42 protein-coding genes and 1 pseudogene are annotated in these 49505 nt (G+C 63.7%); 19 read left to right on the top strand and 24 right to left on the bottom strand.

Going from position 1 to position 49505, the window contains the following annotated elements:
* The first annotated feature begins 165 nt into the window (after positions 1-165).
* Entirely contained in the window at positions 166-924 is a 759-nt protein-coding gene (locus LB572_RS31940) for a heme ABC transporter permease (RefSeq protein WP_224670596.1), read from the top strand.
* Between the two features lie 38 nt (positions 925-962).
* Here LB572_RS31940 and LB572_RS31935 read toward each other — a convergent pair whose 3' ends face one another.
* Positions 963-2021, bottom strand: a complete 1059-nt coding sequence (locus LB572_RS31935; protein WP_224670595.1) for a D-TA family PLP-dependent enzyme — start codon at positions 2019-2021, stop codon at positions 963-965.
* Positions 2022-2212: 191 nt separating this feature from the next.
* Between LB572_RS31935 and LB572_RS31930 the strand changes: the two genes are divergently transcribed.
* The gene (locus tag LB572_RS31930; protein ID WP_140801282.1) at positions 2213-2899 is read left to right on the top strand and encodes a D-lyxose/D-mannose family sugar isomerase; all 687 of its coding nucleotides are present in this window, start codon (positions 2213-2215) and stop codon (positions 2897-2899) included.
* Between the two features lie 14 nt (positions 2900-2913).
* On the opposite strand, the gene LB572_RS31925 is transcribed toward LB572_RS31930, so the two are convergent.
* Genes LB572_RS31925 through LB572_RS31900 form a run of 6 tightly spaced genes read right to left on the bottom strand, consistent with a single transcriptional unit; the run spans position 2914 to position 8873 of the window.
* Complete coding sequence (locus LB572_RS31925) at positions 2914-3792, bottom strand: RDD family protein (RefSeq protein WP_224670594.1); 879 nt, start codon at positions 3790-3792, stop codon at positions 2914-2916.
* Entirely contained in the window at positions 3779-4795 is a 1017-nt protein-coding gene (locus LB572_RS31920) for a stage II sporulation protein M (protein ID WP_224670593.1), read from the bottom strand. The genes LB572_RS31925 and LB572_RS31920 overlap by 14 nt, the downstream gene beginning before the upstream one ends.
* The gene (locus LB572_RS31915; RefSeq protein WP_224670592.1) at positions 4792-6096 is read right to left on the bottom strand and encodes a DUF58 domain-containing protein; all 1305 of its coding nucleotides are present in this window, start codon (positions 6094-6096) and stop codon (positions 4792-4794) included. The genes LB572_RS31920 and LB572_RS31915 overlap by 4 nt, the downstream gene beginning before the upstream one ends.
* On the bottom strand, positions 6093-7049 hold the full coding sequence (locus LB572_RS31910; RefSeq protein WP_224670591.1) for an AAA family ATPase: 957 nt from the start codon (positions 7047-7049) through the stop codon (positions 6093-6095). Before LB572_RS31910 ends, LB572_RS31915 begins: the two co-directional genes overlap by 4 nt.
* Complete coding sequence (locus LB572_RS31905) at positions 7036-8250, bottom strand: DUF4350 domain-containing protein (protein ID WP_224670590.1); 1215 nt, start codon at positions 8248-8250, stop codon at positions 7036-7038. The genes LB572_RS31910 and LB572_RS31905 overlap by 14 nt, the downstream gene beginning before the upstream one ends.
* Positions 8247-8873, bottom strand: a complete 627-nt coding sequence (locus tag LB572_RS31900) for a DUF4129 domain-containing protein (RefSeq protein WP_224670589.1) — start codon at positions 8871-8873, stop codon at positions 8247-8249. The genes LB572_RS31905 and LB572_RS31900 overlap by 4 nt, the downstream gene beginning before the upstream one ends.
* 149 nt (positions 8874-9022) lie before the next feature.
* Here LB572_RS31900 and LB572_RS31895 point away from each other — a divergent pair, with 149 nt between their 5' ends.
* Positions 9023-9805 (top strand): hypothetical protein, encoded by a 783-nt coding sequence (locus LB572_RS31895; protein WP_224670588.1) that lies wholly within the window; start codon positions 9023-9025, stop codon positions 9803-9805.
* A 65-nt stretch (positions 9806-9870) separates the two neighbouring features.
* Entirely contained in the window at positions 9871-10686 is an 816-nt protein-coding gene (locus LB572_RS31890; RefSeq protein WP_224670587.1) for a hypothetical protein, read from the top strand.
* A gap of 46 nt (positions 10687-10732) precedes the next feature.
* On the opposite strand, the gene LB572_RS31885 is transcribed toward LB572_RS31890, so the two are convergent.
* The 7 genes from LB572_RS31885 to LB572_RS31855 form a co-directional block, all read right to left on the bottom strand.
* Positions 10733-12418: a tetratricopeptide repeat protein gene (locus tag LB572_RS31885; protein ID WP_224670586.1), complete on the bottom strand. Its 1686-nt coding sequence runs from the start codon at positions 12416-12418 to the stop codon at positions 10733-10735.
* A 131-nt stretch (positions 12419-12549) separates the two neighbouring features.
* Entirely contained in the window at positions 12550-14190 is a 1641-nt protein-coding gene (locus tag LB572_RS31880) for an ABC transporter substrate-binding protein (RefSeq protein ID WP_224670585.1), read from the bottom strand.
* A gap of 547 nt (positions 14191-14737) precedes the next feature.
* Entirely contained in the window at positions 14738-15709 is a 972-nt protein-coding gene (locus LB572_RS31875) for an alpha/beta hydrolase (RefSeq protein WP_224670584.1), read from the bottom strand.
* Positions 15710-15714: 5 nt separating this feature from the next.
* Positions 15715-16392 carry an isochorismatase family protein gene (locus LB572_RS31870; RefSeq protein ID WP_224670583.1) on the bottom strand — a complete coding sequence of 226 codons (678 nt, stop codon included), beginning with the start codon at positions 16390-16392 and terminating at the stop codon, positions 15715-15717.
* A gap of 27 nt (positions 16393-16419) precedes the next feature.
* Positions 16420-17718 (bottom strand): M24 family metallopeptidase, encoded by a 1299-nt coding sequence (locus tag LB572_RS31865; RefSeq protein ID WP_224670582.1) that lies wholly within the window; start codon positions 17716-17718, stop codon positions 16420-16422.
* Between the two features lie 292 nt (positions 17719-18010).
* Entirely contained in the window at positions 18011-18988 is a 978-nt protein-coding gene (locus tag LB572_RS31860; RefSeq protein ID WP_224670581.1) for a GlxA family transcriptional regulator, read from the bottom strand.
* Positions 18985-19413 (bottom strand): NUDIX hydrolase, encoded by a 429-nt coding sequence (locus tag LB572_RS31855; RefSeq protein ID WP_224670580.1) that lies wholly within the window; start codon positions 19411-19413, stop codon positions 18985-18987. The genes LB572_RS31860 and LB572_RS31855 overlap by 4 nt, the downstream gene beginning before the upstream one ends.
* A gap of 90 nt (positions 19414-19503) precedes the next feature.
* On the opposite strand from LB572_RS31855, the gene LB572_RS31850 reads away from it, so the two are divergent.
* Positions 19504-20013, top strand: coding sequence for a GAF domain-containing protein (locus LB572_RS31850; RefSeq protein ID WP_140801297.1), 510 nt, complete (start codon positions 19504-19506; stop codon positions 20011-20013).
* A gap of 25 nt (positions 20014-20038) precedes the next feature.
* Here the strand turns inward: LB572_RS31850 and LB572_RS31845 are convergent, their stop codons facing one another.
* On the bottom strand, positions 20039-21100 hold the full coding sequence (locus LB572_RS31845; RefSeq protein WP_412033614.1) for a YeiH family protein: 1062 nt from the start codon (positions 21098-21100) through the stop codon (positions 20039-20041).
* Positions 21101-21225: 125 nt separating this feature from the next.
* Positions 21226-21816, bottom strand: coding sequence for a transcriptional regulator BetI (gene betI, locus LB572_RS31840; RefSeq protein WP_140801298.1), 591 nt, complete (start codon positions 21814-21816; stop codon positions 21226-21228).
* A gap of 76 nt (positions 21817-21892) precedes the next feature.
* On the opposite strand from betI, the gene LB572_RS31835 reads away from it, so the two are divergent.
* The 9 genes from LB572_RS31835 to LB572_RS31795 all read left to right on the top strand — a co-directional run bounded on the left by LB572_RS31835 (position 21893) and on the right by LB572_RS31795 (position 31928).
* Positions 21893-23917, top strand: a complete 2025-nt coding sequence (locus LB572_RS31835) for a CocE/NonD family hydrolase (protein WP_224670579.1) — start codon at positions 21893-21895, stop codon at positions 23915-23917.
* 36 nt (positions 23918-23953) lie between these two features.
* Positions 23954-25495, top strand: coding sequence for an ABC transporter substrate-binding protein (locus LB572_RS31830; RefSeq protein WP_224670578.1), 1542 nt, complete (start codon positions 23954-23956; stop codon positions 25493-25495).
* A gap of 138 nt (positions 25496-25633) precedes the next feature.
* Positions 25634-26599, top strand: coding sequence for an ABC transporter permease (locus tag LB572_RS31825; RefSeq protein WP_224670577.1), 966 nt, complete (start codon positions 25634-25636; stop codon positions 26597-26599).
* A complete protein-coding gene (locus LB572_RS31820; RefSeq protein WP_140801303.1) occupies positions 26596-27438 on the top strand; it encodes an ABC transporter permease in 843 nt (280 codons plus the stop codon). The genes LB572_RS31825 and LB572_RS31820 overlap by 4 nt, the downstream gene beginning before the upstream one ends.
* Positions 27438-28427 (top strand): ABC transporter ATP-binding protein, encoded by a 990-nt coding sequence (locus tag LB572_RS31815; protein WP_224670576.1) that lies wholly within the window; start codon positions 27438-27440, stop codon positions 28425-28427. The genes LB572_RS31820 and LB572_RS31815 overlap by 1 nt, the downstream gene beginning before the upstream one ends.
* Positions 28424-29188: an ABC transporter ATP-binding protein gene (locus LB572_RS31810; RefSeq protein WP_224670575.1), complete on the top strand. Its 765-nt coding sequence runs from the start codon at positions 28424-28426 to the stop codon at positions 29186-29188. Before LB572_RS31815 ends, LB572_RS31810 begins: the two co-directional genes overlap by 4 nt.
* Positions 29189-29453: 265 nt before the next feature.
* Entirely contained in the window at positions 29454-29918 is a 465-nt protein-coding gene (locus LB572_RS31805) for a GNAT family N-acetyltransferase (RefSeq protein WP_224670574.1), read from the top strand.
* A gap of 29 nt (positions 29919-29947) precedes the next feature.
* On the top strand, positions 29948-30331 hold the full coding sequence (locus LB572_RS31800) for an ACT domain-containing protein (RefSeq protein ID WP_224670573.1): 384 nt from the start codon (positions 29948-29950) through the stop codon (positions 30329-30331).
* 163 nt (positions 30332-30494) lie between these two features.
* A complete protein-coding gene (locus tag LB572_RS31795) occupies positions 30495-31928 on the top strand; it encodes an aldehyde dehydrogenase family protein (protein WP_224670572.1) in 1434 nt (477 codons plus the stop codon).
* 98 nt (positions 31929-32026) lie between these two features.
* On the opposite strand, the gene LB572_RS31790 is transcribed toward LB572_RS31795, so the two are convergent.
* Positions 32027-32809 (bottom strand): aspartate/glutamate racemase family protein, encoded by a 783-nt coding sequence (locus LB572_RS31790; protein ID WP_140801309.1) that lies wholly within the window; start codon positions 32807-32809, stop codon positions 32027-32029.
* Positions 32810-32941: 132 nt separating this feature from the next.
* On the opposite strand from LB572_RS31790, the gene LB572_RS31785 reads away from it, so the two are divergent.
* The 3 genes and pseudogenes from LB572_RS31785 (at position 32942) to LB572_RS31775 (ending at position 34977) form a co-directional block, all read left to right on the top strand.
* Positions 32942-33838, top strand: coding sequence for a LysR family transcriptional regulator (locus LB572_RS31785; protein ID WP_181179044.1), 897 nt, complete (start codon positions 32942-32944; stop codon positions 33836-33838).
* 71 nt (positions 33839-33909) lie between these two features.
* Positions 33910-34426 (top strand): annotated as a pseudogene (locus tag LB572_RS31780) (IS5 family transposase); the annotation flags it as partial.
* Between the two features lie 26 nt (positions 34427-34452).
* Positions 34453-34977: a hypothetical protein gene (locus tag LB572_RS31775; protein ID WP_224670571.1), complete on the top strand. Its 525-nt coding sequence runs from the start codon at positions 34453-34455 to the stop codon at positions 34975-34977.
* Between the two features lie 57 nt (positions 34978-35034).
* Here the strand turns inward: LB572_RS31775 and LB572_RS31770 are convergent, their stop codons facing one another.
* From LB572_RS31770 to LB572_RS31740, 7 genes are all read right to left on the bottom strand, one after another.
* Positions 35035-35544, bottom strand: a complete 510-nt coding sequence (locus tag LB572_RS31770) for a hypothetical protein (protein WP_224670570.1) — start codon at positions 35542-35544, stop codon at positions 35035-35037.
* A gap of 303 nt (positions 35545-35847) precedes the next feature.
* Entirely contained in the window at positions 35848-36027 is a 180-nt protein-coding gene (locus LB572_RS31765) for a hypothetical protein (protein ID WP_224670569.1), read from the bottom strand.
* A gap of 250 nt (positions 36028-36277) precedes the next feature.
* Positions 36278-36556 carry a hypothetical protein gene (locus LB572_RS31760; protein WP_140801314.1) on the bottom strand — a complete coding sequence of 93 codons (279 nt, stop codon included), beginning with the start codon at positions 36554-36556 and terminating at the stop codon, positions 36278-36280.
* Positions 36557-36970: 414 nt separating this feature from the next.
* Positions 36971-37939, bottom strand: coding sequence for an ABC transporter substrate-binding protein (locus LB572_RS31755; RefSeq protein ID WP_224670597.1), 969 nt, complete (start codon positions 37937-37939; stop codon positions 36971-36973).
* A 47-nt stretch (positions 37940-37986) separates the two neighbouring features.
* Positions 37987-40755 carry an MFS transporter gene (locus LB572_RS31750; protein WP_224670568.1) on the bottom strand — a complete coding sequence of 923 codons (2769 nt, stop codon included), beginning with the start codon at positions 40753-40755 and terminating at the stop codon, positions 37987-37989.
* A gap of 83 nt (positions 40756-40838) precedes the next feature.
* Positions 40839-41132, bottom strand: a complete 294-nt coding sequence (locus tag LB572_RS31745) for a hypothetical protein (protein WP_224670567.1) — start codon at positions 41130-41132, stop codon at positions 40839-40841.
* A 180-nt stretch (positions 41133-41312) separates the two neighbouring features.
* On the bottom strand, positions 41313-41582 hold the full coding sequence (locus LB572_RS31740; RefSeq protein ID WP_224670566.1) for a hypothetical protein: 270 nt from the start codon (positions 41580-41582) through the stop codon (positions 41313-41315).
* A gap of 403 nt (positions 41583-41985) precedes the next feature.
* On the opposite strand from LB572_RS31740, the gene LB572_RS31735 reads away from it, so the two are divergent.
* Together LB572_RS31735 and LB572_RS31730 are read left to right on the top strand one after the other, a co-directional pair.
* Entirely contained in the window at positions 41986-42885 is a 900-nt protein-coding gene (locus tag LB572_RS31735; RefSeq protein ID WP_140801319.1) for a helix-turn-helix domain-containing protein, read from the top strand.
* A gap of 422 nt (positions 42886-43307) precedes the next feature.
* Positions 43308-49505, top strand: a 6198-nt coding sequence (locus tag LB572_RS31730; RefSeq protein WP_224670565.1) for a beta strand repeat-containing protein, incomplete at its 3' end; no start/stop codon positions are given.

Here is a 49505-nt window from a genome sequence, read left to right as displayed (position 1 = left end):
GCCGATCCACCCCGGCCGAGTCCCCGCTGCTCCGCAGCGTCCCGGCGTTCGCCGGCCTTTCATCGTGCCACTGGCACGATGAATTCGCTACGCGAACCGGCTGCTCACCCCACAAGGGGAGAAGGGGAATTGCCCCCGGCACACTGCCGGTCTATTTAGGTCGGCATGAGCGACACCACCTCACGCTTGAGCGCCTGGGCCGATCTCGCCAACCCGACGCGTTTCGTCGGGCTGGCCGACAAGGTCATTCCATGGCTGGCGCTCGTTGCGGCGATCCTGCTTGGCGTCGGCCTCTATATGAGCTTCACCGCGCCGGAGGATTTCCAGCAGGGCATCACGGTGCGCATCATGTATATCCACGTGCCTTTCGCCTGGCTCGCCATGATGTGCTACACGATCATGGCGATCGCGGCGCTCGGCACGCTGGTCTGGCGCCATCCTCTGGCCGATGTGGCGCTGAAATCGGCGGCCCCGATCGGCGCCACCTTCACGGCGCTGGCGCTGATCACCGGCTCCATCTGGGGCAAGCCGATGTGGGGCACCTGGTGGGTATGGGACGCCCGGCTGACCTCGGTCTTCGTGCTATTCCTGATGTATCTCGGCATCATCGCGCTGACCCGCGCGCTGGACGATGCCGGCCGCGCCGCCTGGGCCGCCGCCATCATCACGCTGGTCGGCTTCATCAACATCCCGATCATCAAATTCTCGGTCGACTGGTGGAACACGCTGCACCAGCCGGCCTCGGTCTTCCGCCTCGGCGGCCCGACCATCGACCCATCGATGCTGTGGCCGCTGGCCGTGATGGCGCTGGGCTTCACGTTGCTGTTCTTCGCGCTGCACCTGATGGCGATGCGCACGGAGATTTTCCGGCGCCGGGTGACGGCGATGCGCCGGGTTGCGGCACGGCAGGCGGAGCGGGTTTAGCCTTCTCCCACAAGAAGGGGAGAAGGGAAATGCGCTGCTCACCCCATCCGCCCCCTTGCCGCCACCGGCAGCGTTTCCAGCACCTTGTCGCCTTCGATCAGATGCACCTGGTCGAACAAATTCGTCACCACGCAGCAATGATCGGGCACGACGCGTACGCGCTCGCCGATGCGCAGCTTGGCGCCGTCGGCAAGCGTGACGTTGCCGTGCTCTTCGCTCAAGCCCGTGACCCGCGCACCGGGCACGCCGAGCAACTCGCCGAACTCCGGCAGGCCGAGCGTATCGGAGGACAGCGCCTTGCTGCCGCTGTCGAGGATGGCGCGGGTCGCCGTCGGGTGGCTGACCACCGTGGCGAGCACCGTCAGCGCGCAGTCGTCCAGCGTGCCGACGCCTTTGGCGACCTGGTAGCGGTCGAGATAGATATAGGTACCGGGCCGGTATTCGGTGACGATGCTGTCCTCGCCGGAGCGCCACATGTCTGGCGTGCCGCCGCTGGAGACGCGTTCGCATTCGAGCCCCGCCGCCGCAAGCGCGCCGCGCGCGGTCTTCAGCCAGGCGTCCGCTTCGGCGGCGCGCCCCGCCGCCGGATAGGTCATCAATCCGCCGAAGGCGAGACCCTTGGCTTTGTCGATCACTTTCGCCAGCGCCAGCGCTTCGTCCGCGCTCTGCACGCCGCAGCGGCCCATGCCGGTGTCGCACTCGATCAACACCTGCAGCGGATGGCCGGCGTCGGTGAAGGTGGCGGCCAGCCCTTCCAGCGTCTCATAGCTGTCCGCCGTCACCGATAGCGTGACGCGCCCGTGCAGCGCCTTCAGCCGCTCCAGCTTGGCGCGGCCAAGGATGTTGTAGGGGAGAAAAATGTCGGTCAGCCCGGCATCGGCCATCACCTCGGCCTCGCCGATCTTCTGGCAGGTGATGCCGACGGCGCCGGCGGCGACCTGCTTCTTTGCCCAGTAGGGCAGCTTGTGCGTCTTGATGTGCGGCCTGAGCTTCAACCCATGCGCGTCGGCATGTGCCTGCGCCTTCTTGATGTTGGCTTCGGCGCGGGCCGCATCGATCAGGATCGCCGGCGTGTCGAGGTCGTCTATGCTTGGCATGGGATCACCGTCCAAAGCATGCCTGCCGATTCCGGCACAAGGACATGCGTTTCAAAAAACCGACTGGGTTTATGGCCCCGATCCGGGCGGATGTCACGGTCCAGAGCCGCCGGTTTGCGTCGACAGCGGACCGGCATTGGGCTATTCGGAGGGACAGATTTCAGCAGGCAGCGGCCGGAAGGAACGGAACCATGAAGCGCTCCAAGATCAACGACATCATCCGCGAAGCCGACGCCTTCATCCGCTCCTTCGGCTATATCATGCCGCCGTTCGCCTATTGGTCGCCCGAAGAGATGAAGGCGCACAAGGCCGACTCCTCCGCCGTCTTCACCTCGCGCCTCGGCTGGGACATCACCGATTACGGCCAGGAGAAGTTCGACGAGCTCGGCCTGTTCCTGTTCACCGTGCGCAACGGCCGCTACGAGGACATGAAGCTCGGCATGGGCATGCTCTATGCCGAGAAGATCATGATCTCGCGCAAGGACCAGCTCTCGCCCATGCACCGCCACAACATCAAGGCCGAGGACATCATCAACCGCGGCGGCGGCAAGCTGGTGCTGGAACTGTTCATGCACGACCGTGACGGCGGCATCGACCCGAAGGCCGAAGTCTCGGTGCCGGTCGACGGCACCATCACCAGATTGCCGGCGGGCGGGCTGCTGAAGCTCGATCCAGGCCAGAGCGTGACGCTGCTGCCCGGCGTCTGGCACGCCTTCTGGGCCGAAGGCAAGGATGTGCTGATCGGCGAGGTCTCGACGGTCAATGACGATCTCACGGACAACGTCTTCCGCGAGCCGATCGGCCGCTTCTCCAACATCGATGAGGACGTCGCGCCGCTGCATCTGCTGGTGTCGGACTATGAGAAGTGGGTGGGATAGGCGGGGACGCTTCGTTACCGCGCATACTTGTCCGCCTTGCGGTTCCCGAGCAGCAGCTTGCGTTCCAGATGCGCGCGAAGCTCGCCATAATAAGCGGTGAGAAAAGCCTTTGAATCGATCGGCTCGACTCTGGCGCCGATCTTGCGGGCGATGGTTTCCGCCACTGCCCTGAGCGCGGAATAATCGTCGCGGCGCAGCACTTCCTCGAGCTTCTGCAGCTCAGCGATGCCGTAGGCGTCGAGCTGCGCCGGGCTGAACTGGAACCGCGCCGCGACCGGATCCTTGCGCAACGAAAGATCCTCGACCAGCGCCACTTTCGGCGCTTCGACCACCCAGGTGCCGGCGAGCAGGTCGCCGATCCTCAACCGGTCGCGGTTGAACAGCGGGAACAGCGAGAACAGCAGCGCCCAGACAAGCCCGAAGATGGTCGTCAGCGTGTCGGCGACATCGGCGCTGGCGCGGGCGGCGAGGATCGACAGCGGGAGAAAGACTTCGATCTCGCGCATCAGGTTGCGCGCGATGACCTGGTCGAGCGTGAGGCCGGCGCCGCTGCGCGACGCGACCCTTATGCCAACCATGCGCTTGCCTGGCGTGGCTGCCCGCCGTCCCGCTTCGTAGGCGATGAAATAGACGTTGCGCAGGAAGAAGATGAAGATGACCCAGACGATGAAAAGCGGCTGCGCGTCCTGGAAGCCGAGGCCGGCCAGGCCGAAGATTATCACCAGCGAGACGACCACGGCCGCAGTGACGATGATCACCACGTCGAGCAGGAAGCCCGAGGCGCGGGTGCCGGCATCGGCCAGCTTGACCCTGAGGTCGACGCCTTCCGGCGTGACCAGCGGACGGATCAGCGCTGCCGGGTCCTTGACCTTCGCTGTCCTAGCGGTCGCCATGCCGCACCATCCGGAACAGGTAGAAATAACAGAGCCACAAGGCCAGCATGCCGCCGCCGATCGAATAGCGGGCGATGTCGCTGGTGATCGTCTGCCGGCCGATGCCTTCGAGCAGCCCGGCAAAAAGCAGCATCACCGTGACGCCGATCATGGCGGTCGCCGCGACGCGTCCGGCCCGGGCGGCGGCGGCCATGCGGGTCAGCTCGCCGGGAAAGGCGATGCTGGTGCCGATGCGCATGCCGGCGGCACCCGCAATCGCAATGGCGAACAGTTCCGTCGTGCCATGGATCGAAAGCCAGCCGCCGAGCTCGAAGCCCAGCCCCTTGGCTGCATAGATCTGGAAAATGGCGCCGAGCATGCAGCCATTCATCAGGATGATCAGCACGCTCGGCACGGCGAAGGCGAACCCCAGCGCGAAGGCCAGGATCGAGACCTGCGTGTTGTGCGTGAAGAGATAGGCGGCAAATCCCGACAGAAAATGATCGCCACCGCCGTAAAGCACGCTGCGCAGCGTCTCGGCCGACGAATCCGGATTGCGCCCGCCCGCCAGGCTGGGCGCGATGATGGCGTCGTACCAGCGCTTGTCGGTGGCGACCAGCCAATAGCCGGCGATCGCGCCGATCACCGTCAACCCGACCGATGTCCATACCTCGCGCCAAAGGTCGCGGATCGCCGCGGGCCAGTCATGCAGGAAGAAGTCGCCGATGCGCGTTCTCAAGCTCCGCCGCGCGCCGTAGAGATAGAAATAGCCGCGCAGGCAGAGCGCCTCGAGATAGGCGATCAGCGCGCTGTCGAGCGAGGTGGCGCGCGCCACCGACAGCGAGGACAGCGCCGAGCGGTAGAGCAGCGGCAGCGATAGCAGTTCGTCTTCCGACAGCGCGCGCGGCGCGCGCTTTTCAACGCGCGCCAGCAGTGCCTCGAACGCTTTCCAGTCGGCCTCGCGTTCCTGGCGGAAGCTTGCCAGCGACTGGCGAACCGCGTCGGTGCCGGCGGACGGCGTCATAAGAGGTTCTCCTCCTTGAGCTGGATATAGCGCTCGACCAGCGCCGGGCCGAGCCGCTGATGGTCGGCCTCGATGACATGCGCGCCGAGCAGCCTGAGCCTGCCGATCACCACCTGCCGTTGCCGCAGGAGGTCGCCGGCGGTGACGGAGCGGGCGACATCCTCGGGCGCCGCCGGCGCCATGTCGGCGAGCGTTTCAAGCTCCACATCCTTCATCAGCATGAACAGCACCAGGTGCCGCTCGGTCAGCCGGCCGACGGTGCGCAGCATCAGCTCGGCGCTGATCGGGTCGACGAAATCGGTGAAGACGATGACCAGCGAGCGCCGGTCGAGTTTGGCCGAAAGCGTGGTCAGCGCGAGAGTAAAATTGGTCTCCTCGGTCGAATAGTCGATCTCGGCGGCGCGCTTCTGGATTATGGTGAAGCTCGCCGAGCCGCGCACCGCGCCGCTGGAGACGCGCGGCCTCGCGTCGAAGGAAAACAGGCTGACGAGGTCGCCGCCCTTGAGCGCGATGAAGGCCGACAGAAGGGCGGCCGTCACCGCGCGGTCGACTTTCGGCACGCCGTCGACCGGCTCGCACATCAGGCGGCCGCTATCGATGGCCAGAACGATGTTGTTGTTCTCCTCGATGCGGAATTCCCGCGCCAGAAGCTTGCCGTGGCGGGCGCTGCGCTTCCAGTCGATCATGCGCCGGCCCATGCCGGGCTGGTAGTCCTTCAGCGCCTCGAACTCGCGGCCCTGTCCGGCGCGCTTCTGCGCATGGCCGTCGGCAAGGGCCGAGCGCTGCAGAAGCGTGATCGCCTCGTCGCGCGCGCTGTTGACGTTGGGCAGCACCGCAACCTTGCGGTCGACCGGCAATATGACCTGGTTCCACACCAGGCCGAACGGGCCTTGCCAGCGCAGCCACAGCCGGTCGAAACTGGCGATGCCGCGGCGGATCGCCTCGAATTCGAGGTCGAGTGTGCCGCCATTGGCTGGCAGCGCGCCGCCGGTGCCCGCCACCGGCTGCAGCCGCTGGTCGTGCCCGACACGCGCCTGCAGGCGCCGCAGCCTTGCGCCGAGGCCGGCTGCGATGTGCAGCGTGAAGCGTCCGCCGACGCCCACCTGCGGCGGCGCCGTCAGCGTGGCATTGAGCGAGGCGCGGCCTCTGCCCGCGGCCGCATCCACCGCCAGGAAGGCGAGAAGCACGCAGATCCACAACAGGCCGAGATACCAGACATGCGGCAAAACGAGCGCGATCAGGAAGGCGGGGATCGCCCCCGCCGCCGCTGCCCAGACCGCTCGCCCGCTCGGATAGATCAACGCGGCGCTTCCGTGTGGTCGACAAGGTCGGAGACGATCTGCTCGACCAGCCGCCCGTCGATCTGCGCCGCCGGCGAAAGCACGACCCGGTGGCGCAGCGCAGGCACGGCCAAAGCCTTGACGTCGTCCGGGATGACGTAGTTGCGGCCGTCGAGCGCCGCCCTGGCGCGCGCGGCCCTCGCCAGCATGGCGCCCGCGCGCGGGCTGGCGCCGACTTCGAGGTCGGGGCTCTCGCGCGTGCCGCGAACAAGGGCCGCGATATAGCCGACGACATCGTCGACCAGCGTGACGTCGCCGACCGTCGCGACAGCCGCTTCGAGCGTCTTGCGGTCGGTCCGCGTCTTGATGCCGTATTGCTCGATGTCGTGCGAGGCCGAGCCGCCGCCGTGATGGACGATGATGGCGCGCTCTTCCGCGGGATCCGGATAGCTCACCCGATGCTTGAACAGGAAGCGGTCGAGTTGCGCCTCGGGCAGGGGGTAGACGCCCTGATGCTCGATCGGGTTCTGCGTTGCCACCACCATGAAGTTCCGGCCGAGCGAATGCGTGGTGCCGTCGAAGGTGACGGCGTGCTCCTGCATGGCCTCGAGCAGGGCGGCTTGCGTCTTCGGCGGCGTGCGGTTGATTTCGTCGGCTAGCAGCAGATCGCAGAAGATCGGACCGCGCGTCAGCGTGAACTGCCCGGTCTGGAAATTGTAGATGTTGGAGCCGACGATATCGCCGGGCATCAGGTCGGGCGTGAACTGGATACGCCCATAGGCGACGCCTAGCGCCTGCGCGAAGCAGCGCGCCGTCATCGTCTTTGCGGTGCCCGGCGGGCCTTCCAGCAGGATATGCCCGCCGGCAAACAGCGCCGTCAGCATCAGGTCGACCGTGTCGCGCTGTCCGGTGATCGCTTTCGCGACTTCTTCCCTGATCGCGTTTGCCAGGGCCTTCACTTCATCGACGTTCACCGAGCCTCCTTGCCGTCCAGTCATGCAGCTGTTCGGCTGCCTCATGCATTGCGGCCAGATTGTTGGATTCGTTCGCAGCCGTGAAGCGCCGGGTGAAGCCCTGCGCCTCGCTCTTGTCGCGGGAATCGAGCCAGCGGTCGAGCGCTTCGCCCTGCAATCCATGCGGGGCGCCAAGCAGCGCGGCGGCGCGCTGCCGCACCAGCGCCGCGTATCGGTCGCCGAGCCCCTGCAGCCGCCCGGCGCGCCTCAACAGCATCGCCGTGGTGTCGACCAGTGCCCGCTTGCCCAAGGCGATGGCACGGCCCTCCGCCCGTGGCGGCCCGAACCGGCCGAGCCCATGCAGGAAGGCGAGCGCGGCCGCCACCAGCACCGACAGCGTCAACGCCAGGAAGGGCGGCTCGATCAGAAGCTTGGCGAGGTCATAGTTCTGGCCGATGCCGTGCAGCGTCAGGTCGAACATGACGGCGCCCTTGGCGGGCTCGATCATGGCGATCATGTCGAGAGCGGCGACCGCCATCCGCTCGTCGTTCAGCGCGAAGTTGTTGATGAAATCGGGGTCGGTGAGGATGTAGAAGGGTTCGTTGTCGAGCTCGGTCAGGATAGCCCTGCCGTCGCCCGCCGCGATCAGCGGATGGTCATCCGCCACCCATTGCAGCTCGTCCGGCGCGGTCACCATGCGGCCGGCAATATTGATCTGCGAGAGTGTGTTCTTTGCCTCGCCGAGCTTTGCCTTGGCGATGCGGCCGAGCCAGTCGTTGACGACCGCATTGGGCAGCCGCTCCACCTTTGTCTCCCAGCCTTGATGGTCCAGCAAGGGAAACGTCCGCCATTTCGGCAGGACGAAAAGCGTGTCCTTGCCCGAGCGCAGCTTGATGAGGCGATCGAGCGCGGCCGGATCGCTGTCGGGCGCGATGGTGACGACGAGCAGGAAAGTCGATGCCAGCGGGGACGCAAGGTCCTTCTCGCCACGCTCCATCGGCGGCGCCTGTCCGTTGGTCAGCTTCAGCCATTCCACAAGCCCGGCATAGCCGGTGCCGCCTTTCGAAAGCGGCGTGGCGCCGCCTTCGGGCGCTCGGAAATCCGGGGCATAGGTGGACAGCAGGAAAAACCCGGCTGCCGCCAGCAGACTGGCGAAAATGCCCCAGAACAGGGTTTTGCGGCTGAACGGGGCCTCGTCTGCCTCGGCTGGTTGCTCGCTCATGCCCAGGCATCCTGGAAAGCGAAACGCTCATAGGCGCCGCGCGCCTGCCGCCAGCCTTCGGCACCGACGGGTCGGCGGGCAAACAAGGCTGCCTCGACGATCCGGGCGATCTCGCTGAAGGCGGTGCGGGGCCGGGTGGGGATCGAGCCCGCGGCCGCGATATCGCGAGCGGTGAGCGATGGGCGCAGGAAGTCCGGCAGCCGCGTGGCGATGTCGGCGACGCTGCGGCGCAACAGAAGATGCACCGCCTCGTCATATTCGCCGCGCGCGGCAAGCGCATCGGCCTCTGAGAGCAGGACCTGGGCCGCACCGGCATCCGGGCGCCATTCCTCCTTCGCCTCTGCCTCATCGCGCTTGCGCCACAAGGGCAGCCGCCAGGCGACACCCTTCGCTTCAAGGAGGATCAGGAAGAGGATGATCGCGACGCCGATGAAAACCGCGCCCCAGAACATATAGACCATGTAAGGGACGAACTTGGCCAGGAATTCCAGCAGCGGTCTCAACCACTCCGGTGGTTCGGTGCGCACATAGGTCGGCAGCCCGAACTGGATCGAATCGTCGGCCAGCAGCTGCTTGTGCAACTGCGCCAGCCGTCCGGCCTCTTCCGTCCCTGCGGCTGTCACCCGCTCGTTCCCCCTGCAACCTGCGGTTCGGGGCCGACACTGGCAATCCGCCATGACAATTGCAAGCGCACTGGACGTAACCCCTCAATCTTGGCAAATTTACTTTGAAGTCACCGATTGGCTGCGGCGGTGACTCGGGGGAAATTATCATGACCACTGCGACAATGGGACGACCCGGCAGGTTCGAGATCGGCAGGGTGTTCAGCAACACCTTCGGCGTGATTGGCCGAAACATCGGACTTTGCGTGGGGTTGGCGGCTTTATTTGCGGGCCTGCCGGCATTGCTCGTCAGGCTGTGGACCCAGCCGCAGATCGACGCCATGATGCACCGCGACCCCGCCGCCATGGCCGACCCAGGCGCCATGTTTCGCAATTCCTATATCACCATCATCGCCGGGCTGATCTCGTTCGTATGCGCGCTGCTGCTCCAGTCGGCGCTCGTGCGGGCGACCATCGAGGACCTCAACGGCAAGCGGCCGTCCTTCGGCGACTGTATCCAGATTGCGATCCGCTTTCTGCTGCCGACGCTGGCCATCGGCCTTCTTGTCGGCCTCGGCGCGGGCATCGGCCTTGTCCTGTTGATCGTGCCCGGCATCATCCTCTGGCTCGGCTGGTCGATGTCGGTGCCGGTCCTCATCCAGGAGCGGCGGGGCGTGTTCGGCTCGATGTCGCGCAGCCGGGCCCTGATCAAGGGCAGCCGCTGGGCGCTTTTCGGTCTGTTCCTCATTCTCATCATCATCGCGATGATCATCCAGTGGGGGATATTGCTGGTTCTCGTGCTGTTCGGCGGCATCATCGCCGAGATCGGAGCCGCGCTGGTGCAGACCGTCGTGTCGATGGTGCTGTCGATCGCCACGGCGGTGAGCTATGTCGAACTACGCCAGGCGAAGGAAGGTGCAAGCATCGACGAACTGGCGGAGATCTTCTCGTAGACCGTAAGGATCGACTTCAAAGCACGGGCAGTCCTGGCGCAGCCGGAGGATTCCGGCTGGGCAGGGTGGTCAGCGATACGCCTTCTTTCATTGGCCGCAATCTTGCCCTCACGCTGGCGGTCGCCGCATTCTTTTTCGGTTTGCCGTCGGTTTTAAGCAGCCTGTTGACCTTCGCTTATCGGGAGAGGGCGGCGTATCTGGTCGGCGGCGGCGACGCCGAACCCCTGTCCGTTGCGGTCTATGTGGGCTTCTTGCTATTTGCCGGGCTCCTGGGCGCGCTGCCGGGCTTCCTGGGCCATGCGGTGCTATCGGGAGCCGTCATGGACGGCGGCAATGGCCGACGCCCGTCGATCGGCAGCAATGTAGGAGCGGCCTTCCGCCGGGCCGCCAGCGTGCTCGGCATAGGCTTCACGATCTACCTGGTGTGGTTCTTCGCGCAGCAGGCGATGATCGGCGCCGAATTGCTCTTTCCATCTTTCGGCGGCGGAGTGGCGTTCGTGCTGCTGATCGTGCCGAGTATCGTGTGGGCGTTGAGTGCCGTGGCGGCTATCCCCGTGGCGATGCGCGAAGGACTTGGAGCGATGGCTTCGATGGCGCGCAGCCGTGCCCTAACCAAAGGATACCGCTGGCCGATATTCGGCCTGTTCCTGATAGTCCTGGCGCTGATGTTCTTGATGCGGGTGGCCATGGCTTTTGGAGTTAGATTTGCCGCTAACGCTGTTCCTTCGGCCTCTGTCTTGATCATCGGCACAATTCCAAGCTTCATTGACTCGGCGATTGTTTGGACAGTGGCGTCAATCGCCATGACGACCGCCTACGTCGAGCTTCGGCGAGTCAAGGAAGGCACCGGCGTCGACGAACTGGCGGAGATATTCTCGTAAGGAACGCCGCGCCGCTGCGCTCGATCGAGGGCGCTGACCCCCTGCCTCAGTGGCAACAGCAGTGGTCCGGCTCCACGCTCGTCCGGCATAAGCACGACGAGGTGATCGCCACATCAGCCTTGGCCACCGCCGCAGTTAACTTCGCCCGCAACTCCGGCAGCTCTTCTCTCTCATCGCGTCGCTTCAGGCATTCGACCAGCCCATGCAGCGCCCAGACATTGTCCGGATGCTGGGTGCAGCGCTGCACGGCGCCGCTCAAGCCCAGATCGTCGCGATAGACCTGTTCGGCCTCGTCCGCGTGGCCCCGGTCGAGCAGAAGCGCGGCCAGCGCGTGGCGCGGCGGGTGCATCCAGGCCCATGGCTCGGTGTAGGAGAGATTGTCATCGAGCTCGACCGCGCGACGCAGATGCTCGTAGGCCTCATCATGCCGGCCTTGGTGGTAGGCGATCTCGCCATCGAGCAGCGCCGCGCCCACGGCGAGCGAGGCTTTTGTCGGGTTGCTGAGGAATCGGCGTTCGGGCGGAATGCTTTCGATTTGCCGGCTAAACAAATCGCGTTCGCGCTCAGCGGAGCCGAAGTCGCGCAGCGTCGCATGCGCCACGCCCTTGGCGTAATGCTGCAACGCAGTGGTCACCACATAAAGGTCGGGCTCGCTATTCATCGGCTCGTCGATGATCTCGCGCCAGCGCCCGAAGCGCACCTGCACATGCGATTTCATGGCGTAGTAACCCTCGACCGTCTGCGTCAGCTTGGGCCGTTCGGGGATGCTGACGACATCGCGTGTCACCAGGCTGCGCACCTTGTCCGCCGCCCACAGCGCCGGACGATACTGGCCGAGCAACATGCAGGTGAACATCATCAGGTGCAGGTCGTGGCAGCAGCCGAGCAGGTAATAGGTCGGCTCGCCGGCATAGGCGAGGTAGAGGTCGTTGGCGCGCACCGCCTTCTCGCTGGCGAACTTTGCCTTCTCATACTCGCCGCAGAGCACGTAGATGTGCCCCGGCATGTGGTTCATATGGCCGGCATCCGGGCACATCGTGCCCAGCCGCTCCGCCGAGCGCATGCCGCGCTCGGGCTGCGTCGACATTTCGAGCAGATGGATGTGGAGATGCAGTGCCGCCGGGTGCGGTTCGATGCCTGCCTCGTCCGAGAGCCGGATCGAGCGCTCGCAGATATCCAGCGCCTCGAGCACATCGGAATTCGGCGCCGGCGCACCGTTCCGGAGGTTCCACAGGCGCCGCACCGTGCGCATCATCAGCGCCTCGACGGTCAGCGCCATCACATCATGGTCGTCGGGGAAATCGCGATAAACCTGGCGCATCGCGGCGGCATAGGCGTCGTCCCATTTCTCGAATTCCGCGGCGCTCACGCCATGCGGCTGCTGGAAGCGGGCGGCCAGCGCCTCGATCAGCCGCTGCTCGACAGGGCTCGCGCTCGCCGCATTGGCTTGCGCCAGCCGCACATGCTCGAAGCAGCGCCTGGCGACATGGTCGGCCTCGGCCTTGCCATGTTCCTTCCAGGTCAAATTGTAGAAAGGCCCGGCGGCATAGGCGATGCCCCAATGCACGAAGGCGCAAGCTGGATCGCTCCCCAGCGCCTTCTCGAAGCACTTTATCCCTTCCTCGTGGTTGAAGCCGTAGCACCAGTTCAGCCCGATATCGAACCAGCGCTGCGTCTCGGCCGAGGCTGTCGAGATGGGGCGGCGATAGGTGCCGAGGTCGAAGTGATCCATGCCTTGCTATTTCTCGCATTCCGCGCCGGCGAGCCGGCCGGCGCAATCTGAGCTGAAAGGCAATCGCTTGGCAAACGGCAAACGGCCGGCACGGCCTTGAACACCGCGCCGGCCGTCCGGTCCCGGGAGGATCAGGATTCCAGCCAGACTTTCTCGAAATGCTGCTCGAGCGCCTGATGCTGTTCGCAGCCCTGCACGCCCTTGCGATAGGTGCGGTAGACCGAGCGCCAGTAGGGCTGGATGATGACGCCGGAGTCGCGCAAATTGGTCTCGATCTTGGTCATGATCTCCTTGCGCTTGGCGGCGTCCGGCGTGGCAAGCGCCTTGTCGAGAAGCTCGTCGAACTCCTTGTTCGAATAGGCGCTTTCGTTCCAGGCGCCACCCGATTTGTAGGCCAGCGCCAGCACCTGCACGCCGAGCGGGCGGCCGAGCCACTCGGTGCAGGAATAGGGGAACTTGCTCCAGTCGTTCCAGAAGGTCGCGGCCGGCAGCACGGTGCGCTTGATCTTGAAGCCCGCCTCGCGGATCTGCGCCGCGATCGCGTCGGCGGTGTTCTTTTGCCATTCGATGTCGACCGAGATCAGCTCGTATTCGTGATCGGCCTTGCCGGCTTCCGAAATCAGCTTCTTCGCCTGATCGTCGTCGCGCTTGGCTGGGCCGATATCGGCGAATTCCGGATGCATTGGGCCGACATGGTGGTTGTCGGCGGGTTTTCCGCGCCCGTCGAGGCCGAGCTTCAGCACGGCCGCATTGTCGACGGCGAGCTGGGCCGCGCGGCGCACCTTGACGTCGTTATAGGGCGCGTTGGAGACATTGAAGCGCGCGACGATGGTCGAGCCGGTCGCGATCTCCGAGTTCTGCAAGCCCATCTGCTCGGTCTGCGACACCGCATCCGAGGTGGTCTCATGGTCGGTGTCGATCTCGCCGGATTCGAAGGCCGACAGCATGGCGTTGGGATCGGAGCCGTAATCGACCCATTTGATGCCGTCGAGATAGAACTCGCCCTTCCACCACGGCTTATCCTTGCGCTTCACCTCCGCACCCGTCTCGGCATCCCAGCTCACCAGCTCGCAAGGGCCGGTGGTGATCGCCAAAGCCTTCTTCGGATCGGCATCGCCCTCATAGGAGCGGTGCATGATCAGCGCTGGATAGTCGGCCATGCCGGCGATCAGCGAGATGTCGGGCTTCGGCAGGTTGATCTTGACGGTGTAGTCGTCGACCTTCTGGATGCCGCCGTCAACCGGCTTCTTGGTGTCGGCATTGACCAGCGCGCCCATACGCGCCGCGACCGAATTGCCGGCGACCGAGGCGTCGCACCAGCGGTTGAGGTTGTGGATCACGTCGTCGGCGTTGAAAATGTCGCCGTTCGACCAGGTGATGCCCTTGCGCACGTGAAGCGTGATCGTCTTGGCGTCGTCGCTAGTTTCCCAGCTTTCCAGCAGCCAGGGTTCGAAAGAGAAGTCGGTTTTCCAACGCACCAGATATTCGTTGCATTGGCGCGCGACATTCGACATCTCGACGCCGTCGAAGGTGCGCGGGTCTTTAAAACCCTTGACGTTCATCGCCACACGCAGCACGCCGCCCTTTTTCGGTTCTGCGGCGCGCGCAGGCGAGGGGGCTATCCCGCCCAGCGCCATCGCGCCGGCGGCGCTGACGCCAAAGCCGGCCATCAGCGCCAGATATTCGCGCCGGCTGATCGCGCCCTTTTTGAAATCGTCGGCGATCGGCTTGGCGCGCGGGTGCAGTTTTCTGTCGGTCAGCATGAATTTCATCGTCGTTCCCTCTGTTGTTGGGCGCCCCGGGATCGCCAGGCGCGGGGGCGGATGCGACCGCCGGGGCGCCGTTGCCTGCTGAGGGATGATAGGTCCGCTTATCGTAGCGAAGTGGTCGGGTTTCCGCAGTTCTTGTGCGCTGTTCCGCAGGGCGTGGACGCGATCATCAAGCGATCAGATATGTTGTCTCGGTCCGCTGCACTTTACGGCTGATGTCACGGCATGGATCCTCGGGTCTGCGCGTCGCTTCGCTCCTTGCTCCGCCCGTGGATGACGAACGGAAGGGCGATTTACGCCAACCTCCACATGACGCGACGGCATGCCTTATGCCGAATGGAAGGCGCGCAACCGGACCGAGGCGTCGGAAGCCAAGAAGGGGGAACATGGGGCAAAAGCGGACGAAGGATCACTAGCGACGCCGAACGCTTTCGCGACTTCGTTATTCTAGGGCGGAGCAGGAGCGAAGCTCCGTCGCGAAGACCCTAGAATCCATTCCGTGACGTTGAAGCGCTATCGCGGTGCAGAAACTGGATACTGTAGAAACACTTTAGTCTGGCCACTCGCCCCGTCCGAGCGCGTCGATATCCGCAACAATCCGCCCAAACGCCTCCGCCGCGCGCGGCACCGTCGGGCGTGCCCGAAGAAAACTGTGTACCAGCCGCTTCTCCTCGCGCCACCACGCTTGCCCGCCGGCGGCAACAATCCGTTCGCGATAGGCCTCGCCATCCGACGACAGCGGATCGCATTCGGCGGTGACGATGATCGTCGGCGGCAGGCCTGAAAAGTCACGATCCTTGAGCGGCGAGAAGGTTGGGTCGTCCGCTGACTGTCCAGGCGCGGACCGGACACGCCGATAGAAGTCGATGTCGGCGAGCGTCAGCAGCGGCGCCTCGGCATGCTCGACATAGGAGCGGCCGTTTTCGTCTCCTCCCAGGCCGGGATAGATCAGCACCTGGCCGATCGCATGCCGGGGGTGATGCCGCGTCCCCTGCGCCACCGCGGCTGCGAGATTGCCGCCGGCGCTCTCGCCGCAAAGCACGATCGGCAGCGTGCAGGTCGCGGCGACCCATTCGAACACGGCAAAAGCATCGTCGAAAGAGGCCGGATGGAGATGCTCCGGCGCCAGCCGATAGTCGGCCGAGACCACCTCGAAACCGGTGCCGGCGCAGATTTCCGCGCAGATATCGTCGTGGCTGTCGAGGTCACCGAGCACAAAGCCGCCGCCGTGACAATAAACGACAACCGCCGCCGCGATCCCGTTTGCCATGCGGTAGCGTCGGACCGGGATCGCATGGGCGGCGGTGGCGACGACGCCATCGCTGGTCGTAACGCCTTCCGGATGGCCTTGATGAAACGCGACGCACATTTTGTCGTACACGGCGCGCTGCTCGGCGATTGGGGCAGCGACGATCTGTGGCGGGTACCAGCTGTTGACCTTGTCGATATAGTCCCAGAGCTCCGGATCGAGCCGGTCGGCGTATTTGCCGCGGCCCGCCGGATCGGTCGGATTGCTGGCCACTGCGGTTAGAGCTCTGCGTAGAGCCGCGCCGCGTTCTCGAAGGTGAAGCGCAACGACACCGAGCCCTCGACCCGCCAGACATTGACCGTATCGCCGGCCATCAGCCGGCAGGCGTCGAGCGTGTTGGTGACGGCGCCGCCATAGAGGCGGTTGGCAAGGTTGAGGATGCCGGTCTGGTGCATGGCGGCACTCGCGCTGCCGCAGGCGTCCTTGACCAGCAGCACGCGAAAACCACGCGCTATCGCGTCCTTCACCGTGGCGTCGATGCAGGCCTCGGTCCAGACGCCGGCGATGACCAGCCATTCGATGCCGGCCGCCTTGAGCTTGTCGCCGAAATCGTTCTTGCCGAAGGCGCTGGCTTCCTGCTTGACCAGCGTGGCCTCGCCGTTTTGCGGCGCGACCTCATGGCAGATCGCGGTCAGCGGATCGTCCTTGTCGGAAAAGGCCGACTTGCCGCTTTCGTCCACCGGGTGGAAAGGCCGCGCCGCGGCGAGATCGACGATGTAGGCCCAGTGATGGAGCGGCACGAAATTGCGCCGCGCCGCCTCCTGCAGGCGCTGGACGTTGGCGAGGATGTCGGCAAACCCCTCGACCAGATAGCGTTTGTCCTTGCGATGCTCCTCCTGGAGATCGATGAACACCGTGGCGACAGTGCCGCGTCGGATGGAGATGGGCGTTTTCATGTAGATATTGCTGTCGATGCGTAGGCGCTACTTGTCAAGAAACTCGTCCTCATATGGAAAACGCGAGAGCAATTCGGTGCCGGTCTCGGTAATGAGGATCTCGTCCTCCAGCTTGACGCCTTCGCGGCCGCCCTTCTCGCCGATATAGCTTTCCACACTCACCACCATGCCTGGCACGATGATGCCGTCGCGGCCATAGGTCTCATAGTCCATCGCATGCGCGATGAACGGCGTCTCGCCATGCATGCCGACGCCGTGCATGACCGACGTGTAGCGCTGGTCGACGAAGCGGTCCGGGATCTTCCACGCCTTCTCGGCGATCTCGCGGAACGCCATGCCGGGCTTCACGATGCCGATATTGTGCTGCACCTGGTCATGCGCCATGCGGTAGAGCGACTTCTGGTAGGGTGTCGGCTTGCCGGGTCCGCAGCGGAAGGTACGCGAGAAGTCGGAATAATAGCCGTAGCAGCCGATCGTGTCGGTATCGAGCGCCAACAATTCGCCCGGCCTGATCTTGCGGCCGCTTGCCTCGTTGAACCACGGATTGGTGCGCTGTCCCGACGTCAGCAGGCGGGTCTCGATGAACTCGCCGCCCTGGCGGATGACCTCGCCATACATGATGGCGAACAGCTCGTTCTCGGAAACGCCGGGCTTGATCGCCTCGCGCACCGCCGCCACCGCGGCTTCTGCGCCCGCCATCGACGCCAGCAGGCATTTCACCTCCTCAGGCGTCTTCACCGCGCGCACCGCCAGGATTTCACCCTGGCAATCGCGAACCTCGCAGCCGCGCTTTTCCAAGGCCAGCGCCTGCAGGTGGCTGCAGCGGTCGAGGCCGAGCTTCATCGAGCCGCCGCCATGCTTCTTCAGCAGCTCGGCGATCTCGTCGGCGAACGGTCCGGCCGTCTCGTCGTCGCGGCCCGAGACCGACGACCAGACCAGCTTCGATGGCCGCGCCTCGTCGATCGTGTCGAGCACCATCGAGACATGGTAGCTCTGCGGATATTCGAACAGCACGATCGACCCGTCGGTCGGGATGAAGAAGTAGCGGGTCGAGTTGCGCAGGAAATAGCCGAACATGTTGCGCGAGCCGGTGGCGTAGCGCTGGTTGTATGGATCGAACAGCACGATGCCGCCATAGCCCACCTCGCGCATCCAGGCGCGCAGCTTGGCCAGCCGCCCCTTGCGCAGCGCGTCGGCGTCGATGAAGGACGGTTCGGTGTCGGAGAGCCACATGCCGCCGGCAGGGTCGGCCGCGGCCGGGTGGCGCATGCGGTCCTTGAAATCCACATCCTCGGTGCTGTCGGGATCGAATACGACGATGCTCATGGGAAAGTCTCCTGTTCTCGCGAACATAGCCGGGCAGGGTTTTGAGCTTGTGCGGCATTCCGCAAATGTCGTGCCAGATGCCGCAGAGATGTCGGCGGGACAGCACCCCTCTCTGTCCTGCCGGACATCTCCCCCGCAAGGGGAGAGATTGGATGTCGCCGTCGCTTTCGCCAATCGCAGACTTTGCAAAAAGAACGCCGTCGGCGGAACTGCTGATCTTCCCCTTTGCGGGGCAGATGGCCGGCAGGCCAGAGGGGGTGTGAAGGAACTCGGCGTAATAGTGATAGGCGCACTAATGCCTACGCATCGCCTTCGGCGCGTGCCCATGCTCCTCGCGAAACGCCCTTGCGAAACTCGACATCGAGGCAAACCCGCAAGCCAAAGCCACATCGCGCACCATCAGCGTCGAATGCGCCAGCAAATCGGCGGCGCGCTTCAACCTGAGCCGCCGGTAATAGCCATTGGGCGAGGTATCCAGCTCGGCGCGGAAACTGCGCTCGAGCTTGTCGGCCGACACGCCGAGCCGTCCCGCCAGCTCGGCCATGCCAAGCCTTTCCTCGACCGCATCCTCCATGATGGCGATGGCCGACAGCACCAGCTCGTTCTGGACGCCGGTGCGCAGCCTGAGCGGCATCAGCTTGCGGTCGACGCTGGACCGCAAGGGAGAGTGCACGAACCATTCGGCGACACTCGCCGCGATCTCGGCGCCACAGTCCTGCGTGATGATTTCCAGCATCATGTCGAGGCTGCCGACGCCGCCGGCCGAAGTGAAACGCTTGCGGTCGATGACGAAGAGATCGCGTCGAAGCTCGATATCCGGAAAAGCCTCGGTGAAGGCGGCTTGGCTCGTCCAGTGCAAGGTGCAGGCATGCCCGTCGAGCAACCCCGCGCGGGCGAGGAAAAAGGCGGCGTCGGCGACCGCGCCGATATACGCGCCGCCGCGCAGGCTTTTGCGGATCCAGTTCATCGCCTCGTCGGCCACGACATGGTCGGCATCGCCGCCCGAGCAGACGACGATGCGGTCGACCTTCGGCGCGTCCGCCGCGGAAAAGCCGGGCTGGATGACGACGCCGTTCGAAGCTTCGACCGTGCCGGGATCGGCGCCGACGATCACCCAGCGATAGCAATCGCGCTTGGCGAGAATATTGACGGCGCGCAGCGGCTCGATGACGGAAGAGAAAGCCATCATCGGAAAGCCGGGAAAAACGAGCACCGCGAAGGTGAGAGGGGCGCCGCCCGCCGCCTGTTTTGCCTGGCCGCGCGAACTCATGGCCGGCGGCCGTAGCGCGGCAGCACGATATCGGCGGTGAGCGGCGCCAGCTCCATGCCGCTTGCCAGTTCCGGCTTCAACCAGATCATCTCCTCGATCTCGGCCGCCGGGACCGGCTCGCCGGTGATGGAGAGTTCGAACAGTTCGGCCTCGACGCGGGCATCCGGCTCATTGGCGGCTGGCGCCGAGAAGGAGCCGAGATGGAAGGCTGTGGCCGGATCGACGGCAACGCCCAGCTCCTCGCGCAATTCGCGCGCAAGAGCGGCGGCCGGCAACTCACCCGGCTCGATCTTGCCGCCCGCCTGCATGAAGGTGCTGGTGCCGCGTTTGCGCACCAGAAGCAGCCTGCCGCCGTCGTCGCGGATGACAGCGGCTGCGATGCGGATCGTCCTCGCCCTTGGTGTTCCGGAATGGTTGGAGGTCAAGATAGGCTGTTTCCCGGCGGCGGTTTTGGTGGCAGAGAGAGGTGAACTGTAGCTGGCCGCGCGGCCGGCTTGCAACGGAGAGATCAAGCGATGTTCGCGGCAACGGCAATCGACACAAGCAACAAGCCGGCCTTCTACAAGGAGTTGGCCACGCAATTGAAAGCGCTGCTGGAAGGCGAGGGCGATTCCATCGCCAATGCGGCCAACACGGCGGCGCTGATCTACCAGATGGTGCCCGACCTCAACTGGGCCGGCTTCTATTTCCTCGCCTCCGAGGACGAGCTGGTGCTCGGACCCTTCCAGGGTAAGCCGGCCTGCGTTCGCATTGCCGTCGGCAAGGGCGTCTGCGGCAAGGCCATCGAGCTCGACATGTCTATGCTGGTCAAGGACGTCAACGACTTTCCCGGCCACATCGCCTGCGACGCCGATTCGCGGTCCGAGCTGGTCGTGCTTCTGCGCGATGCCGAGGGCGCGTTCGGCGTGCTCGACCTTGACAGTCCGCTGCCCGGCCGCTTCGACAAGGAAGACCAGGCAGGCATCGAGAAGCTCGCCGCGATCTATGTCGCGGCGTGCGAGTTCGAGGATGATGGCGAGGACTGAGAGGTGAGGCCGGTCTCGGCCTGCCTCAGACGAGCTTCACCAGTGTCAGGCTGAAAGCCGCGATGAAGACGAAGGCCGAGAAGGCAAGCATCAGCGGGCGCAGGCCGCGCGAGCGCAGCTGTGAGATGTCGGCGTGAAGGCCCATGGCGGCGAGCCCCATGGTCAGCATGATCTGTGCTGCGAGGGCAATCGCCGAATGGATCTGCACCGGGATATCGACCAGGCTGTTCACCGCCACGACCGCGACGAAAGCCGCGACGAACCAGGGCATCGGCGGCTTTGCGCCGGAAGCGTCGGTGCTGCCGCGCCGCGCCATGACGCCGAGCGCGATGACCATGGGCGCCAGCATCGCGACGCGTGTCAGCTTGGCGACGGTCGCCGTCTCGCCGGCAAAAGTGCCGTTCTGGAAGCCGGCGCCGATGACCTGCGCCACCTCGTGGATCGAGGCTCCCGCCCAGAGACCGAACCCGTGCTGGTCGAGCCCCAGGACGGGCGCCAGCAGCGGGAAGCCGAGCATGGCGACGGTGCCGAACAGCGTGATCGCGGCAACGGCATAGGTGACATCCTCGTCGCGCGCGTCGGTGACGATGTTGGTGGCGACGATTGCCGAAGCGCCGCAGATGGAGGTGCCGGCGGCGATCAGCTGCGCGAGCTTGCGGTCGACGCCGATCAGCCGGCCGAGCGTGACGGTGAACAGGAAGGTGGCGCCGAGCGTGGCCGCGACGATGCCTACCCCGCCAAGACCGATGCCCGCCACCTGGCCGAGCGTCAGCTGGAAGCCGAGCAGCACGATGGCGAAGCGCAGCAGGCGCTTTTGCGAAAAGGCGATGCCGGCCTTGGCATGGGCGGGCAGGCCGAGCACGTTGGAATAAGTCATGCCGGCGACGACGGCCAGAATCATCGGGCTGAACAGAGTGAGGCCGGAGAAGCCGCGCGCAGAATAGGCGACGCTGGTGATCATCGCCACGAGCACCAGTCCCGGCAAAATGCCGGCCGAGATAGCAGTTAGGGCGGGGCCTTTGCGCCCGGTCGTGGCCGGGGTCAGGCCATTTGGAAGATCGTTCGCGGTGGCGGGCAGGAAGGACAATTCAATTCTCCAGGCGCTTTCGCCGCCGGAATGCCATTCCAGAACCAATCCTTCCAACGAATTATTCGAGTTACAATGATCGATTTTTACGAACGATTGATCTTGTACCGATCAGATGTTCGAGCTTACGCCTCGATGCCGGGTATCTGCAGGCAGACATAGCGCCAGCAGATCCTGCGTGCCCGTTCCAGGTCCTCTTCCTCATACTCGCCCGCATTCTGCCAGAAGAAGCCATCGATGAGGGCCGCGATGCCGTCGACGATATCGTCGACCTGATCCGCCGGAACCAGCCTCCTGACGGCATAGCGGATGTTGGAGACGAAGCGCGCGCCGGTCAGGTGGTAAAGGTGCTTGATGCGCGGTTCAGTCTGAGCGGCGATCATGAATTGCATCCACATCGCTGCCCGCTTGGGCGCTCCGAGATGTCGCGGCGCGAACGATCCGTCGACAATCGCCCTCAGCCGCTGGGCGGGCGTCGGATTGGCAGGCGCCAATCGCATGATGTCCTGGCGAAACAGGTTCGACAGGCTGCGCATGGCGAGCGCGATAAGCTCTTCCTTGCTGTCGAAATAGTGGTTGACCAATCCTGCCGACATGCCGGCACGCCGGGCGATCACGGCCATCGTGGCGCCGGGCATGCCTTCCTCGGAGATGACGGCGATCGCGGCGTCCATCAGCTCGTCGCGCCGCATCGCCTTGATGGATCGTTTTGCCATTGCATTGCCTCTGCGTTGGTATATTGATTAGCTATTCAATATATTATATCATCATTTAATCCAAGCCGGAGTCCTCATGCCCAGCGTCGCCATTTCCGGGGTCAGAACGGTCGAAACCCATTGGATTCCGCTAAGCGACGGCCGCAAGCTGGCCGCCCGCCTGTTTCTGCCGGAAGACGCCGAGAAAAACCCCGTCCCGGTAATCCTCGAATACATACCGTATCGCCGCCGCGACGGCACGCGCACCGGCGACGAGGAGATGCATCTTTTCTTTGCCGGTCATGGTTACGCCAGCGCCCGCGTCGACATCGCCGGCATGGGCGATTCCGACGGTTTGCTGGACGACGAATACGTCCGGCGCGAGCAGGACGATGCGCTGGAGATCCTCGACAACCTGTGTTCCCAGCCTTGGTGCAGCGGCGTCGCCGGCATGATCGGCAACAGCTGGGGCGGCTTCAGCGGCCTGCAGGTCGCGGCGCGCCGTCCGCCGCAATTGAAGGCGATCGTCACGTCCTGCTCCACCGACGACCGCTACGCCTGCGACGCCCACTACAATGGCGGCCTGCTGATCAACGACAATTTCGGCTGGGGCGGAGCGCTGTTCGGCTATTCGGCGCTGCCGCCCGATCCCGCCGTCGTCGGCGAGGATCGCTGGCGCGAAATGTGGAAGAGCCGGCTCGACGACCACAAGAACCACGCGGCCGAATGGCTGAAGCACCAGCGTCGCGACGCGTTCTGGAAACAGGGTTCTGTCTGCGAGGATTTCTCCGCCATCGAATGCGCCGTGCTCGCGGTCGGCGGCTATCTCGACGGCTACACCCAGACGATCTTCAACCTGGTCGAAAATCTCGAGGCGCCCGCCAAGGGCCTATGCGGCCCCTGGGGCCATAAGGAGCCGAACTATGGCGTTCCGGGGCCTGCCGTCGGCTATCTGCAGGAATGCCTCCGCTGGTACGATCACTGGCTGAAAGGCATCGACAACGGTGTCGACAGCGATCCCGACATGCGGCTCTACCTGATGGACTACGCCAGGCCACATTCGCATATGGATTTCCGGTCGGGGCGGTGGCTGGGCCTGCCGCAATGGCCGGCGAAGCAGATCGGCGTCCGGACTTTCTGGCTGAACGGCGACGGCAGGCTCGCCGAGGCGCCTGATGCCGGCGGCATCAAGCCGGTGATCTCGTCGCCGCTGACGACGGGCGTGCAGGGGCAAGAATGGTGCCCTTACGGCCAGGGTCGCATCTCCGCTGAAGGTGCGCGCGACCAGCGCGCCGACGATGGCGGTTCGCTTTGCTTCGACAGCGCCATGATGGACACCGATCTGCCGCTGACCGGCGTCTCGAAGATCAGGCTGCGCGTTGCCGCCGACAAGCCGCAGGCGCAGGTCTGCGTCCGGCTGACCGATCTGGCGCCCGACGGAACTTCGTCCTTCGTCACCTTCGCGCTGCTCAACCTCACGCATCGCGACAGCCACGAATTCCCGGCGCCGCTGACGCCGGGCCGCTTCGAAGAGGTCGAACTGTCCCTCAAGCCGGTGGCGCAGGTTATTCCCGCCGGTCACAGGCTGCGCGTGGCGATCTCTTCGTCCTATTGGCCGATGGCATGGCCGTCGCCGGAGCGCACCATCCTGACCTTCGATCCGTCAGGCTGTCGGCTCGACCTCGCGGTGCTGGCCAGCGAGGAGGGACTGGTCCCGGTGGCCTTCGCGGAGCCGCTTTGGGCCGAGCCCGGACCGGTGACGGTCAAGGAGCCGGCGCGCCAGTTGCGCTCGCTGACCACCGATCTGCCGACAGAACACACCGAACTGACCGCGATGTCGGATGACGGGCGTTTCATCCTGGAGGATACCGGCACCGAGATCACGTCATGGCGCCGCAAGGTGTACGGTGTCTCCGGCGACGATCCGGCGAGCTGCGCCACCACCGTGACGTGCCACGAGGAATTCACCCGGCCTGACTGGAACGCGCGCGTCGATTGCGAAATCAGCTTCAGCTGCGACCGCGACAATTTCTATGCTCGCGGCTGGGTCAAAGCCTATGAACGGGGAGCGATCTTCGCCGAACGGAACTATGACGAGGTCATTCCACGCGACTGCATGTGATCGACAGGCATATAACCAACAAAAAAGGGGAATGAAATGCGCATGAAACTCGACCGCAGAACCTTCCTGGCGGGCTCATCGGCATTGGCGATCCTGCCCTACGCCCGCTTCGCCTTTGCCGCCGCCAGAACCAATCCGATCATCGCGCTCGACACGGATATCGGCAATCTCGACCCGGGCAACCGCGTCGGCACCACCGAAGGCAACATCATCCGCTCGGTCTGCCAGACGCTGGTTCGTTTCGAGCCGGGCAAGCTCACCTGGACGAACGACGCGGCCAAGGAGATCAAGCAGATTTCCGATACCGAGTTCGATTTCGAGCTCAATCCGGGTCAAATGTTCACCGGCGGCTATGGCGAGATGACGGCGGACGACGTCAAATTCTCCTTCGACCGCTACATCAATGGCGACAAGAACGGCAAGAAACTGACCTATGCCGATGACATGGAAGCGCTGAAGTCGGTCGAGGTCACCGGCAAATACACGGGCAAGCTCACCCTCAAGCATCCATCGGCGGCGCTGTGGCTGATCGGTATCTGCGACGCCTCGGGCGCAATTCTGTCGAAAAAGGCGACCGAAGAGCTCGGCGACAAGATCGCCACGACGCTGATCGGATCCGGTCCGATGGTGCTCAGGGAATGGCGGCCGAAGGAACAGTTCGTGCTTGCCGCGAACCCCGACTACAAGGGCCCGTACAAGGCGCATTTCGAGGAGATCACCGGCAAGATCATCCCGGAACACAAGACCTCGTTCCTGTCCTACCAGGCCAAGGAACTCGATTTCACCGCCTTCGATGCCGATCAGCTCGACACCGCCAAGGGGCTGGCGGACACCAAGGTCATCGATATCCCGGGCATCGACTACACCTGGATCGGCATCAACGTCGAAAAGGGTGATCTGGCTGACCTGAAGGTGCGCCAGGCGATCCGCTGGGCGATCGATATCGACGCCATCATCCAGGGCGCCTATTCCGGCGCCACCTCGCGCGCCAAGACGCTGCTGGCGCCTGGCCTGCTCGGCAACTGGGCCGACGCGCCGCTCTACAACCGTGACGTCGCCAAGGCCCAGCAACTGCTGAGCGAGGCTGGCAAGTCCAACCTGACTTTCACCTTCACTTGCCTCAACGACGCCACGTCGCTGGCCGTCGCTCAGATCGTCCAGGCCAATCTTGCCGAGGTCGGCATCACCATCAACATCAACGCCATGGATTCAGGCGCCTACTGGGCGCTCGGCGCCGATAATGCCAGCAAGGACCTCGAGCTGACGCTCATCCCCTATACGTCCAAATTCGATCCGAGCTTCCAGACACAGTGGTTCCTGGCCAGCCAGATCGGCCTGTGGAACTGGCAACGCTGGAACAGCCCGGAATTCGACAAGCTGCATCAGGAAGGGTTGGAAACGCTGGATAAAGCCAAGCGCGAGGAAATCTATATCAAGATGCAGAAACTGCTCGATGAATCGGCCTCGTGCATCTGGATCACCCATGGCCGCAACTTCTTTGTCGATGCGACCTGGCTGAAGCCGATGTTCCTTCCCAACGGCAAGGATTGGCAGTTCGAGTTCTTCGACAAGGCGTGAGGGCGACCGAGCAATCCAGGAAAAGTGTGAAACGACTTTCTGCCCGGAAACGGTCGGGCTCGGCGCCTTCGCCGTAGCCTTCCGTCCGGGACAACGTCGGACAAAGAGAACAGCGATGGACCTGGAAGGGCCAGCCGGATGACCAGATGGCAACGGACCGCCGCCTTCATCGCGACGCGGTTTGCTTCGGTGATGCTGACCATCGTCGGCGCCACGCTGCTCCTGTTCCTGATGGTGCGCCTGGTTCCGGGCGACTTCGCCTCGGTGATGCTCGGCCCACGCGCCACGCCGGAATTGCGCGCGCAGATCGTGCATGACATGGGCCTCGACCGTAGCCTGGCCGAACAACTCTGGCTCTTCGTCAGCCACGCGGCGACGGGCAATTTCGGCCAGGATGTCGTCTCGCACCGGCCAATCCTCGATCTGGTGCTCGAGGTCATCCCCAACACGCTGGCGCTGGCCTTCAGCGCGCTGGCGCTGGCGCTTGTCGTCGGCATCCCGATCGGCGTCATCGCCGCGCTGAAGCCCGGCTCGTGGCTGGACAGCGGCCTGGCGCTGCTGTCGATTTCCTTTATCACCACGCCGACGCTGGTGGTCTCGGTCGTGCTCTTCCTCGTCTTCGCCATCGGCTTGCACTGGCTGCCGGTGGCCGGCGCCGGCAATCCCGGCGACATCGTCGACCGCCTGCAGCATCTGGTGCTGCCCAGCGTGGCGCTGGCGCTGGGCTGGGTCGGCTATATTTCGCGGCTGGTGCGGGCAGCGCTGCTCGACACGCTGGCCGAGCTTCATGTGCGCACGCTGCGCGCCTATGGCGTTTCCGAATACCGCATCGTCGGCCTCTTCGCGCTGAAGCTCGCGCTGGTGCCGGTGGTGTCGATCCTGGGCATCGGGCTTGGCGACCTGATCGGCAGTTCGGTCGTGGTCGAGATCATCTTCGCGCGGCCGGGCATCGGCAGCCTGATCTTCAACTCGATCGCGCAGCGCAACTATCCGGTGGTCCAGGCCTGCGTGGTCTTCATCGTCGCCTTCTACATCCTCGCCAATCTCGTGGTCGACATGATCAACGCGCTGCTTGATCCCCGTATTGCCGCGGGGCGCGGATGAGCGAGGCGATTTGGGCGCTGAAGCGCATCTGCTCGGAACGCGACGGCCGCCTCGGCCTCGCCTTCACCATTGCCATCCTGGCGTTCGCGCTGCTCGGGCCATTGGTCAGTCCCGATCCCAATGTCCTCGACATCAAGGCGCGTTTCGCGGCGCCGGGCGTGGCGCATCTGCTCGGCACCGACAATCTCGGCCGCGACCTCCTGGCGCGCACCTCGGTCGGCACGCGCTATGCGCTGACGCTGGCGGTACTGATCGTCGTCATCTCGTCGGTGATCGGCTCGCTGATCGGCATTGTCGCAGGTGTTGCCGGCGGCTGGGTCGATCGCGCCGTGACGGCGGTCTTCGATATCGTCAACGCCTTTCCGCCGCTGATCCTGGCCTTTGCGCTGATCGCGCTTTACGGCAAGGGCTCGGCCACCTTCGTGTTTCTTGTCACGGTCGTCTTCATCCCGCAATTCGGGCGCATGGCCCGGGCGCGGGCCCGCACCTTGCGCAATCTGAGCTTCATCGAGGCCGAGCGCATGCTGGCGGTGCATCCCGTGACGATTGTCGTCAGGCACTATTTGCCCAACGTCGCCGGACCGATCATCGTTCTCGCCAGCATGAACCTGCCGGTCGTCATCGCCTTCGAGGCGTCCCTGTCCTTCCTCGGCTTTGGCGTGCAGCCGCCGAAATCCTCGCTCGGCACGCTGATCAAGGATGGTTTCGTGTCGATCAACCAATCCTGGTGGCCGACCATCACCGCAGCGCTGGTGCTGGCGGTCGCGACGCTCGGCGCCACCTTGCTTGGCGAAGCGTTGCGCCGTGTCATCGATCCCAAGTCGGCGGGGGCGCGCTGATGGCGATTTCGCTGCGCAATCTCTCGGTCGACTACAGCCTGCCGATCGGCACGGCGCATGCCTTGCGCGACGTGTCGCTGGACATCCAGAAGGGCGAGATGCTCGGCCTTGTCGGCGAATCCGGCAGCGGCAAATCGACGGTCGCCTTCGCGCTGATGGGACTGCTCGCCAACAATGCCAGGGTGACCTCGGGCACCGCCACCATCGAAGGCAGGCGGTTCGACCTGACCAGGCCAAATGCGACGGCACCCTTGCGCGGCCGCGGCATGGCGATGATCTTCCAGGATCCGATGCTGTCGCTCAATCCAGTCTTCACCATCGGCACGCAGCTGATCGAGGTTTTGCGCCGGCGCGCGCCCGCCAGCGACCGCAAGACCCGGATGGCCCAGGCCGAGGATGCGCTTGCGAAGGTGAAGCTCGGCAATCCGAAGCAGCGGATGGAACAGTATCCGCATGAACTCTCCGGCGGCATGCGCCAACGCGTGGTGATCGCCATGGCGCTGCTGTCGGAGCCGGCATTGCTGATCGCCGACGAACCGACCACGGCCCTCGACGTCACCGTCGAGGCGCAGATCATGCGCGAAATCATCGGTCTGCGTGATCGCATCGGCTGCGCCGTGCTGCTGATCACGCACAGCCTGGGTCTGGTCACCGAGCATTGCGACCGCATTGCGGTGCTCTACGCCGGCGAGCGGCTGGAAAGCGGTTCGGTGCGGGACGTCCAGCGCCAGCCCGGCCATCCCTATACGCGCATGCTGTTCGACTGCGAGGTCCCGATCGACCGCGAGCGCCATGCCGACGCCGCTCAGAATCGCTTCACCGTCATCGCCGGGGAATTGCCCGATCCACGCAGGCGGCCGCCCGGCTGCATCTTCAACGGCCGCTGCGACGTCTCGTTCGAGGATTGCGCGAAGGTGGTCCCCGGCGACTATCCCGTTGCCGGAAACGCGGCGCATGCCGCCCGCTGCCTTCGGCTGGTGACGCCATGACCGATGCGATCGCTGTTCATGACGCGCAACTGCGCTTTGGCCAGACCGTGGCGCTGGAGGGCGTCTCGGTGTCGATCCCGCAGGGCACATGCTTCGGCATCGTCGGCGAATCCGGATCCGGCAAGACGACGCTGATGCGCGCCATGCTCGGCCTGCAGCGGCTGGACGCGGGCGAGATACGCATCCTCGGCACCCCTTTGCAGCAAGGGCGCGCCGCGCTCACGCAGCGCGCCCGCATTGTCCAGCCGATCTTCCAGGACCCAGCCGCCTCGTTGTCGCCGCGCAGCCGCATCCGCACGCTGATGAACGAAGTCGGCACGGTGCTGAAAGAGCCGCATGCGGCGACGCATGAGCGTCTGCTGGTCATCCTGAAACGGCTCGGCCTGCCCGACAGTGTCATCGACAAATACCCGCATGAGATCAGCGGCGGGCAGGCGCGGCGGGTGGCGATCGCGCGCGCGCTCTTGATGAAGCCCTCCATCCTGATCGCGGACGAACCGACCGCCGGCCTCGACGTCTCCGTCCAGGGCGACCTGCTCAATCTGCTGCAGGACATCAGGCGCGCGCAGAACATCACGCTTGTCGTCATCAGCCACAATCTGGCGGTGGTGCGGTTGATCGCCGAGAACGCCGTCGTGATGCGCGCGGGCAAGGTGGTGGAGATCGGCGAGGTGGGGGCGCTCTTCGGTGCGCCGCGCGAGGCCTATACGAAGGAATTGCTGGCGGCCTGGCCGAGCGTGACGCACGCCGCATCGGTTTGAGGACATCCGCTCTGGATAATGTCCGGCCGCCTTGCCGACGGTTGGCCCAATGGCCGGACCGGGCGATGTCTTGACGCTCGCCGGTTCCTGCTCCAACCATGCCGCCATGTTTGCCGCTGTGCCTGCCGACACCAAGCAACGCTGCCTCCGCACAATGCGAAGCGGCAGGCTGATCGCGCGACGACAAAACCCGACGACATAGTCCGGTTCGTTCGTTTCCCGCGCCACCCGCCCGCCGGCGGGTTTTTCATATCTGGAGCCTCTGATGGCCAACAATTCCTCCATCCGGTTTCGGCCGGCCGAGGCGGCGGATGCCGCCGCTATCCGCGACATCGTGCGCGAAGCCTATGCCAGATGGGTGCCGGTGATCGGCCGCGAGCCCTTGCCGATGCGCGCCGATTACGACAAGGCGCTTCAGGAGCACCAATTCGATCTCTCCATCGAGAACGGCCGCATCGTCGGCCTGATCGAAACCATCACGCATGACGACCATATCTGGATCGAGAACGTCGCCGTGGCCTCCGAGGCGCAGGGCAGGGGTATCGGGCGCAAGCTGCTTGAAAGCGCCGAGCGCACGGCCGTTGAAGCAGGCTTGCGCGAACTTCGCCTGCTGACCAACGGCGCCTTCGAGGCGAATGTGTCGCTGTACAAAAGGCTCGGCTATGCGATCGACCGTGAGGAGCCGTTCATGAACGGCACGACGGTCTATATGAGCAAGAACCTTCCGTGACCGCGTAAACCAGAGACGGAGTCCAACGAATGGCTGCCCGGATCAGATTGAAGCAACTCCCCGGTGTTTATGCGATTTCGAGGCTTGAGGCTGGAGACGGCATTCCCGGTTGGGCGGACGGCCCGGGCTTCGTCAGCATCAGCAGGACGGAGGATGAACTGTCGATCGCCTGTTTGCAGGAGCGTGTACCGGCTGCCGTCAGGCAGGACAACGACTGGGTCGCCTTCAAATTCGAAGGCCCCTTCGCCTTCGGCGAAACGGGCATCGTGCTGTCGGTCGTCAGGCCGCTGTCGGAAAATGGTCTGGGCGTCTTCGTCGTCTCTACCTTCGACGGCGACCACTTGTTGGTGAAGGCCTCGGACGGGGCCGCGGCGACACGTTTGCTGGGCGCGGCGGGCCATACGCTGCTCTAGCCCATCCCATCAGGGTACCGGCTCTCTGGCGTAACACCCGACGTGCTGGCTCAAGCACTTCAAGCTTGCGTTTGACAGAGTGCATGCCGCATCGTTATTTCTGACGATATACGACGATCACCTCACCACAATCGAGCAAAACCGGCCCGCAAGGAGCGAAACCATGTCACACGATCTGCAGTTCTATGTCGACGGCGCCTGGGTCGATCCCGTGGTGCCGAACACTCTCGACGTGATCGATCCTTCGAACGAAGACGCTTTCGCGCAGATATCACTCGGCTCCAAGGCCGATGTCGACAAGGCGGTGGCCGCCGCCAAGCGCGCTTTCGCCACGTTCGGCTTCACCTCGGTCGAGGAGCGGCTCGATATCCTCAACCGCGTCATCGAAATCTACAAGAAGCGCAGCAGGGACCTGGCGCTTGCCGTCTCGCGCGAGATGGGCGCGCCGCGCCAGATGGCGCTGGACAGCCAGGTCGGCGTCGGTCAGGCGCATCTGGAAAAGATGGCCGAGGTGCTGAAGAGCTTCCAGTTCCGCCACGTCAAAGGTTCGTCGCTCATCGTCAAGGAGCCGATCGGCGTCGTCGGCCTGATCACGCCGTGGAACTGGCCGCTCAACCAGATCACCTGCAAGGTCGGTCCGGCGCTCGCCGCCGGCTGCACGATGGTGCTCAAGCCGTCCGAGATCGCGCCGCTCGACGCCATCATCTTCGCCGAGATCATCGACGAGGCCGGCGTGCCGAAGGGTGTGTTCAACCTCGTCAACGGCGACGGCCCGACCGTCGGCCAGGCGCTGGCCAGCCATCCGGATGTCGACATGATGTCCTTCACCGGTTCGACCCGCGCCGGCATCCTGGTCGCCAAGGCGGCCGCCGATACGGTCAAGCGCGTGCATCAGGAACTGGGTGGCAAATCGGCCAACATCCTGTTCCCCGATGTCGACCTGGAGCGGGCCGTCACCAAGGGCGTCGCCGGCTGCTTCGGCAACAGCGGCCAGTCCTGCAACGCGCCGACCCGCATGTTCGTGCCGCGCGACCGTCACGACGAGGCGACCGGCTATGCGAAGAAGGCGGCGGAAAAGTTCACCGTCGGCCCGGCTGACGCGCCCGCGTCCAAGCTCGGCCCGGTGGTGAGCCAGATCCAGTTCGACAAGATCCAGGATCTGATCCAGAGCGGCATCGACGAGGGCGCCACCCTGGTCGCCGGCGGGCCCGGCCGCCCGGCCGAGCTCAATCGCGGCTACTATGTCCGCCCGACCGTCTTCGCCAACGTCACGCATGACATGCGCATCTCCAAGGAGGAGATCTTCGGGCCGGTGCTGTCGATCATGCCTTACGATACGGTCGAGCAGGCGGTCGAGCAGGCCAACGACACCGTCTACGGCCTTGCCTCCTACATCCAGGCCAAGGACATTGAGAAGGCGCGCGACGTGGCTGCCCGCATGCGCTCCGGCAATGTCTACATCAACTATCCGATCTGGGACGCTGGCCTGCCCTTCGGCGGCTACAAACAGTCCGGCAACGGCCGCGAATATGCCGAATACGGCCTGGAGGATTTCCTCGAGGTCAAAGGCATCGCCGGCTACGAGGCGGCGGAATAAAGCTCACGGGTTAGGAGCCGGAGAGCCAAGGCTCTTCGAAGCGACTTGAGAAGGGCGCGGTTTCGGCCGCGCCTTTTTCATTCGGTTGATGTCGCACGTCAGACATGACCGTAGAAATCCCGGTGCACGGCGGCGGAATAGGCGTAGTCCAGCAAGGTCGACCAGCTGAACAAGGGCATGTCGATTTCGCGCTGTATCGCCCGGCCGAAGGGCTGAAACCCGGTGCATTCGAGCACCATGGCTCCCATGTCGGGATGAGCGGCGGCAAAATCCTTCGCGACCTTGACGATGTCGCGCTCCGCCAGGCCGTAATCCGCGGTCGGGATTTCGGGCCGGATCTCCTTCGTCCAGAGCGTGTCGAACTGGGGCGTCTTGCCGTCGTCCTTTGCGCCGTGAACGACGTAGTTCGTGCCAAGCGTCACGCCCACCGAAGTCAGGTGCCGGTCACTGAGCCGATCGCCCTCGGCGACAAGAATGCCGACGACCTTTTCGGGGCCGATCGTCATCTGGGCGAGAGGCACCTGCAGCAGGCTCGACGCGAAGACCGGCACGTCGACGCTGGCCGCGATCTCCTTCTGGAACCAGGCGAAGTAGCCGCATTCGGCGGCGATCGCCCGACATCCCATGCGTTCCAGTTTCCGCGCGGCCCTGACGATCGGCTCCAGCAGGGCTTTCTTGTCGTCGCCGCGCACGAGGTTCTGGATGTCGACGCCTTCGGCGATTTCATACTGGATCGGAAAGGGATAGGCGCTGGCGTTCCGCACATCGCCCGGGAAGCCTGGATACACCTCGTCGAGGATGATGATGCCCAGGCCCATTCCGTAGCAGGAATGATTCCTGCGGGCTTGAATTCGTTGAACACCTGAATCCCGAACCGTCATCCCAAGTCTCCGCACATCGTTTGCGGCGGACGCTAGTTGCTTATGAATAAGCAAGGAAATAGCGTTTCGTTATGGTCGCCAGAAGACGCTTATGAAGGTGCCGTCATGCTTTCCCGACGCGATGAGATATCCGTGCGCCGCGTGCGCAGCCTGCTGACGGTGCTGGAGCTGAACTCGTTCACCCAGGCCGCGGAAGAGCTGGGCCTCACCCAGCCGGCCATCTCGCAGCATGTCACGCAGCTGGAAAGGCAATTGGGCTTCACGCTGCTGGTGCGCGACCGCGAAGGGCTCCGGCTCAGCCCCGCCGGCAGTTCGCTGCTGCCGGGGCTGCGTCGGCTCGTTGCGGGCAACGAGGCGATCGTGGATCAGCTCGCCTCGCTCAGCCTCGGCACCGAGCAGATCCTGCGCGTTGCGAGCGTGGCGTCTTTCGCCGCGATGTTCATCGGCCCGGCCTTCCACGCGCTGCGGCCCCGGTTCCCCAACCACGTGCTCGACATCGTGGAGATCGACAGCGAGGAGACGTTTCAGCTTGTCCGGTCGAACGAGATCGATTTCGGCATCAGCAGCGTCTTCGTTCCGTCGCCCGGGCTGCTGTTCGAACCGCTTTGCCAGGACGGCGCCTGCGTCGTCATGGCGGCGTCGCATCCGCTTGCGGCGCGGTCCGAGCTTGCCGACGAATTGGTGCTCGCCGAACCCTTCATCCGCTTCCCCTCGGGAACGACTTCGGGCAACTGGCTCGCCATGATGTCCGAACGGTCCGGCCTGCAGCCAAAAACCGTCGTCGAGGTGCGCCAGCTGATGACCGGCTGTCAGCTCGCGCGGGAGAATATCGGCCTGACCGTCGTCCCCGAGATCGCAGCGAGATCGTGCCCGCTGCCCGGCTTGGCCGTTGTTCCCTTGCGGGATGGTCTGCCGCCGAGAAAGCTGGGCGTGGTCACCAGCGAGTTTCACCAGCCGTCGGACTTCGAGAACGCCGTTCTCGCGGAGCTTCGAGCGATGACCTGGCCAAGAGCATCGAGTGCGGTTTGAAGAGCGAAGGAATATCCCTTCAATACCTCGGGCTGTAATCAAGCCTGCAAACGCTTCTGCACATTACAGGCCATGACGGCAAGTTGCAGATGATCGACACCTCCATTGTTCGTGTCCACCAGCAGGGCGCGACGGCAAAAAGGGGGGTCGAGATCATTGTCTCGGTCGTTCCCGAGGCGGGCTGACAACCAAAATCCATGCTCTTGTCGACGCCCAAGGCAGGCCCATTAAGCTGACGCTCACGGCAGGCCAGAAGAGCGACATCGCCTCCGCAGCTGACCTGATCAAGGATTTGCCCGAGGGTGCCATGCTGCTCGCCGACAAGGGCTACGATGCCAACGCATTTCGCACCGCGATCACCGACCAGAAGGCATGGGCCAATATCCCGCCCAAGGCCAATCGCAAGGACCGATCTGCTTCAGTCCCTTCCTTTACAAGGCGCGCAACCTCGTCGAGCGCTTCTTCAACAAAGCCAAGCAATTCCGTCGTATCGCAACCCGATACGACAAGCTGGCTGAGAACTATCTTGCTGCCCTCAAACTCGTCGCAATCCGCATCTGGCTACGCGGTTATGAGTCTACGTCCTAGCCCTCAGCCTTGGTGAGGTGGCGGCCATGACCAAGCTTCTCGATGAAGCTGGCCTGAAAGGCTACGACGCCACGTCGATCGGCTATCACGAAGCGCAACTGCTGTTTGCACAGGGCAGATATGTCGACGTGATGAACCTCTACCAGAGGCGCAAGCTTCCCGAGGACACCCTGCTGGCCCTCGCCTATGACTGGGGAGGCGACCGCAATGTCGCCGATAGGATCTACCTGCGTGACCTGGAACTGAACGCGACCTCCGGCCCGGCCAATGCCACTTATGCCGGGTTGAGGCTGTTCCGTTTTCGCGACATCGACGGCGCCATCAAATACGGAGAGAAGGCGTATTCGCTTTATCCATCCGGCTGGAGCCGTTCGCTCGTGACGACCGCCTGGTTGGTCAAATCGTCCGATTATCTGAAAGCCAACAAGACCAAAGAGGCGAAGGAGGCTTTCGCGCGCGCCCGCCAGATCGGCATAGACCGCGCCTCCCTGCAAAGCTTCAGCAGCAATCTGTGCAACGATATCGTTTTGCCTCTGACGGAGTTCCAGTAGCCATACGATGCCGCCCGCAATTTTGGGGCGGCCGCGCCGGTCCGCGCCGGCAACGCTTCAGGAGCCCGTCCGCCGCGCAAAATGTTCATAGGTCACGCGCCAGGGGTTGCTCTCGGCGGCCCGCTCTTCGCCGATCCAATGGAAGCTGTCGGCAGCGATCCCGGTGAAGCGCCATCGCGCCAGCAGGCCTCGCGAATCCTCGCCGATCTGGACGATATCCCTGCCTTCCGCCCGACCGATCTGGCGCGCATAATCCTGGTTGAGCGGATCGCTCCAGATGATGTGCCAGCCACCGATAGAAGGGTCGAAGACGCGCAAGGTCGTGCCGTACATGATGGACGGGGCAGGGCGCCTGGGCCTGATCCAAAGATCCTGGATGGCGCGGCCTTCGAGCACCCAGCCGAAATGGCATTCGCCATCCCATTTCTCGACCGTGCCGTCGCCGAGGTGGTGGAGCGTATCCATGTCCCAGCTGCCGATCAGCCAGCCGTAGAGGTCCATGTCCTTCCGCCGCTCGGGCGCTGGAGCTTCGGACATGAGGGCGGTGAAAAACGTGGACATTGGCATGATCTTTCTCCAACGGAACGACAGGGCAGCGGCCATGCTCTGACCCTTGCAGCGTTGTCGGTTCCAGGCTTGGGAAAAATTGCTGTAGTCAAACTGCCGGCAAGACGAGCCGGCGTGCGCGCACCATCCCCTGAATGCGAGAAGTCGGCGGGACGGTGGCGGGAAATATTGCCCTCTATCGCGGTCAATCCGGCGCCATTTGGCAATCAGCGCAAACTAGCTTGCCGGTCACGGCACCACTTCAGGCACAAAGAGCCCCGCGGACGAGATGCCCGCGGGGCTCTTTTTCAGTGGACGTGCCGATTAACGGCGATCGCTTCCGCGACCGTCATTGTGGCTGCCATGCGCACCATTCAGGCACTGAGTCCAGTAATCGCCAGGATTGGTGCAGGAATTGATAGTTGCCTGCTGAGCATAAGCCGAGCCGGCCAGGCCAGAGACAGCAACAACGGCGAGGATTGCATTGCGAAGAATCTTGGACATTTCGAGTTTCCTTTGTCTAAAATCCGGTCGTGCCGGTCGATGGCCGTTTTCGTGCAGTTGGGTTTCGGTTTGATGGCGCTTAGGCGCGACTTTGTTTCGAAATCGCAACTGGGCAAACGGCAGCCGGCTAAGCTGCCGGGGCGCCTCGCAAGCCATGACGGCTCGTTTGCATACAAATGTTTCAAAGGCAGTCGTTCCCGTTACAGGCCTCGTGCTTGCGTGCAATGCGGCGGAAACGATCGTTGATCATTTAGATCGCCACGGTGAAGGCGGCGAGGTTTGTTCTCGTTACAGCCATGGCGAATAGGATGAAGTCTATGTCGATAATGAAGACGTTGAACCGCATGGGCGCGGCCTTGAAATATGCACAGGATGCCCGCAACCCGACGCGGATGCGAAACGGGCTGCCGTCCGACAACCAATTGGATATTTGCTGGCCGGTAATGCCGACAGCGAAACATTTGTCGTCGAACACTTGGGGCGCGATCTGAGATAACGACCGCCCGGAAACCTGAGCGTTGATCAGCACATGGCAATCATCGCCGTGCGAGCTTCGGGGAACGCGCCGTTGTGGCGTCTGGCAATGAGCGGAAAATTGTGGCTGGGGTTCCTGGAAGCTTTTCGAACTTTCTGGGTCGCTCCGCAGTCCGAATTGGGGCTGCTCATGGACAAAGTAGGATACTAGATTCGGCTTTTGCATGGCTCTGGAAGGGATCGACCCCTTGGCACGTTGCGCCCGATAGCGCGACGGTACGACTTCCAAGTACCATGCTTTGAACGGCAGCTTCGCGCCTCATGTCGGTGGTAGAGATCGACTTCGCAACATCCTGAAAGCAGACGTTGCCGGCTATCACGCAGGAGGTCATGGTTGCGGCGCTTCCGGACTTTGTGATCCGCTCAGATTGAGCGACTGACTTTCCGCACTTCGGCTAGTCTCGACCGCCTATTCGACCTTCTCGACAAATTGTAGAAACTCGACGGGCGGAAACAGGTTGAGTTGCTTGGCAACGCGCATGTTCACCAGATAGGCGAACTCTTCCATAGCGAGCACCGGGAGGTCGCCTGGCTGGCTGCCGTCCACGAGGATTCTACTTGCCTGCCGGGCTGCAAGCCTGCCGACATCGTAGTCGCGCGCGGCCACCGACATCAGCGCGTTGGATTCGGTAACCAGATGTTCATAGGGCGACAGCACAGGCAAAACCGCTTCCAGGGCAGCCCCGGTGAACAGGTCCTGCTGCTTCTCCAGGAACGTGCTCGATCCCAAATATACGAACTGCACGCCAGCCTGCTTCAACTCCTGCATCTTCGGCGTGACCGATGCCGGGTCCGGCGTGCCGTCGGCCTTCGCGGCGAGTGGAAGCGCCGTCAGCGAGAAGTTCAGCTCCCCCGTCAGCGCCTTGATCTCGTCCACCTTTGCGACGGAGTTCGCCTCACTGGCGTCGTAGAGGATTCCGAGGTGTGCGAAGTCTTTCATGTAGCGGCGGATGCTCTTGATGTTTACGCTTTCGGGCACCCGGTTGCGGGTACCGGTGACGTTCGGCCTGCCAGTCTGCTCGTAACTTTCGATGATCTTGGTGCCGACCGGGTTGGAAACCACCGTGAAGACCACGGGGATATCACTGAGAAAGCGCGGATCGTTCCGCTCGTCGAGCGAGCCGACGATGCCCAGCGTCACCTTGGTTCCCCAGGTGATCACCAGGTCGGGCCGCGTCTTGCGCAGTTTCTCGACGATGCCGGGCAGCTTCGACGGATCCTCGGCTGCGTCGAAGACGGTTACATCGGCATCCAACCCGCTGTCGGCCACAAAATCCTTCACCCCCCGACAGACATCCTCGCAGCCTATCCAGACGACCATGGCGATGGTCTTCCTTGCGGCCTCCGCCGGCGAGGCAAACCAGCCTGCGGCAAGCACCAAGGCAAGCAAAGCTCCAGTTATGCCTCTCATGACATTCCTCCTCATCAATTTCTACCGACGGTGTGAAGCAAGGCAAAGACAACGGCCCCGAACAGGACAAGGCACCCGATCGCTCCGACGGCGCCGGAATATCCGATGTAACCGGTGAGCAAGCCCGTCAACACCAGGCCAGCGACGGCGCCGCCTCGCTCCAGCAGGCGCGTCGTTCCGAGTACGACGCTCGACCCGAGATGCGACAGCCGGCCTTCGGCAAGGTCCATGACCAGCACCGCCTGTGGTCCGCCGGACAGCCCCAATCCGAGCCCGGTTCCTGCGGCGGCGAGAAACATGCTTGCGCTCGACGGGAAGGCGGCGGCAACGAGCAGAACTGCGCCCGAGACAACCGACGAAGCGAAGGCGACCAGCGCCGGATTCGAGTATCGTTGCGGCACTTTATCATGGACAGCCCCGCCAATGATAAGCATCAGGAAAAAGCACATCATGGCGCGGCCGATGCCAGCGGCCGACGACCCCAGTGCATCCATCTGCAGCGACAGAAGATAGGAGACGAAGACGTGATTTACGATCTCCAGCGGAACGATGATGCCGAAAGCGGTGGCGGCAAAACGCGCGCTGCGCATCGGCGCTAGAAGGTTGAACGAGAACCGGGTGTCCTCCTGCTCGCCGGTCTGGCGGATGCCGGCGCGGAACTGCGGCACGTAGTGCCAGATCAAAGCGGCTGACACGGCCATCACCACCGCGCAGACGATGAACACCGCCCGCTGGCCCATCCGGTCGGCGATGATGCCGCCAAGCGCAGTGCCCGCGAAGACTCCGCTGAACATTGCGGTTCTGATGAGGCCGATCGAGCGCGACCGCACGGCCGGCGGCAGCATGTCCAGAACGTAGTCCTGGCAGGAAAGCGAGGCGAGGACGAAGCCGAGGCCGTTGAGGGCGAGGCAGGCGATCAGGTGGACGATGTTGCCGGCCGCGAAGAGGCCGACATTGGCGAGCATGCACATGCCGGCACCCGCCAGGAACAGGTTCCTGTAGCCGAAGCGGCGTTCGAGTGGCCGCGCCAGCGGCGCCCCGAACAGGGTCGCCAGCAGATAGGCGGCCAGTGGCAGGCCGATCACGATGCCGGGGCTTATCCAGGTGATCGGGTTGTCAGCGTCCCTCGCATAGAGCGAGAAGAAGGACAGCGGCAGTTCGTCGGCCATTGCGAAGAGGAAGAGCGGGAGGCGGACGTCGGACAAGCTGCAGAAACGCAGGACCTCGGCGCCCGATCTGCTAAGCCCGAACCTCCGTCCCAGAGATTCGAGGAGCCTCTCCCTTTCCTCCGGGTTTTGTCCGGCCAACGCCGATCGCCAGGCCTCCGCAAACATACCATTGAGGCGAACGGCTCTTTCCGAGATCCTATTGGTCAGCCTGCCGATGACGTTCATGCCGGAGGCGGCCAAGCGCTTGGAGAAATCACTCGCGGCCTGCAGCCCTGCGACATGCTGGAGCCCGTCGATCGGCAGCGTCACCGACGAAGCCATCATCACGACCACCAGTTCGAACGCAAAGAGCACGATCACGAGAAGCACGACGCTTAGGTCGAGCAGCATGTCGCGGAACTGCGCCGCAAAATAGAGCGGATCGGTTTCGGTGACGATCGTTCCGATCGTCTCCCCGTCAAGCAACAGCGGAAATTCCGAGACGCCTTCCGAGGCCGAGCGCTTCTTGCCGATCTCGAGGATTGGCTTCCCCGGCAGGATCCCCAGATAGGATATCTCCGGAAGGTTCTGCGTCAGATCCTGAAAATAGTCCTGGCCGCCAACCAACTGGTCGAGCGGCACGCCGGCCTCGATGGCACGCTGTATGTTGGCGTTAGCGACGGTACCAATGAGCTCGGTGCGTTTCGCAATCTCGGGCGAGAAGGATTCGTCGATGCCGAGATAGGCCACATAGGCGAGCGCCAGCGCCGAACCGAACACCATGGCTGCGACCAGCGGCATCAGGCGCCTGGCGATGTTCCTGGCGAGGTCGGTCTCGGCAATGCCGACGAACCTGACTGAGGCGGCGGCATCGTTGCCAGGCAACGCGTCCGGCGCCGGTGGACCGAATTTTGCGAGTTCCGACAGCGCGGAACGGTAGGCGAGCGACGCTCGCTCCAGCATCTCCGAAAATTCCGGGAAGGAAGCCGCCGCGGAAGCTTGTTCGTCAGAACCGTCCAGCTGCTTCTCGATCCGCCGCAGTTCGCCGATCGGGCCGTGCATCCTAACTCTGAGTGCCAAGTAGGACACCACAGAAAACAGCACGAGCAAGACGGCTGAGACCAGCCCCATGCGCTGCCTGATCGCCCAACTGCGCGACTCCAACTCGATCCTCGGGTATGAGGCGACAACGCCAGCTACCGGACTCCCTCCTTCGTCCAGTATCGAGTAGCCGCTGATCAGGTCGGTATCGGTTTCGGCGGTCCACCTGCCGTTCGCACTGTCGACCAGGGCGCGGACGATCTCGCGCGGCATCGGTTCGACGTCGCCGGCGAGCGTGGAATCCACCACTATCCCCGAAGGATTTATCAGGTGGACGGCCTTGATGAGGGGGTCAGTTTCCCGGGCGCGCAGGAGCAGTTCGGTGGCATTGCGCATCATCGACACCGGAAGGCCTAGGTCGACGACGGAACGGAAGGGCGCGGCGGTCGAGCCGACGACGACGGAAAGCCGCTGCCTGATCAGGTTCGACAATATGGCGTCATGCTGGAGAACGGTCAGGATGGACAGGGTCGCGAGAACGATCGCCATGACTGCCGTCAGCGCAAGCCAGATACGCCTAAGCAGCAGCCCCACGTCCCATCCCCCTTGGTGACGGCCCACAGTATCTTCGGCCGCCAGAAACAACAAGTTGGAACCTAGACAAACTCCACGGCTTCTCAGCGTCCTGATTTGGACGACCTCGATCGAACCGACGCTGCAAGGACTGGCAAATTGTACAGTGCGAGTGCATTAAACCGTGCTGGGCCTTTGATCTTCTTGCCGCCGATCGGGAGAATGCAGCGCTGCAGCTGCTCCAGCCGGGACTTGTGAGCCCGCAATTGAACGCCGATCTCATGGAGCTTGGCGCGTTTATCGGGGCGTGCCGCAATCAGCTCTTCTTCAAGCCGGGCAATGTTCTTCCTGGGTGCTTCTGCATCGGCAAACCGCTGTTGCCTGATCCAGCCTCGCACCCAACGTCGCCGAAGCAACCCTAGCTAAGCATTTTCTGACGGTTCCGCAGCACCAAGCTCACCGATGGAGTCGTTCTGACTAAGCCGCATCCTCGGAGTTCTCCTGCAATTTGACCAGCAGATAACCGGGATACCGGATGACCTGGTCGAACTCGCGAGACACGGTGTCCACGAACTTCATCACGCGCGGGCTGCGGTGCCTTTGTGCCGGGTAGAAAGCGCATAGATCGACCGCTTTTCCCAATGCCTTTCGGGCGGAACCGGAACCAGCGCACCGGCCGCCACTTCATACTCGATGAAGAAGTCGGGCAGGTAGCTGATCGCTGACCCAATCGCCGTGAAGTACTTGGTCATCCAGTAGTCATTGACCTTGAATTTGCCGATGTGCCTCGCCTCTGCAAGATCTTGGCCTCGCGGAGTCGCCAACGTTCGGCCAACGCTGTTGCGCATGTAGATCGCCGTTCAACCGCTCGATATCAGCCGGTGTTTCGGGCGTTCCGTGCCGGGCCAGGAAGTCGGGGCCGGCGTAAAGCCCGTGGGAAATCGCGCCTAGCGTTCGACGCATCAAGGTCGAGCTTGGCGGCTCTCCGACGACGATCATGTAATCGAAGTCCGCACGATCAGCTTGTCGTTGGGGATGATGACGAAAGTCATATTCCTTGCGGCCAGTCCGGGCAGTATCCAAATGTTTTTCCTGTTCCGACACCGATAGATGGACCAATGTAGCTCGTTTAATAAATACGACTCGGTTGGAACGCGATCGTACAGTTTCACGTTGCAACCTTGATCCAATAAAACGAATCAATATTAGGTAGTGCTGATAAAGCATGGCCTACATTGCGGGCCGAACGTCATGACTTCTTCTGAAAACCGTCTTGATGCTGCGCCTCATTCAGCAGATGCTGATTTGGACTCTATATTTTCGACGGCCGACGCTTCGGCGATACGCACCGGGCGGGGAGTGGCCGCGTACTCTCTGTTGCCGGCTGGGCTGCACACCTTTTCGGCCAGTCACCATGTCGTTTATGTCGGCCTTGAATCTGCGCCGGGCACGTGCGCCAGACTGGGCGACGGCAAAGCCGAGCGCTATGACGCTCCTGCGGGCGACATCATCGTCAAGCAGGCGGATCTCGAAGCTGGCCTCCATCTGTCGAAGGCCCGGGAAAGCGCGATCATCGTCTATCCGGATGACAGCCTAAAAGAGCTTGCCCGGCAGCAATTCGGCTCTGACCAAGCCGAGCTAAGGCCCCCACCTTTCGGTGCCGTGGACCACACCGCCTTGAGCATTGCGCAATTGCTCAAAGCAGAACTGACAAGGGAGCATGGCCCCAGCGAGTTCTACGTCGAGCGCCTCATTGCGATCCTCGGCGTGCATCTCCTTCACGCTTATGCCGCGCCCGATGACACCGAGCCCCAACCTTTCAAGGGCGGCCTGGCGCGGAAAGCGACGCGCAGCCTTCAGGACTTCCTGAAGGCCAATCTTGCACAGAAGATCTCCGTCAACGAGCTTGCCGCGCTGGCGAACCTGTCGCCCCGTCAATTTACACACGCATTCACCAAAACCTTTGGAAAATCGCCGCATCGCTATCTCCTCGATTTGCGGCTCGACCACGCGGCGGGACTTCTCGCGGAGGGGCAATTGACGATTGCCGATGTCGCCTATCTCAGCGGTTTCTCCAGCCAGAGCCATCTGACGGCGGCGATGAAAAAGTATCGGGGCATCACGCCGACTCTCTTACGCTCCTCATCCTGAAGGCGAACCGGCCTGCCGTTAAGCCTATATTAGTATTGTGCAACAACAACTTGTGCCTTTCATGTAACAGCTTCACTCAAGGGTGCGCTCGGCCGTAAGCGGGCCGCAGTTTTTTGCAAAACTTCGCCGTTTTTTGAAATACGCAGCAGCGGTTCCATGCCTTGTTTCGACATTGTGCTCTGATTCATCGGAGCGTGATGCATTATTGCTTGCTAATTTAGGGGGAATACATGGCTGGGTTGGCCTGCGGCGGGACGATCCACGACCAGAGGGCCGACGACGACGGCGGCCACGATCCGAGATCGAAAGCCGGGCACCGGCATCCCGGACGCGCATCCTCCCAGGCGCGTTCGGGCCTCCAGGGGCAGTCGGCAAGGCAAGCCGACAGGTCTGTTTACTCGCAGCTTCTGCGCGGCGGCCGCATGACCAAATGGAAGGGGCAGGCGGCCAGCTTCGCGCCCAATCTGGCCCAGCTGGTTTCGACGACAGCTCCGGCCCTGCGTGGCGCGCGCCTGCCCGTCGCGCTGCTCGTCGGGCTCGGAGCCCTCCCTGCCGGTGCCGCCGATCGTTACTGGGACGTAAACGGCACGGGAGTGGAGCTCGGCGGGATCGGCTCATGGAACACGTCGTCTCCCTTCTGGAATGAAAGCAGCAACGGCGTGTCGGGTCCGATGGACGTCTGGAACAATGCCGCAGGCGACAATGCCATCTTCGACGGCACGGCGGGTGCCGTAACGCTCGGCGGTTCGATCTCGGCAGGCAGCCTGACCTTCAATGTCGGAGGCTACTCGATTGGCGGCGGCACGCTGACGCTCGCCGGCGCTACGCCGACCGTTTCGGTTGCCGCCGGCACCGCCACCATCAATTCGATAATTGCCGGCAATGCCGGCCTGACGAAGCTAGGCAGCGGTACGCTGACGCTCGGTGGCGCGAACACCTTCGTTGGTGACGTGAACGTCAATGGGGGTACGCTGTCCCTCGCCGGTTCCGGCACGTATACCGGCAATATCAACCTGAACAGCGGCTTCCTGAACGTCGCCAACGACGCGGCGCTCGGCAATTCGAGCAATGGAATTTTCACCACCGCAGGGACGCAGCTGACGATTAACGGCGCTCTCAGTGGAAGCCGCGTCGTCACGCTTGGCGCCGGTGGCCAAACCACTATCGCAGGCGTCGGCGCCGCCTCCACCCGCTACACGGGCGCCGGTGGCCTTACGGCTTTCCGGACATCGCTTACCAACAACGCCAACGACTATACCGGACAGACAACTATCCAAGTCGGTACCAACGATAACATCACTTTCAGCTCAGTCGGCAATCTTGGCGAAGTGAGTGCGCTCGGGGCTGGTGCCGGCTCGAATGGAACCATTACCGTTCAGCGCATAAACGGCGCCACCGGCACATTTTCGTATGTCGGGACCGGAAGCGATTCGAACCGCGATTGGGCTTTGCCCACCGCTGGCGGCAACCTGTCTTTCGTGAACAGCGGCACGGGAACCCTGACATTACGAGGTAACATCGCGCTCGGTGGCCCGGCTGGCACAGGGGTCGGCTTCGCGGCCAGTTCCGCAGATATGCAGCTCCTGGGGCAAATCAGCGGAAGTCTCGGCAGCGTCTCCTTTTCAGGCAGTAGCAATACTCGCACCATCACGCTCGGCGACTCCAACAGCTTCAACGCAACGGCTTCGATCGGTTCTGTCACCGTCAAAGCGGGCGTGCTGGCCAATGGGGGGGCGAACAGCTCGCTCGGCGCTGGGACGAGCGTGAATTTGGCAAATGGCGGTGTTCTAAGCTATACGGGCGGCGCAGCCTCCAGCAACCGGACCTGGACGGCTTTGGCCAACGCCAACGGTACGATCAACAACGACAGCACGACGGGCGCTCTGACGCTGAGCGGCGGCGCCACGCTCAATACGAATTCGACCCTCACCTTTGGCGGCGCCTATACGGGCGGTCCCAATACCTTCTCGGGCGTGATCTCCGGCTCAGGCAACCTCGCCAGCAACGGCGCCGGCGTCTGGGAACTCACCGGCGCCAGCACCCGCACTGGCGGCATAACGGTGGACGGCGGAACGCTGCGCGCGGGAAGCGCCTTGGCCTTCGGCACGACCACGACGGTGACCGTCAACAACGGCACGCTGGACTTGAACAATTTCAACCTGGCGGCCACGAGTCTGGCCGGAACCGGCGGAACGGTCGCCCTTGGGAGTGGAACCCTGACGGTCAATTCCGCATCCGGCGGCACGACGTTTGCCGGGAGCATTATAGGCACCGGTGGGCTTACCAAACAGGGCGCGAGCACTCTGACTCTGACAGGCGCCAACACTTACAACGGCACGACCAACGTCAGTGGCGGCACGCTGGCGCTGGACTTCTCGGCGGCCAGCGCGCCGGCGAGCGACATCATTTCCAGCGCCTCCACCCTGAACATGGCCGGGGGCACGTTGAAGGTGACAGGCTCGGCGGGCCAGACGCAAAGTTTCGCCGCGACCAACATCACCGCGGGGGGCAACACCATCGCGGGATCGGGAAACGTGACCCTCAATCTCGGCGCGATCAACCGGTCCAGCGGCCTCGTCAATTTCGTCCTGCCCACCACCGGCAGCATCACGACCACGCCGAGTACGGTTCTGGGCGGCTGGGCCACAGTCACCACAGGCGTCACGACCGACTACGCCCAGGTTGATGGTGCCGGCAACATCATCGCACGCGTTAGCTATGCGACCAAGGATGATGCGGGCACCTGGATAACGGGGGATGTCGTCAGCGACGAGGGCGGCAGCGCCAATACGCCTTACTTCGGCGCGGTCGGGAGCAATGTCCAACTCGGTGGCTTAAAGTATACGGTCGCGCGGTCAAGCACGGTGACGATCGGCGGCGGCAACACACTGGGCGTGGATGGCACCATCATCGTCTCCTCGTCGGTCGGCAACAATGCGCAGACAATAACCGGCGGCCAACTGACCGGCCCTGCAGGTGGCGGTACGCTCGGCGTGCTGCAGAATAGCACCGGCAACTACACCATCGCGTCGACCATCGTCGACAACGGTGGTGGCGGGACCGGGTTCACCAAGGCGGGTACGGGGCTCGTCACGCTTTCCGGGACAAATACCTATTCCGGGGCCACGATCGTGAGCGGAGGCGCGCTGTCCGTCAACACGATCGCGAATGGCGGCTCGGCGAGCGCGATCGGGGCCTCGAGCAATGCGTCTTCCAACCTGGTGCTCGAAGGCAGCACGCTGCGCTACACGGGGCTCTCGACAGCGAGCGATCGCGGCTTCACCCTTGTCACCAACGGCGCCGTAACCGCAGGCACGATCGACGTGACGCAGGCAGGCACGGACCTGCAATTTTCCGGCGCAGTCACAAGCCCGGACAATTCCGGCCTGACCAAGACCGGCCTCGGTACGCTGACGCTCTCCAACGCCAGCAATAACTATGTCGGGATCACCACGGTCAACCAGGGGACTCTGGCCGTGAGCACACTGGCCAATGGCGGCGCCAACAGCAGCATCGGCGCATCGTCCAATGCGTCTTCGAACCTGGTGCTGCAGAGCGGGGGGGAACTAGAATTTCTCGGCGCGACGGCGAGCAGCAACCGCGGCTTCACGCTTGCCTCCGGAGGCGGCGCCATTGGGGTCGCCCAGACCTCTACGACGCTGACGCTCAGCGGCGTGGCGACGGGCGCTGGCTCTCTGACCAAGAATGGCACCGGCACCTTGATCCTGTCCGGTACGAACGATTATACCGGCGGCACGATTGTGAGCGCCGGCACGTTGCGCGCCGGATCGACCAGTGCGTTCGGCACGGGCCTCATGACGGTGAACACCGGTGCGACACTCGACCTGGCCGGCCGCGCAAACACGGTAAGGGGGCTTAGTGGGACCGGAAATGTGCTGCTGGGCGCCGCGACGCTGACGACCAACGGCAGTGGCAGCTTTTCGGGTAGCATCAGTGGGACGGGCGGCGTCACCATCGCGCCGGGCACAGTGTCGCAGACGTTCGCCGGTTGCGGCAACAGCTATACTGGCGCGACCACGATCCAGAGCGGCACCACGCTGAACGTCAGTTGTCTGGCCAATGGTGGGTTGCAGAGCGATATAGGCTCTTCCGGGAGTGCCTCGACCAATCTGGTCTTCGTCAACGGCACGCTCAATTATACCGGTGGCACCGTCACCACCGACCGCGGCTTCTCGATGCCGGGATCCGTCACCGGCGCGATCGGCGTGCAGAACGCCGCGACGACGCTGACCTTTGGTGGCCAGGTCACCGGAGCAACCGGCGGCGTCTCTAAATTCGGTGCAGGCACGCTCGTACTCTCCGGCACGAATAATTATGGCGGCGGCACGACCGTCACGGCCGGCACATTGCGGGCCGGATCGACGAGCGCCTTCGGCACTGGCGGGATGGCCGTCAACACTGGAGCCACCCTTGATCTTGCCAATCTAAGCAACACAGTGGGCAGTCTCGCGGGCGGCGGCAACGTGACGCTGGGTTCTGCAACGCTCACCATCAGCAACGGCGCTTCCCAGAATTTCAGTGGTGCAATCAGCGGCACTGGTGGGCTGGTGAAGAGCGGCGCCGGCACGCAAACTTTGTCAGGTGTCAGCAGCTATACAGGCTCCACGGTCATCAATGGCGGCATTCTCGCCGTGACGGGGCTTGCAAATGGTGGCAGCAACAGCTCGATCGGATCGTCCGCCGCCACACCGGACAAGCTCGTCCTCAATGGCGGTACGCTGCAATATATTGGAACCGGCGACAGCACCAACCGGCTGTTCACGCTTGGGGCCAGCGGCGGCACTCTCGACGCTTCGGGCACCGGCGCGGTCAGCTTCACAAACACGGGCGCGGCCGCGCTCAGCGGTGCCGGCAACCGCACGCTGACGCTGACCGGCACCAACACCGCCGGCAACTCGCTTGCGGCTCGCATCGACAATCCGGCCGGCGCCACCACTGCGCTGACAAAGACCGGGACTGGCACCTGGGTGCTGAAGAACGGGTCGAGCACCTATACCGGCGCCACGACGATCAGCGGCGGCGTGCTCGCCGTCGATAAGCTTGGCGATGGCGGCCAGGCGAGCTCGATCGGCCAATCGACGAACCTAGCCTCCAATCTCGTGATCGGCAGCGGCTCGACGCTGCGCTATACCGGCGCCGGCGACACGACTGACCGCCTGTTTACGTTGCAGACGGGCGTCAGCTTCATCGAATCATCCGGCACCGGCGCGGTCGTTTTCAGCAACACGGGGTCGGCCGCCTACATCGGAAGCGGCAACCGCACGCTCGCGCTGGGCGGCACCAACACCGGCCTCAATACGATGGGCGGTACCATCATCGACGGTCCCGGCGGCTTAACTCAACTTGCCAAGAACGATTCTGGTACCTGGGTGCTGACGGGTAACAACAGCTATTCCGGCAACACCGTCATCAATGACGGTAACCTGGTCATCGGCAATGGCGGCACGTCCGGCAATGCCGGTACCGGTAACGTCGTCGTCGTCAACTCGACTTCAACATTGTCGTTCAACCGCAGCGATATGTTCAACTTCACCGGCACGATCAGCGGTGCCGGCAAGCTCGCCCAGATCGGCGCCGGCACGACGGTCCTGACGGCTGCCGGCAACGATACCGGCGGGACCAGCATCAGCGCCGGCACGCTGCAGGTGAATGGCGGGCTGACAACGCCGACCATCGCCATGACCGGCACCTCGGCGCTCACCGTCAACGGCACGGTTGGGACGACCGCCGGCGGCACGTCGGCGCTCACCGGCGATGCTGGAGCGAGCACGATCAACGTTGGCAACGGAGGCACGCTCAGGGCCGCTGGCGACCTTGGCGGCGGCAGCGACATCGTCAATCTGACCGGGACGTTGAACACCGGCGCCGGAGGCCTCAACCTCGGCGCCGGTAACGACACGCTGACGCTCAACGACGGCGCCGTTCTCACCGGAACAGTCAACGCCGGCACCGGTGGCGAGACGGGCGCGGGCGACACGTTCCGGGTAATCAACACGGTGAATCGCACAGTGCAGGGTGCAGGCCTCAGCGGGTTCGAGAGCCTGGACAAGCAGGGCAGCGGAACGCTGACGCTTACTGGCGACCACAGTTACAGCAGTGGGACGACGATCCAGGGCGGGACGCTCCAGGTAGGCAGCGGCGCGATAGCGGGTACGTTGACGACACCCACAGTGGCCAACAACGGCACGCTCGCCTTCAACCTGAACAACAACTACAGCTTCGACGGTGCCATCTCCGGCACGGGTTCGGTCAACAAGCTTGGCACCGGGACGACAACGCTGACCGGCACCAACAGCTACAGCGGCGCCACCAACATCAATGCCGGCACGCTGCTCATCAACGGCAACCAATCGGCCGCCACCGGCCAGACCAATGTCGCGACCGGCGCGACGCTCGGCGGCACCGGCATCATAGGCGGCAGCGTCACGGTGGCCGATGGCGGCACGTTCGCACCCGGCGGCGCCGGCAATGCCCCAGGCACGCTGACCATCAACGGCAATCTGGCGCTGGGGAACTCCAATCTCAACGTCAATTTCGGCGAGGCGAATGTGCCGGGCGGCGCGTTCAACGACCTCATCAATGTCGGCGGCAACCTGACG

The sequence above is a fragment of the Mesorhizobium sp. BH1-1-5 genome, assembly GCF_020165615.1.
Taxonomy (GTDB): domain Bacteria; phylum Pseudomonadota; class Alphaproteobacteria; order Rhizobiales; family Rhizobiaceae; genus Mesorhizobium.
This window is presented reverse-complemented; position numbering and strand designations above follow the sequence as displayed.

Coding starts and splice junctions, on each gene's coding strand:
- LB572_RS31790 (WP_140801309.1), bottom strand. CDS start 32,809: ATGACGGTTCGGGATTCAGGTGTTCAACGAATTCAAGCCCGCAGGAAT.
- LB572_RS31905 (WP_224670590.1), bottom strand. CDS start 8,250: ATGAGCGAGCAACCAGCCGAGGCAGACGAGGCCCCGTTCAGCCGCAAA.
- LB572_RS31925 (WP_224670594.1), bottom strand. CDS start 3,792: ATGGCGACCGCTAGGACAGCGAAGGTCAAGGACCCGGCAGCGCTGATC.
- LB572_RS31765 (WP_224670569.1), bottom strand. CDS start 36,027: ATGTCCAAGATTCTTCGCAATGCAATCCTCGCCGTTGTTGCTGTCTCT.
- LB572_RS31870 (WP_224670583.1), bottom strand. CDS start 16,392: ATGAAAACGCCCATCTCCATCCGACGCGGCACTGTCGCCACGGTGTTC.
- LB572_RS31775 (WP_224670571.1), top strand. CDS start 34,453: ATGACCAAGCTTCTCGATGAAGCTGGCCTGAAAGGCTACGACGCCACG.
- LB572_RS31810 (WP_224670575.1), top strand. CDS start 28,424: ATGACCGATGCGATCGCTGTTCATGACGCGCAACTGCGCTTTGGCCAG.
- LB572_RS31805 (WP_224670574.1), top strand. CDS start 29,454: ATGGCCAACAATTCCTCCATCCGGTTTCGGCCGGCCGAGGCGGCGGAT.
- LB572_RS31920 (WP_224670593.1), bottom strand. CDS start 4,795: ATGACGCCGTCCGCCGGCACCGACGCGGTTCGCCAGTCGCTGGCAAGC.
- LB572_RS31850 (WP_140801297.1), top strand. CDS start 19,504: ATGTTCGCGGCAACGGCAATCGACACAAGCAACAAGCCGGCCTTCTAC.
- LB572_RS31800 (WP_224670573.1), top strand. CDS start 29,948: ATGGCTGCCCGGATCAGATTGAAGCAACTCCCCGGTGTTTATGCGATT.
- betI (WP_140801298.1), bottom strand. CDS start 21,816: ATGGCAAAACGATCCATCAAGGCGATGCGGCGCGACGAGCTGATGGAC.
- LB572_RS31735 (WP_140801319.1), top strand. CDS start 41,986: ATGACTTCTTCTGAAAACCGTCTTGATGCTGCGCCTCATTCAGCAGAT.
- LB572_RS31895 (WP_224670588.1), top strand. CDS start 9,023: ATGACCACTGCGACAATGGGACGACCCGGCAGGTTCGAGATCGGCAGG.
- LB572_RS31940 (WP_224670596.1), top strand. CDS start 166: ATGAGCGACACCACCTCACGCTTGAGCGCCTGGGCCGATCTCGCCAAC.
- LB572_RS31820 (WP_140801303.1), top strand. CDS start 26,596: ATGAGCGAGGCGATTTGGGCGCTGAAGCGCATCTGCTCGGAACGCGAC.
- LB572_RS31885 (WP_224670586.1), bottom strand. CDS start 12,418: ATGGATCACTTCGACCTCGGCACCTATCGCCGCCCCATCTCGACAGCC.
- LB572_RS31740 (WP_224670566.1), bottom strand. CDS start 41,582: ATGCGCAACAGCGTTGGCCGAACGTTGGCGACTCCGCGAGGCCAAGAT.
- LB572_RS31860 (WP_224670581.1), bottom strand. CDS start 18,988: ATGAGTTCGCGCGGCCAGGCAAAACAGGCGGCGGGCGGCGCCCCTCTC.
- LB572_RS31825 (WP_224670577.1), top strand. CDS start 25,634: ATGACCAGATGGCAACGGACCGCCGCCTTCATCGCGACGCGGTTTGCT.
- LB572_RS31795 (WP_224670572.1), top strand. CDS start 30,495: ATGTCACACGATCTGCAGTTCTATGTCGACGGCGCCTGGGTCGATCCC.
- LB572_RS31835 (WP_224670579.1), top strand. CDS start 21,893: ATGCCCAGCGTCGCCATTTCCGGGGTCAGAACGGTCGAAACCCATTGG.
- LB572_RS31830 (WP_224670578.1), top strand. CDS start 23,954: ATGCGCATGAAACTCGACCGCAGAACCTTCCTGGCGGGCTCATCGGCA.
- LB572_RS31770 (WP_224670570.1), bottom strand. CDS start 35,544: ATGCCAATGTCCACGTTTTTCACCGCCCTCATGTCCGAAGCTCCAGCG.
- LB572_RS31865 (WP_224670582.1), bottom strand. CDS start 17,718: ATGAGCATCGTCGTATTCGATCCCGACAGCACCGAGGATGTGGATTTC.
- LB572_RS31880 (WP_224670585.1), bottom strand. CDS start 14,190: ATGAAATTCATGCTGACCGACAGAAAACTGCACCCGCGCGCCAAGCCG.
- LB572_RS31815 (WP_224670576.1), top strand. CDS start 27,438: ATGGCGATTTCGCTGCGCAATCTCTCGGTCGACTACAGCCTGCCGATC.
- LB572_RS31930 (WP_140801282.1), top strand. CDS start 2,213: ATGAAGCGCTCCAAGATCAACGACATCATCCGCGAAGCCGACGCCTTC.
- LB572_RS31935 (WP_224670595.1), bottom strand. CDS start 2,021: ATGCCAAGCATAGACGACCTCGACACGCCGGCGATCCTGATCGATGCG.